The organism is Dolichospermum heterosporum TAC447 (assembly GCF_024584745.1).
Lineage (GTDB): Bacteria > Cyanobacteriota > Cyanobacteriia > Cyanobacteriales > Nostocaceae > Dolichospermum > Dolichospermum heterosporum.
Genome location: NZ_CP099464.1, coordinates 5,718,765 through 5,776,435, shown reverse-complemented (window position 1 = coordinate 5,776,435; position 57,671 = coordinate 5,718,765). Strand labels below are relative to the sequence as shown.

At 38.2% G+C, this 57,671-nt stretch carries 54 protein-coding genes, 1 tRNA gene and 2 pseudogenes (1 of these 57 only partly in view); 27 read left to right on the top strand and 30 right to left on the bottom strand.

The features are described 5' to 3' along the window. Positions 1-556, top strand: the end of a protein-coding gene (locus NG743_RS26350) for a gluconeogenesis factor YvcK family protein (RefSeq protein WP_027401125.1). The gene continues 818 nt to the left of window position 1, outside the view; only the last 556 of its 1,374 coding nucleotides appear in the window; its start codon lies beyond the left edge, outside the window; its stop codon occupies positions 554-556. 57 nt (positions 557-613) lie between these two features. Here the strand turns inward: NG743_RS26350 and NG743_RS26345 are convergent, their stop codons facing one another. Further along, entirely contained in the window at positions 614-781 is a 168-nt protein-coding gene (locus NG743_RS26345) for a hypothetical protein (RefSeq protein WP_168465365.1), read from the bottom strand. A 61-nt stretch (positions 782-842) separates the two neighbouring features. Here NG743_RS26345 and NG743_RS26340 point away from each other — a divergent pair, with 61 nt between their 5' ends. The 3 genes from NG743_RS26340 to tsaE all read left to right on the top strand — a co-directional run bounded on the left by NG743_RS26340 (position 843) and on the right by tsaE (position 3,624). After that, a complete protein-coding gene (locus NG743_RS26340) occupies positions 843-1,961 on the top strand; it encodes an RNA-guided endonuclease InsQ/TnpB family protein (RefSeq protein ID WP_257121020.1) in 1,119 nt (372 codons plus the stop codon). Positions 1,962-2,179: 218 nt separating this feature from the next. Continuing rightward, on the top strand, positions 2,180-2,980 hold the full coding sequence (locus NG743_RS26335; protein WP_257121201.1) for a Uma2 family endonuclease: 801 nt from the start codon (positions 2,180-2,182) through the stop codon (positions 2,978-2,980). A gap of 203 nt (positions 2,981-3,183) precedes the next feature. Beyond that, positions 3,184-3,624: a tRNA (adenosine(37)-N6)-threonylcarbamoyltransferase complex ATPase subunit type 1 TsaE gene (tsaE, locus tag NG743_RS26330; protein ID WP_027401127.1), complete on the top strand. Its 441-nt coding sequence runs from the start codon at positions 3,184-3,186 to the stop codon at positions 3,622-3,624. A gap of 238 nt (positions 3,625-3,862) precedes the next feature. Here tsaE and NG743_RS26325 read toward each other — a convergent pair whose 3' ends face one another. Further along, entirely contained in the window at positions 3,863-5,179 is a 1,317-nt protein-coding gene (locus tag NG743_RS26325) for a dihydroorotase (RefSeq protein ID WP_027401128.1), read from the bottom strand. 282 nt (positions 5,180-5,461) lie between these two features. On the opposite strand from NG743_RS26325, the gene lepB reads away from it, so the two are divergent. Both lepB and NG743_RS26315 read left to right on the top strand, forming a co-directional pair. Beyond that, on the top strand, positions 5,462-6,148 hold the full coding sequence (gene lepB / locus NG743_RS26320) for a signal peptidase I (RefSeq protein ID WP_027401129.1): 687 nt from the start codon (positions 5,462-5,464) through the stop codon (positions 6,146-6,148). A gap of 441 nt (positions 6,149-6,589) precedes the next feature. Continuing rightward, positions 6,590-6,748, top strand: a pseudogene (locus tag NG743_RS26315) (MOSC domain-containing protein); the annotation flags it as partial. Positions 6,749-6,778: 30 nt separating this feature from the next. Here NG743_RS26315 and NG743_RS26310 read toward each other — a convergent pair. After that, positions 6,779-7,291: a zinc ribbon domain-containing protein gene (locus tag NG743_RS26310; RefSeq protein WP_257121199.1), complete on the bottom strand. Its 513-nt coding sequence runs from the start codon at positions 7,289-7,291 to the stop codon at positions 6,779-6,781. Then, complete coding sequence (locus NG743_RS26305; protein WP_257120677.1) at positions 7,242-7,514, bottom strand: hypothetical protein; 273 nt, start codon at positions 7,512-7,514, stop codon at positions 7,242-7,244. The genes NG743_RS26310 and NG743_RS26305 overlap by 50 nt, the downstream gene beginning before the upstream one ends. Positions 7,515-7,645: 131 nt before the next feature. Between NG743_RS26305 and NG743_RS26300 the strand changes: the two genes are divergently transcribed. From NG743_RS26300 to NG743_RS26285, 4 genes are all read left to right on the top strand, one after another. Continuing rightward, on the top strand, positions 7,646-7,768 hold the full coding sequence (locus NG743_RS26300) for a histone H1 (protein WP_027400631.1): 123 nt from the start codon (positions 7,646-7,648) through the stop codon (positions 7,766-7,768). Between the two features lie 178 nt (positions 7,769-7,946). After that, positions 7,947-8,144 carry a hypothetical protein gene (locus tag NG743_RS26295; protein ID WP_193964995.1) on the top strand — a complete coding sequence of 66 codons (198 nt, stop codon included), beginning with the start codon at positions 7,947-7,949 and terminating at the stop codon, positions 8,142-8,144. A gap of 77 nt (positions 8,145-8,221) precedes the next feature. Beyond that, on the top strand, positions 8,222-9,397 hold the full coding sequence (gene ldpA, locus NG743_RS26290) for a circadian clock protein LdpA (RefSeq protein WP_257121198.1): 1,176 nt from the start codon (positions 8,222-8,224) through the stop codon (positions 9,395-9,397). 45 nt (positions 9,398-9,442) lie between these two features. Continuing rightward, on the top strand, positions 9,443-11,182 hold the full coding sequence (locus NG743_RS26285) for a R3H domain-containing nucleic acid-binding protein (protein WP_027401132.1): 1,740 nt from the start codon (positions 9,443-9,445) through the stop codon (positions 11,180-11,182). Between the two features lie 402 nt (positions 11,183-11,584). Here NG743_RS26285 and NG743_RS26280 read toward each other — a convergent pair whose 3' ends face one another. The 6 genes from NG743_RS26280 to NG743_RS26255 all read right to left on the bottom strand — a co-directional run bounded on the left by NG743_RS26280 (position 11,585) and on the right by NG743_RS26255 (position 20,233). After that, positions 11,585-13,111 (bottom strand): CPBP family glutamic-type intramembrane protease, encoded by a 1,527-nt coding sequence (locus NG743_RS26280; RefSeq protein WP_027401133.1) that lies wholly within the window; start codon positions 13,109-13,111, stop codon positions 11,585-11,587. A 369-nt stretch (positions 13,112-13,480) separates the two neighbouring features. Continuing rightward, positions 13,481-15,019: a thymidylate synthase gene (locus NG743_RS26275; protein WP_051424227.1), complete on the bottom strand. Its 1,539-nt coding sequence runs from the start codon at positions 15,017-15,019 to the stop codon at positions 13,481-13,483. 98 nt (positions 15,020-15,117) lie between these two features. Next, entirely contained in the window at positions 15,118-15,678 is a 561-nt protein-coding gene (locus NG743_RS26270; protein WP_257121197.1) for a hypothetical protein, read from the bottom strand. 89 nt (positions 15,679-15,767) lie between these two features. Further along, positions 15,768-16,991: a type II secretion system F family protein gene (locus NG743_RS26265; protein ID WP_027401135.1), complete on the bottom strand. Its 1,224-nt coding sequence runs from the start codon at positions 16,989-16,991 to the stop codon at positions 15,768-15,770. 76 nt (positions 16,992-17,067) lie between these two features. Beyond that, entirely contained in the window at positions 17,068-18,168 is a 1,101-nt protein-coding gene (locus NG743_RS26260) for a type IV pilus twitching motility protein PilT (protein ID WP_053539894.1), read from the bottom strand. A gap of 64 nt (positions 18,169-18,232) precedes the next feature. Continuing rightward, positions 18,233-20,233 (bottom strand): GspE/PulE family protein, encoded by a 2,001-nt coding sequence (locus NG743_RS26255; RefSeq protein WP_027401137.1) that lies wholly within the window; start codon positions 20,231-20,233, stop codon positions 18,233-18,235. A gap of 642 nt (positions 20,234-20,875) precedes the next feature. Here NG743_RS26255 and grpE point away from each other — a divergent pair. From grpE to NG743_RS26235, 4 genes are all read left to right on the top strand, one after another. Beyond that, the gene (gene grpE, locus NG743_RS26250; protein WP_027401138.1) at positions 20,876-21,550 is read left to right on the top strand and encodes a nucleotide exchange factor GrpE; all 675 of its coding nucleotides are present in this window, start codon (positions 20,876-20,878) and stop codon (positions 21,548-21,550) included. 272 nt (positions 21,551-21,822) lie between these two features. Continuing rightward, positions 21,823-21,978, top strand: coding sequence for a hypothetical protein (locus tag NG743_RS26245; RefSeq protein ID WP_160170591.1), 156 nt, complete (start codon positions 21,823-21,825; stop codon positions 21,976-21,978). Between the two features lie 131 nt (positions 21,979-22,109). Beyond that, entirely contained in the window at positions 22,110-22,709 is a 600-nt protein-coding gene (locus NG743_RS26240; RefSeq protein ID WP_027401139.1) for a hypothetical protein, read from the top strand. A 362-nt stretch (positions 22,710-23,071) separates the two neighbouring features. Next, positions 23,072-23,587, top strand: a complete 516-nt coding sequence (locus tag NG743_RS26235) for a TniQ family protein (protein ID WP_257121196.1) — start codon at positions 23,072-23,074, stop codon at positions 23,585-23,587. Between the two features lie 11 nt (positions 23,588-23,598). Here NG743_RS26235 and NG743_RS26230 read toward each other — a convergent pair whose 3' ends face one another. The 3 genes from NG743_RS26230 to NG743_RS26220 form a co-directional block, all read right to left on the bottom strand. Beyond that, positions 23,599-25,638, bottom strand: a complete 2,040-nt coding sequence (locus NG743_RS26230; protein WP_257121195.1) for a Z1 domain-containing protein — start codon at positions 25,636-25,638, stop codon at positions 23,599-23,601. Positions 25,639-25,688: 50 nt separating this feature from the next. Then, the gene (locus tag NG743_RS26225) at positions 25,689-27,014 is read right to left on the bottom strand and encodes a DNA cytosine methyltransferase (protein ID WP_257121194.1); all 1,326 of its coding nucleotides are present in this window, start codon (positions 27,012-27,014) and stop codon (positions 25,689-25,691) included. A gap of 180 nt (positions 27,015-27,194) precedes the next feature. After that, positions 27,195-27,647 carry a MerR family transcriptional regulator gene (locus NG743_RS26220; RefSeq protein WP_257121193.1) on the bottom strand — a complete coding sequence of 151 codons (453 nt, stop codon included), beginning with the start codon at positions 27,645-27,647 and terminating at the stop codon, positions 27,195-27,197. 81 nt (positions 27,648-27,728) lie between these two features. On the opposite strand from NG743_RS26220, the gene cas12k reads away from it, so the two are divergent. Next, on the top strand, positions 27,729-29,669 hold the full coding sequence (gene cas12k / locus NG743_RS26215; protein WP_257121192.1) for a type V CRISPR-associated protein Cas12k: 1,941 nt from the start codon (positions 27,729-27,731) through the stop codon (positions 29,667-29,669). A 444-nt stretch (positions 29,670-30,113) separates the two neighbouring features. After that, a complete protein-coding gene (locus NG743_RS27065; RefSeq protein WP_442548598.1) occupies positions 30,114-30,329 on the top strand; it encodes a hypothetical protein in 216 nt (71 codons plus the stop codon). A gap of 328 nt (positions 30,330-30,657) precedes the next feature. Here the strand turns inward: NG743_RS27065 and NG743_RS26210 are convergent. Beyond that, positions 30,658-30,739 (bottom strand) — tRNA-Leu (locus NG743_RS26210). A 122-nt stretch (positions 30,740-30,861) separates the two neighbouring features. After that, positions 30,862-32,049, bottom strand: a complete 1,188-nt coding sequence (gene alr / locus NG743_RS26205; RefSeq protein WP_027401144.1) for an alanine racemase — start codon at positions 32,047-32,049, stop codon at positions 30,862-30,864. Between the two features lie 664 nt (positions 32,050-32,713). Between alr and NG743_RS26200 the strand changes: the two genes are divergently transcribed. Then, the gene (locus NG743_RS26200) at positions 32,714-33,211 is read left to right on the top strand and encodes an HNH endonuclease (RefSeq protein ID WP_027401145.1); all 498 of its coding nucleotides are present in this window, start codon (positions 32,714-32,716) and stop codon (positions 33,209-33,211) included. A gap of 637 nt (positions 33,212-33,848) precedes the next feature. Continuing rightward, a complete protein-coding gene (locus NG743_RS26195) occupies positions 33,849-35,132 on the top strand; it encodes a DHH family phosphoesterase (protein ID WP_027401147.1) in 1,284 nt (427 codons plus the stop codon). 443 nt (positions 35,133-35,575) lie between these two features. On the opposite strand, the gene NG743_RS26190 is transcribed toward NG743_RS26195, so the two are convergent. The 4 genes from NG743_RS26190 to NG743_RS26175 all read right to left on the bottom strand — a co-directional run bounded on the left by NG743_RS26190 (position 35,576) and on the right by NG743_RS26175 (position 37,633). Beyond that, entirely contained in the window at positions 35,576-35,974 is a 399-nt protein-coding gene (locus tag NG743_RS26190; RefSeq protein WP_257121191.1) for a type II toxin-antitoxin system PemK/MazF family toxin, read from the bottom strand. Beyond that, a complete protein-coding gene (locus NG743_RS26185; RefSeq protein WP_027401148.1) occupies positions 35,932-36,153 on the bottom strand; it encodes a ribbon-helix-helix domain-containing protein in 222 nt (73 codons plus the stop codon). Before NG743_RS26185 ends, NG743_RS26190 begins: the two co-directional genes overlap by 43 nt. Positions 36,154-36,993: 840 nt before the next feature. After that, positions 36,994-37,407, bottom strand: a complete 414-nt coding sequence (locus tag NG743_RS26180; protein ID WP_027401149.1) for a PIN domain-containing protein — start codon at positions 37,405-37,407, stop codon at positions 36,994-36,996. After that, complete coding sequence (locus tag NG743_RS26175) at positions 37,397-37,633, bottom strand: hypothetical protein (RefSeq protein ID WP_027401150.1); 237 nt, start codon at positions 37,631-37,633, stop codon at positions 37,397-37,399. Before NG743_RS26175 ends, NG743_RS26180 begins: the two co-directional genes overlap by 11 nt. A 218-nt stretch (positions 37,634-37,851) precedes the next feature. Between NG743_RS26175 and NG743_RS26170 the strand changes: the two genes are divergently transcribed. Next, positions 37,852-38,724 (top strand): hypothetical protein, encoded by an 873-nt coding sequence (locus NG743_RS26170; RefSeq protein WP_257121189.1) that lies wholly within the window; start codon positions 37,852-37,854, stop codon positions 38,722-38,724. Between the two features lie 54 nt (positions 38,725-38,778). Here the strand turns inward: NG743_RS26170 and NG743_RS26165 are convergent, their stop codons facing one another. Further along, positions 38,779-39,969: a hypothetical protein gene (locus tag NG743_RS26165; RefSeq protein WP_257121188.1), complete on the bottom strand. Its 1,191-nt coding sequence runs from the start codon at positions 39,967-39,969 to the stop codon at positions 38,779-38,781. A gap of 22 nt (positions 39,970-39,991) precedes the next feature. Beyond that, on the bottom strand, positions 39,992-41,188 hold the full coding sequence (locus tag NG743_RS26160; RefSeq protein WP_257121187.1) for a hypothetical protein: 1,197 nt from the start codon (positions 41,186-41,188) through the stop codon (positions 39,992-39,994). Between the two features lie 240 nt (positions 41,189-41,428). Here NG743_RS26160 and NG743_RS26155 point away from each other — a divergent pair, with 240 nt between their 5' ends. Next, positions 41,429-41,806 carry a hypothetical protein gene (locus NG743_RS26155; protein ID WP_257121186.1) on the top strand — a complete coding sequence of 126 codons (378 nt, stop codon included), beginning with the start codon at positions 41,429-41,431 and terminating at the stop codon, positions 41,804-41,806. Between the two features lie 22 nt (positions 41,807-41,828). Here the strand turns inward: NG743_RS26155 and NG743_RS26150 are convergent, their stop codons facing one another. The 3 genes and pseudogenes from NG743_RS26150 to NG743_RS26140 form a co-directional block, all read right to left on the bottom strand. Beyond that, positions 41,829-42,218 (bottom strand): GxxExxY protein, encoded by a 390-nt coding sequence (locus NG743_RS26150; RefSeq protein ID WP_027401151.1) that lies wholly within the window; start codon positions 42,216-42,218, stop codon positions 41,829-41,831. Positions 42,219-42,229: 11 nt separating this feature from the next. Further along, complete coding sequence (locus NG743_RS26145) at positions 42,230-42,382, bottom strand: hypothetical protein (protein WP_160170592.1); 153 nt, start codon at positions 42,380-42,382, stop codon at positions 42,230-42,232. A gap of 191 nt (positions 42,383-42,573) precedes the next feature. After that, positions 42,574-42,741: pseudogene (locus tag NG743_RS26140) on the bottom strand (ribbon-helix-helix domain-containing protein); the annotation flags it as partial. A gap of 470 nt (positions 42,742-43,211) precedes the next feature. On the opposite strand from NG743_RS26140, the gene NG743_RS26135 reads away from it, so the two are divergent. The 3 genes from NG743_RS26135 to NG743_RS26125 all read left to right on the top strand — a co-directional run bounded on the left by NG743_RS26135 (position 43,212) and on the right by NG743_RS26125 (position 44,494). Then, positions 43,212-43,451 (top strand): addiction module protein, encoded by a 240-nt coding sequence (locus NG743_RS26135; RefSeq protein ID WP_370566862.1) that lies wholly within the window; start codon positions 43,212-43,214, stop codon positions 43,449-43,451. Positions 43,452-43,811: 360 nt separating this feature from the next. Continuing rightward, on the top strand, positions 43,812-44,126 hold the full coding sequence (locus NG743_RS26130; protein WP_228043780.1) for a hypothetical protein: 315 nt from the start codon (positions 43,812-43,814) through the stop codon (positions 44,124-44,126). Then, the gene (locus NG743_RS26125; RefSeq protein WP_027401154.1) at positions 44,120-44,494 is read left to right on the top strand and encodes a type II toxin-antitoxin system PemK/MazF family toxin; all 375 of its coding nucleotides are present in this window, start codon (positions 44,120-44,122) and stop codon (positions 44,492-44,494) included. Before NG743_RS26130 ends, NG743_RS26125 begins: the two co-directional genes overlap by 7 nt. Before the next feature lie 208 nt (positions 44,495-44,702). Here NG743_RS26125 and NG743_RS26120 read toward each other — a convergent pair whose 3' ends face one another. Together NG743_RS26120 and NG743_RS26115 are read right to left on the bottom strand one after the other, a co-directional pair. Next, the gene (locus NG743_RS26120; protein ID WP_027401155.1) at positions 44,703-44,888 is read right to left on the bottom strand and encodes a type II toxin-antitoxin system HicA family toxin; all 186 of its coding nucleotides are present in this window, start codon (positions 44,886-44,888) and stop codon (positions 44,703-44,705) included. Next, entirely contained in the window at positions 44,889-45,107 is a 219-nt protein-coding gene (locus tag NG743_RS26115; RefSeq protein ID WP_027401156.1) for a type II toxin-antitoxin system HicB family antitoxin, read from the bottom strand. Positions 45,108-45,800: 693 nt separating this feature from the next. Between NG743_RS26115 and NG743_RS26110 the strand changes: the two genes are divergently transcribed. Then, entirely contained in the window at positions 45,801-46,580 is a 780-nt protein-coding gene (locus NG743_RS26110; protein ID WP_257121185.1) for an Abi family protein, read from the top strand. 595 nt (positions 46,581-47,175) lie between these two features. Here the strand turns inward: NG743_RS26110 and NG743_RS26105 are convergent. The 3 genes from NG743_RS26105 to NG743_RS26095 all read right to left on the bottom strand — a co-directional run bounded on the left by NG743_RS26105 (position 47,176) and on the right by NG743_RS26095 (position 49,154). After that, complete coding sequence (locus NG743_RS26105) at positions 47,176-47,733, bottom strand: hypothetical protein (RefSeq protein ID WP_257121184.1); 558 nt, start codon at positions 47,731-47,733, stop codon at positions 47,176-47,178. Beyond that, complete coding sequence (locus tag NG743_RS26100; RefSeq protein ID WP_257121183.1) at positions 47,730-48,281, bottom strand: hypothetical protein; 552 nt, start codon at positions 48,279-48,281, stop codon at positions 47,730-47,732. Before NG743_RS26100 ends, NG743_RS26105 begins: the two co-directional genes overlap by 4 nt. Positions 48,282-48,560: 279 nt before the next feature. Continuing rightward, complete coding sequence (locus tag NG743_RS26095; protein WP_027401159.1) at positions 48,561-49,154, bottom strand: Uma2 family endonuclease; 594 nt, start codon at positions 49,152-49,154, stop codon at positions 48,561-48,563. Between the two features lie 1,265 nt (positions 49,155-50,419). Between NG743_RS26095 and NG743_RS26090 the strand changes: the two genes are divergently transcribed. Next, entirely contained in the window at positions 50,420-51,166 is a 747-nt protein-coding gene (locus tag NG743_RS26090; protein ID WP_234413388.1) for a class I SAM-dependent methyltransferase, read from the top strand. 174 nt (positions 51,167-51,340) lie between these two features. Here the strand turns inward: NG743_RS26090 and NG743_RS26085 are convergent, their stop codons facing one another. Further along, a complete protein-coding gene (locus NG743_RS26085) occupies positions 51,341-53,554 on the bottom strand; it encodes a phosphoketolase family protein (protein ID WP_257121182.1) in 2,214 nt (737 codons plus the stop codon). Positions 53,555-54,031: 477 nt separating this feature from the next. Between NG743_RS26085 and NG743_RS26080 the strand changes: the two genes are divergently transcribed. Then, positions 54,032-55,414 carry a cytochrome P450 gene (locus NG743_RS26080; protein ID WP_257121181.1) on the top strand — a complete coding sequence of 461 codons (1,383 nt, stop codon included), beginning with the start codon at positions 54,032-54,034 and terminating at the stop codon, positions 55,412-55,414. Between the two features lie 402 nt (positions 55,415-55,816). Then, positions 55,817-57,511 (top strand): beta-carotene ketolase CrtO, encoded by a 1,695-nt coding sequence (crtO, locus tag NG743_RS26075; protein WP_027401163.1) that lies wholly within the window; start codon positions 55,817-55,819, stop codon positions 57,509-57,511. The last annotated feature ends 160 nt before the right edge of the window (positions 57,512-57,671 follow it).

Genomic DNA, 57,671 nt, shown 5'->3' with positions numbered 1-57,671 from the left:
TCGCCGCATTGAGGGTGAGTCGAATATTCCGAAAGCTGCGGGGAAAATTGTCAAAATTGGTTGTATTCCTGAAAATCCACCGGCAGTTCCCGCCGCAATTAAAGCCATTAAAGAAGCTGATTACATTATTATTGGTCCGGGTAGTCTTTACACTAGCTTAATTCCTAATTTGTTAGTTCAAGAAATTGCTGATGCGATCGCCGCTACCAGCGTACCTCGTATCTATATCTGCAACATTATGACTCAGCCAGGAGAAACTGATGGATATAGTGTTGCTGAACATATTCAAGCCATAGATGACGCTTGTGGCAACAGAAGGTTATTCGATGCCGTATTAGTTCATAAAAAAACACCCTCAGCCCAAGCACTGATCCGTTATGCCCAACAAAACGCCCATCCAGTTTTTTTAGACCGAGAATCTGTCACCCAATTAGGACGGCGAATAGTTCCTGCTAATATTCTCTTTGAAGATGAAAATGGTGCTGTTCGCCATGACCCGCAGAGATTAGCCAAAGTTTTATTAAAATGGTACAGTGGCGCACATCACGGGAAGTAAAAACTGGGGACGGGGGTAGAAGCAGCTTGATAATTTCTACCCATAACTATCCATATATTACTGTTTGTCCAAGTCTTCAAGAAGTTGATCAACAAAATCCCTCAACCGTTGCTGCCAATCAGGGACGGTTTTAATTTTTTCCCTGACTCCAGGTAAAACCTTAAATTGCAAGGGTGATTTATCGGAGGCTACTTGATTTTGTGGCTTAAATTTAATCCGAGGCATTGCCAAATCTTAATATATCTGATATACTAGATATCATAACACAACATTGAAGGTCGAATCAATGCTTTTATCATTCAAAACCGCATTAATTCCAAATAACGGACAGGTTACAGCTTTTCGTAAAGCATCTGGAGTAGCTAGACACGCCTATAACTGGGCAAATGCTCAAATCAAGGATATTTTAGCTGCTCAAAAAGAAGGCGAAAAACTTAAATTACCCTCAGCGATTGACTTGCATAAAAAGTTAGTCGCCGAGGTTAAATCTGAACACGCTTGGTATTACGAAGTTAACAAAAATGTCCCACAAAAGGCGTTAACTGACTTACGCCAAGCATGGGATAGGTGTTTTTCCAAAACATCGAAACAACCCCGATTCAAGAAAAAAGGACAGCACGATTCTTTTTATTTAGAGTCAGGGACTAAGGCGAAACCGTTAATTAAAAACGATGGTAAAAGAATTAAATTACCGTCAATCGGCTGGGTAGGTTTAGCAGAACCTTTACCGATTACAGTAACTCATAATTGCGTGATTTCTAGACAGGCTGATAAATGGTTTATTTCTGTTAAATACGAAGTTGAAAAACCTCCTATACTTGCAGACAGACCGACCATTGGCGTTGACATTGGTATCAAAGAATTAGCAGTTTGCAGTAATGGTGAAGTATTCAAAAACCCCAAAGCCTACCGCCGGATGAGTAAACGCATGAAACGTTTACAGCGTAGTGTGAGCAGGAAAATTAAAGGCTCTAATAACCGTAAAAAAGCTGTGAGAAAATTAGCTAAATTACACGCCAAAGTTTCTAATATTCGCAAGGATTCTATTCACAAATTAACCTACTATCTAGCTAAAAACCACAGCATAATTAAGATAGAAGATTTGCACGTTAAGGCATTTTTGAAGAACCACAAATTAGCAGGTGCAATTGCAGATTGTGGGATGTATGAATTTCAAAGGCAATTAGAGTACAAAACTGAGAAGTTTGGCAGTGAATTAATCCTTGTAGATAGATTCTTTCCTAGTTCGCAAATATGCTCTAACTGCGGTAATCATCGTCATAAAATGCCATTAAAAAGCCGCGTTTATGTTTGTCCTGATTGTGGACATAGAGAGGATCGTGACCTCAACGCAGCTAAGAATATTGACCGATGGTTTGTGGATATTTTTATCCCTGTAGCGTAGCGGTTCTTTTTAGGAACTACGGTCAGAAACGGTAAGTTCTACCGAGATTGTCTGTCGAGTGGAAAAACCTCTTAGAAGTCATTCTAAGACCACGATGAAGCAGGAAATAAACACTAAGATTATCGCTGTCCAGATGTGTCTAGACTTTGGTAATTTTGGGTAAGTTTTATAGAACGGAAATATATTTCCCCATTACCAGTTACCAAACTAAAATATTTATGACTTCTTCCATCATTTCTCAAACTGAACCACCCCTTCCCCCTTGGGAAACTTTACCGACAATGTATGATTTACCTAGCGAAAACCCAGAGGAAAAAGGCTGGCGAGACGACTTTCATTTTTTACAACCTTTACTTTTATATTTAACATTTCAACCCATAAACTGGAATCCAGAAATTGTTTATAGTGCGGCTGATCTGAATCTTTATTATGATCTGCAAAATCCTTTATGGTATAAACGCCCAGATTGGTTTGGTGTAGTAGGAGTCCCAAAATTATATAATGGCCAAGATTTGCGTTTAAGTTATGTCAGTTGGCAAGAACCAGCAAACCCTTTTGTAGTTGTAGAATTATTATCTCCTGGTACAGAAGATGAAGATTTAGGTAATAGAAAAAGTCAAATAGGTAAACCTCCCACAAAATGGGAAGTTTATGAACGTATTTTAAGAATTCCTTACTATATTGTTTTTAGCCGCTACACCAATGAAGTCCGCGCATTTCAGTTAGTAGGTGGTCATTATGAACCTATGAATATGATTGAAGGACGCTTACTAATGCCAGAATTAGGTTTAAGTTTAGGATTATGGCAAGGGACATTTCGAGATATTCCCAAGTTATGGTTAAGGTGGTTCACACTAACAGGAGAATTAATTCCTGAACCAACAGAAGAAGCGGCTGCGGCTAATGAAAGAGTTATTCTTGCTGAACAAGAAACAATAGAAGCAAAAAGAAAAGTTGAACAACTAGGACAACTGTTGCGTGATTTAGGCGTTAATCCCGATACACTGGATAATGCTTAGAGGTTGTTTAAAAAGTATTATATCAAACCAGTAATCTCCAAAAACCTAACCCCCCTACCCCCCTTCCCTGCAAGGGAATGGGGGTTTTAAAGCCTCTCCCCTTGCAGGGGAGAGGTTTGGAGAGGGGTCAGTCTATACATTCAAAACTTTTCAAACACCCTCTTAGACATTACCAATTACCAATTACCAATTACCAATTATCAATGACTAAAATCTTCCTTCCTGACATAGAAGCGACACAGCAATTAGGTATTACCCTTGGTGAGACTTTAAATGCTGGTAGTGTGATTTTACTAGAAGGTGATTTAGGTGCTGGTAAAACTACCTTAGTCCAAGGGATTGGTAAAGGTTTGGGGATAATTGACTCTATTGTTAGTCCTACCTTTACTCTCATTAATGAGTACACAGAAGGACGCATCCCCCTTTATCACTTGGATTTATACCGTCTAGAACCTCAAGAAGTTACAGGCTTGAACCTGGAAAGTTACTGGGAAGGCATAGAAGTAACACCGGGAATTGTCGCTATTGAATGGGCTGAAAGAATGCCATATCTACCAGATAGTTATTTAAAAGTATGTTTAAAATATGGTGAAAATGGCGATCGTCAAGCCGAAATTATTACTGTAAATTGTGAACTATACTGAAAACGGTTAATAGTTTAACCAAATATGAAACCCCTCTCCAAACCTCTCCCCGCAACGGGGAGAGGCTTTGAACTTGTTCTTTGTATGATAAAAAAGTCCAGCTTCCAGCCGTTTTGAGTATATCAACAACTAACAACTGACAACTAACAACTAACAACTGACAACTGACAACTGACAACTGACAACTGACAACTGACAACTGACAACTGACAACTAACAACTAACAACTGACAACTAACTACGAAAAAGTTAAAGCTTGTCCACGAACTTGTGTATTTAGCTGACCATGATCATAAACAATTTCACCGCCGACAATTGTTGTTACAGGCCAACCTGTTAAATTCCAACCTTCAAAAGAATTCCAACCACACTTGCTGACAACTTCTTCCCGTTTAACTTCATGGTAATTTTTTAAATCTACCAAAACTAAATCCGCATCATAACCAGGGGTAATTTCACCTTTATTGGCAATACCATAAGCTACAGCAACCGCTTTAGACATCCATTGCACAACTTGGGCAACAGTACATTTTCCATCCATAGCAGCGGTTAACATTAAAGGTAAAGAAGTTTCTACACCGGGCATTCCTGAAGGGGTGTTCGGGTAGGTTTGGGCTTTTTCCTCTAGAGTGTGGGGGGCGTGGTCAGTGGCAATGAAATCAATAATACCATCACGTAAAGCTTGCCAGAGAACTTCATTATCATGGGGCGATCGCAAAGGTGGATTCATTTGTGCTAAAGTACCAATAGTTGCATAAGCACTAGTATTCAACAGTAAATGTTGGGGTGTTACCTCTGCCGTCACCCAACTAGGTTTATCCTCACGCAGCAACTCCGCTTCCTCTGCTGTTGACATATGCAGAATATGTAAACGGCGTTGATATTTTTTAGAAAGCTTTAACGCCAATTGCGTAGCCAACAAAGCAGCTTGATTATCTTGAATTTGGGAATGAATCGCCGGGTCTGTAATCCCAGCAAACTCCTGTTTGCGTTGATTAATTCTCCCTTGGTCTTCCGCATGAACAGCAATTAAACGAGTTCCCCGCGCAAAAATCGCCTCTAGTGCCTCTTCCTGGTTTACCAACAACTGTCCGTGCATTGACCCCATAAACACCTTAATTCCCGGTGTTGGCTGGGCAGAAAGTAAATCTGGTAAATTATCCGCCGTAGCCCCAATAAAAAAGCCATAATTAACTAAGCACTTCTGGGCTGCCCGTTGTAACTTATCATCTAAAGCTGATTGAGTAATGGTTAAAGGTCTTGTATTCGGCATTTCTAGAAAGGAAGTAACTCCCCCCTTCGCGCAAGCACAACTGGCAGTAAATAAGTCTTCCTTATATTCTAGACCCGGTTCACGGAAATGCACCTGGGGGTCAATCACACCAGGCAACAAAGTTAATCCTTGTGCGTCAATCTCACAAGTGGGTGTGGCATTAGTAATTTCTTGTCCTACTTGGGTTATGTGCCTTCCTTCTATCAACACATCGCCAATCATTGACTCACCATTGGGTAAAATAATTTCAGCGTGGCGAATCAGTAAACTTTGTTTTGACATGGATTTAAGATTTTTCAGGATAAAGGAACTATTTATGGATGATAGATAACTTTTTCTTTAAGATAAACTTAATTGGCACGAAGAATCAGCGATTTTGGTTTTGTGTTAAAAAATGTTTATAGTTAAGAAAGCTAAAAACCTGAATGTTTGCAGCTGATAAAAGGAAAACACTAGATTTTTTACTTTATTTACCTACCCTCTGCTCCATCTCGTTAAGATTAATAATATCAAGTCTCTCCCTCTGAGTTCAATACTAGTCTCATAACATACTTCAACAATTTCATGCAAAATCAAGCATCTGATAAAAACTCTAGCCAAGAACCCGATAACTCCTGGATAGTAGAGCTAGGTAAAACGATGATATTGAGTATCTTTCTGGCTCTAGGAATTCGTACCTTTGTCGCCGAAGCTCGTTGGATTCCCACTGGTTCAATGGAACCAACCCTGCATGGTGTAAAGGACCAATGGCAGGCAGACAAAATTATTGTTGATAAAGTAAAGTATAGATTTGCTAAACCGGAACGGGGAGATATAGTAGTATTTTTACCGCCCCAAGAAATACAGAATAATCCTGAACGGGAAGCATTTATTAAAAGAGTAATTGGTTTACCTGGTGAAAAAGTAGAACTGAGAGCAGGCAAAGTATATATCAACAGCAAGCCTTTACGGGAAGATGTTTATCTATCTTCTACTGCACAAACGTTCGTTGAAGCTTGTAACAGCAGTGGACTTAAGCCTCCTTTCTTGGCTCAACCGGAAATTATCCCACAAAATTACTACCTCATGCTCGGTGATAATCGTCCTAACAGTTATGATGGTCGTTGTTGGGGTGTTGTTCCCCGTAGTAATATTATTGGTCGGGCTGTAGTTCGTTTTTGGCCTCTCGATAGAATGGGTACAATTGATAAATCTCCTGCCTATTCATCTCAACAACCGTCAACCACCCATCACTTCCCTTCGGGTAAGTGAGGGCTTGTAAAAGCCTAGTTGACCAGACTCAGTTCTTAACCGAACTACGTTAGAGGTAAGAGTTAAAGACCTACCAGAGGATGCGTAGCTAGTTCCCTGCTCTAGAACTTCAAAGTTAAACAGGCTTAAGGGTTAAACCAGTGCTTTTAAGATAGTTACCGACCTCTAACATTGTCGTTCGCGCCAGCGTGCCGGAGGCATCTAGCTAACATTACCCGCAAGGAGGCTCTTTGGAGCAAAATATTATGTCCAAAGTATTTGTTTTAGACACTGAAAAAAGACCACTAGTGTGGTCTTGGGGGTTTCCCCCATGAACAACTTCATCAAGAAGCCTGTCGCCCAGAAATAAGTCGCAGTAATAGAGGACGCAAGAAGTCTACTACTGTGCTTTCTGTTGGACAGGAAGCCGACACTGTACCGTCAGGTCAGTGTGGGTAGTTCACTACAGCTACCTTAACAGAGGTTGCATCCTGGTTTTCTGGTATCAGCGTTGGTGAAATGCGGCGGCGAATGCGTGCCAATATTGAAATTGATGGTGTCCCAGGATTTTGGGAAGATGGCTTATTTGCTGCTAGTGGTGAAACAGTAGCTTTTCAATTGACACTCCCCGGTCTAAAGACACGGGGATTCTTAATCGAATAATTGCAAACACAACTGCTCGAATAATATCCGCTTTTCAGGTATTACCTTAGATGTACGGTTCCCCGCCTGATGCCGTTTGCCATTTCTGGCGGCATCGTTGCATAAAAGGGCGTTACTTTCTCCCAGTCCAGGAGTAGGCACTAACGATTGGTGCGTCGGCTTTTTACGTCTGTTGCTGACGAATTTCAAATTAGCTCTTCGTAAAATTGTCCGAGAAGCCTGAGTATCAGCATGGTCAATATGACCACAGTTTTCACAAATGAACTTTTCGCCATCTCTATTAGCTTTACTAATATGATGACAAGCCGAACATTCTTGAGAAGTAAATTTAGAATTAACGGATAATACTGGCTTACCAGACTTCAATGCCAGCCAAGCAATCTTAGAAAATAATTCGCCCCAACTGGCATCAGAAATAGAGCGATTTAATCCACGTTTTGCAGCCTGACCATTAGCCATAAATCGTCCTTGCTGCTTTTTGGGTTTGCAGCGGGACTTCATTGCTATTTTTTGTTAACTCAGCATACATGATGCCATGTTTAACAATAGGGCAGGTCAAAGGGCAATAAGAACCATATTCAATTCGACTATCTAAGTCTGAGAATGCACCATAATAGTACATCACGGACTCATCTGATTTCTGGTTATTAGTCTCAAAACCGCGCTGACGTTCTGCCAAACAATAATTTCTGTGTTTCCGTAAAGTAACAAGCCACTCAGACATTAAGGCTTGTTGCCCAATATTCGGTTGTAGCTTGAATCTCCAGCGTATTTGCACAGGTTTATTTTGTTGATGTGATTGACGATATAACTATTATATGGCAGTATTACAGTAATTTCAACCCAATATTGTATATGAAGAAAAAACCTCTAGCGGTGTACCTAGATGAAACTGAAAGAAAGAAACTTGAGGATATCGCCCAAGGTTGGGGAATGAGTCTTTCGTCAGCCTTAAAAAGATTAGTTAGAGAGAAATAAAATGTTGAAAAGATTTAATGACCCGCATCATGATCGAGAATATTGGCAGCGGTTAAAACCGCACGGGTAGGCTTTCCCCCGCGCTCTAAAGAGACGCGGCTCCCAGCCTTCCCGCGATCCCCTGGTGGGAGATGTCCGCTTTTTAGGAATTAACCCTTGTCAACGTTGTGTAGTCCCCATGCGGGATTCTTATACAGGGGAAGCTTATCCAAACTTTCAAAAAATCTTTGGGCAAAAACGCCAAGCAACTATGCCTACTTGTGTAAATACAGCGCAATTTAATCATTTTTATAGATTAAGTGTAAATACCAGAGTTCCCGTTACGGAAGCGGGGAAAATGATCACTCTGGGCAGTAGTATCGAAATATGCCAATAAAAAATTAGTAACAAAAAAATCTAAATTTTCCTAATGACAGTCTGCAATTTCCAGTGAAATAAACGCATAATGGAAATGTGACTGATTTATTAGCCCCTTTACAATCCCTAAAACAAGGTAATTGGTTCAAATTAATTTGCGGAGCCAGTTATCAACATCTTCCTGCGGTCAGAAATCTCACGTTAGCCTACACTTTGGCAGGTGCTGACTGTGTAGATGTGGCTGCCGACCCGGCAGTTATTGCCGCTACCCAGGAAGCTTTACTAGTAGCCCAAGGCTTGGTAAATGATGCCCAGAAGCGAGGCTTTGCTTTTACAGGTAATTTACCTTTGTTAATGGTTAGTCTCAATGATGGTGAAGATCCCCATTTTCGGAAAGCTGAGTTTAATGCTCAGGACTGTCCTAGTGATTGTTCCAGACCATGTGAAAAAATTTGTCCAGCCCAAGCAATTTTATTTAACAATACCAAAGATGATTTTTCTGGAGTAATTTCTGAAAAATGTTATGGCTGTGGCCGTTGCCTTCCTATCTGTCCTTATGGGATAATTTATACAAAATCTTATGTGTCAACGCCAGGAGCAATAGCTTCGCTCGCCAGGGGCAACGCACCATTGATTATGTCAACGGGAATAGATGCTGTAGAAATTCATACTCAAGTGGGGCGGTTGGCAGAATTCCAACGGTTATGGGATGCAATGACACCTTGGGCAGATAAATTAAAATTGGTAGCCATCAGTTGTAACGATGGAGAAGGGTTAATTGATTACCTAAAAGCTATTTACAATTTGATTGTCCCCCGTCCCCAGTTTCTGATTTGGCAGACTGATGGACGTTCTATGAGTGGTGATATTGGTGATGGTACTACCATAGCCACAATAAAATTAGGACAAAAAGTTTTGACAGCAAACCTACCGGGATATGTGCAGTTAGCAGGCGGCACTAATAGCTACACCGTCCCTAAATTGCGGGGAATGGGACTGTTGAATGATTTTGGATTGCCGATTTTAGATTTTGGATTAGAAGAACACAATCTAAAATCCAAAATCCAAAATCCAAAATCCAAAATAGCCGGGGTTGCCTATGGTAGTTACGCCCGTGTATTGCTGTCACCCATTCTTGACCAGTTGCAACAAAAGGAGGTGATTAACACTGATAATCAAGGCAATATGCGCCTAGAGGAAGAACCGGAATTACTGTGGGAGGCTGTAAGGCTTGCCCATACTCTCGTTTCCCAGATTAAGTCTGGGCAGTAACGCTCCAACCATGTCTCTAAAAACGTCAAGTCACCAATAGAAAGCATGACGATTACAGAAGATCTCCAAAAGTTGTTAGATATTTTGCCTCAAGACCTCCAAGAAAAATTAGAGAATCATCCGAAAGGGGATATTTTAGTTGAGGTAGTCTTGGATTTAGGCCGTCGCCCTGAAGCTCGGTTTCCCCATGCAGCGGAGTATCTGAGCGAAACACCGGTCACTCAAGCACAGATAGATGATTGCATTCAACGAGTTGGAAATTTTGGGGGGGATAATCGGGCTGGAATTGAGAAAACTTTGCATCGGATCAGTGCTATCCGCAACCGTAGTGGTAAGATTATTGGCTTAACTTGTCGTGTCGGCAGGGCAGTATTCGGAACAATTGCCATGATCCGCGATTTGGTGGAAACTGGTCAATCAATTCTCATGCTGGGTCGTCCTGGTGTTGGTAAAACTACAGCTTTAAGAGAAATCGCCCGTGTGTTGGCGGATGATTTGCATAAGCGAGTGGTGATTATTGACACATCTAACGAAATTGCTGGGGATGGTGATGTTGCTCACCCAGCTATTGGTCGTGCAAGACGGATGCAAGTTTCTAAGCCAGAGTTACAACATCAAGTCATGATTGAGGCTGTGGAAAACCATATGCCAGAAGTCATTGTCATTGATGAAATTGGTACAGAACTGGAAGCTTTAGCAGCCCGGACAATTGCCGAACGCGGGGTGCAATTGGTGGGAACTGCCCACGGTAATCAGATTGAAAACCTGATTAAAAATCCTACTCTGTCGGACTTGGTTGGGGGAATTCAGGCTGTGACGCTGGGAGATGATGAGGCGAGACGGCGTGGTTCGCAAAAGACGGTTTTGGAACGCAAAGCTCCGCCTACTTTTGAGATTGCTGTGGAAATGTTGGAACGGCAACGCTGGGTAGTTCATGAGTCTGTGGCTGATACGGTTGATACGTTGTTACGTGGTCGTCAACCTACTCCACAAACTAGAACTGTTGATGATCATGGCAAGGTTGGTATTGTTAGACAGTTGGCTGTAGTCAATGGTGGCAATGGTAATGGTCACGTTACTAATGTGGAAGAATCTTTCCTCTCTGCTAAACCTAATGGTTGGCGTTCTTCTGGACAAATGGTGGCTTTACCACCTTTATCTCTGGATAGAGAAAGACCAACGGGACGCAGTGAATTTGACCGGTTGTTGGATGAATCTTTCAATTACTCGGAAAGTTTTGATTTTGCCAGCCGTAAACAAGCAGGTCCCAATGGGGAAGATTTACCATTGCATATTTACCCCTATGGGGTGAGTCGTCACCAATTGGAACAGGTGATTAATGTGCTAACTTTGCCAGTGATATTGACCAAAGACTTAGATAGTGCAGATGCTATTTTGGCATTGCGATCGCACGTCAAAAATCACGCTAAGTTAAGACAAATGGCTAAGGCTCGTCATGTACCCATTCATGTGATCAAGTCCAGTACAATTCCCCAAATTACTCGCAGTCTCCGCCGCTTACTGAATATTGATGATCCGGATATTGGCGATGACCGAGAATTACAACTGTTATTACACAACGGTAGTGATGATGAAATGGACGCTTTGGAGGAAGCTAGACTTGCTGTAGAGCAGATTGTCATCCCTAAAGGTCAGCCTGTGGAGTTACTACCCCGTTCTTCCCAAGTGCGAAAAATGCAGCATGAGTTGGTAGAACATTATCGCCTCAAATCCGATAGTTTTGGCGACGAACCTAATCGGCGGTTAAGAATTTACCCGGCGTAGGTTGTTGATAAATTTCCCCTGAAAGGATTGTTTTTACATCTTTTCAGGGGATTTTTTTAGGGATAGCCTGCGTGGCGTTAGCCATACTTCTAGTAGTTCGTCAAATTTATTTTGACGGGTAATGAGCGGAAAAAACTTCTGTTCTCCCCTACCTCCCCTACCTCCCCTACCCCCCCTACCTCCCCTACCCCCCCTACCCCCCCTACCCCCCTACCTCCCCTACCTCCCCTACCCCCCTACCTCCCTACCCCCCCTACCTCCCCTACCTCCCCTACCCCCCCTACCTCCCCTACCCCCCTACCTCCCCTACCCCCCTACCTCTCTTCTCCCCCTACTTGCCTCCACCCGTCATTTTCGGGTTGACAGACTACCAGCCCTCACAGATAACTTTTTCAGCAAACCCTAATTATTACCACCTAAAAGAAACAAACTAATTAACGTGCCACTATTCCAAAGACTGTGGAGAAGCATAGAAGAAAGTAGATTGCGCGATCGCGTGTAAACTATTCCTAAGACTATTCCTAATGCTGTCAGCGGGAGTATTTCTGATAAACTGAGGTGAGCAGCGGCAAATAACAAACTACTGATCAAAATTGCCCCCCAAACCGAAGTATAACGAGTCAGAGATGGTAATAAAAAACCTCGAAATAGAAACTCCTCAAAAAATGGTGCAGCTATAGCTGCGGTAAAGAAAAATATGCCTAATGCAGTATTATCCCGGCTTTCTAGTGCCATTTGCAAAAGTGGATTACTGCCACCTTGTCCTTGCCACAATTTTTGATTAATCAGTGATACTACTACCACAATCGGTAAAGCCGTGCAATAGCCACCGAATCCCCACAAAACCCAATTACCAAAGAAATTGAAGCGAAACCAGTTGTTAGGAAGAGGGAAAAAACGCCTAATGGAAAAATATAGAACTGACAAAGAACCAAAAGCCACTAACATATAACTAACTAAAACTACAGAAGCTTCAATTCTGGCATTTCCTGTACCACGAGGAATAGGTAAAATAGATAATAATTCGGGGATAAATAATTGTCCCATTAAGAAAAATCCGAGGACAAAAACCTGAATAATTATTTCCCAATTCCAAGGAGTTGACCAAACTAAATCACTATTTGTAGCTAGTATGGATTCTCGACCTTTAAGCAATCGTTGAACCAATAAGAAAAGCAGCAGAATTAGCCCTAGAAAAGCTGTCAAGGTGGGGATAGTCGCAATTACCGCTAATTTTAACAATGCTTGGGCTGCCGCTGCTTGTTGGGCAATTTTCAGAGAGGATAAAGCTTCCTGACGTTGTTGAAGTTGATATAATTTTTCTAACGCCGTAGAACGAAACCAACTATCTAAATTTTGTTGAATTAGCTGTTCAGCTTTAGGAAATAACTGGGGAGGTTGACTCCACATTCCGCTTAATACTTGGGCAGTTTCTTGATATTTAGAATTGATATTTGATGATTGCTGTAATTGATTCCAAGTTTTAATAGCATTGTCTGTTTGCTGTTGCTGTGCTTGTAAAATTCCCAGCCGCAAATCTACTTCTGCTAATAATTTTTCTTGTTGTTGGATAGATTTTTGTAAACTTTTTTCTTCTGCGGAAACTGGAGTTGCTGGCGAAGATTGCAGTTTTACTAATTTTTTATTAGTTGCCTCTAAACTAGTTTTGACAGATTCACTCGCTTCTTGATATTGCTTTGTTGCGCTCATCTTAGGATTAGCACCGAGAATAGATTCTTGAAATGTTTGAATACTTTCGTCGCTACTGTCTTCTGGTTGCCATGCCTGAGCTTGTAAGACAATATTCGTCTGGTACAATTCTAGACGACTCTGGAACTGAGGTTTTTGCCAGCTACTTAATAAAGATAACCCTGACAACATTATCGCTAACAAAGTTAGCCCAATTAACAGCAACCGTTTAATTGTCATCTATCCCCCTTGGACTTACAAGTACAGGAGCATTAGCCCCTTGGCAATTATAAGCCAGTACCGCAGGGTAGAATTAAAATTTAAAAAAAGTAGCTTAGATCAAGTTTATATGAGCTTTGAGCCATTGTTCTAGGTCGGTAAGTAATTGGACAAAAATATTTACAGTCATTGCGAGGGAAGGGAAGCAATCACAACCCTTGGAATTGCTTCATTTCACTTCGTTCCATATGGCTAACGCAATGACATTGTGTAATTAATTCTGTCTCACTACTTAACGTGAGGGTAATTTCATCAAGCTGGAGTTCCCCTTGGGTTTCGACTTGCTTCTGAACATTACTAAACCCCTACAAATCTAGGTTTTTCGTGATTTTATAAAAGTCCAGATTCCAACCGTTTTGAGTATAGCTGCAATTTTACTGGTTTATCCTGTTCATAAATAAACTGTTCTTTCATTAACAAAGCCATTTCCGCTTTTTGCAATTCCACACCTAAATACATGGCATGGGAAACTTGTAAACCCGGACAATCTGTGAATATTTGCTGGGAAAGTTTATGTGCAGATTTACCAGAATAACAATTAACTACTTCTCCAGAACCAGGAGTTGTATGTTCGACAATAATTTGATGATTCTGAATAGTAATAATAAAACTACCAGCAGGATCAAAATAGTCTTTTTGTTGAGATATTTTAAGATATTGAGATGAAATGACATTGGCGACATTTTCAAAACAGTCATCATAAATATGGGCGCTTTGACTAATAGTAATTAATGCCCCCATTTTTAATGTATGAGCAGTTCTTTTAACCAAAGAATTATAAATATACATTTGTAAAGCCCTTAATCCCATAGCATTTGCTGGCCAAGCTGAGAACATATCATTACTACGAAAAGTTGCAGTTAAAGATAGTTCATTATCAACTATTCTCACCCAAACATGATTTAGACAAGGGGGATTGTCATTATCATCTTGACTAGCATCCCATAAGGACATTACAGCCCTCGCAGAATCAATATCATTGGCTAATTTTTCAATGACTTGTTCAATTTGATCACGTCCAAACCAAGAACGTAAACGTTGCCCATAAGTATATTTTACTCCTTCTCGATTGGGTGCATCATCTAAAATTTGCGAAATATATTCTTCTAGAAAACTTCTATCTATGGGTAAATAATTGGGTTCGGGAAAATAGAAATCCTCCGGTTCTTCGGTGACAACTGCCATTAAATCTATCAATTCTTGCCATTTACCATCATAGCCAGTGGGTCTAATTGTACCAGTGGTTTTAATTCTATGAATGATTTTTACCCAAGTTTCAGCAATTGTTTTACCTTCAATTCTGTGTCCATAGCGTGTTCCTGGTAAAACAGTTGGTTCAACTGTAGTCATAGGAAATTCTACAGGTATTCCCCAAGGTGCAACGGTTTCTTTTTGGGCGTAATATTGAATTTTTTCGACAGCATCAGCAATTGATGTAGCGTCTTGAATTTCTACGGAATGGCGTAATTTTTCCAAGGCATTGATATCAATATCAATATCAATATAACCAGGAATAGGAGAACAAATTACCCAAGATTTTCGCCCAGCGTCGCTAATACTTTCTGCCACACCATGACGGAAGAAATCACTTAAACATTGACAAGCACCAGCATTTTTATCTTCTTTGGTAGCGTTGAGAATAACTAAATACCGCACATGAGGATTTAGCAATAAGTTGCGAATTAGTAAGTTGATACCTCTAGTAGGTGAGTATAACTGTCCGATTACAGCATATTCATTTGATTGTAGATGTTTAGCGATCGCTTGTTTCACCATCCATCCTGTAATCACTGCGGTTTGACCACTACCATAAATCAATTGGTTTGGTTTGTGTTGTGCTGTGTAATAGAATTGGGTGATTTGACCCATATTAAGATAACCACTCACTGAGTTTTTATTCAGGATACAATAATTAGTCTAGATTAATCACACATTGTCAAAAAAGGTAGCTAAAACCGGGCATAACTTTACGGGTTTTCGACATTTTCTTGATAAGATACTTGATATTCTTGATCTTCCAAAGTTATCGGCGTTTGTTTTACAAAAGGTAAGTCTGCACCTACTAAACCTCTTTGAATCCGTTCTGATGTTTGATTAAAAATTACAAACAGAGGATAAATGGTATTAGTACCTTCACTCAAAATATGACTGTGACGAGGGTGCATAATCCATTCATATTCTTTATCTAAGTAAACTTGGCTTTGTCTCCATCTTCCCAATAAATCAGAAAAGTCTTCATGGGGACGATGAATAAAAACCAAAATCTCCACACCGGTTTTAATTTTCCATTCCGGGTCACACATGATTATAGCGATATCACAGGGTAAACTGGTGGTTTGTGAGGTTTTAGTTTCTAGATCACGGATACGGACAATAGGTAAAGTGATAGTAATGACACTTTCGGCAGGACGACGGAGACTAGGAATCATCTCCAAATAGGGACGATGTTCTTTAAGGAGAGCGATCGCCGATAAATGATTGCTGTACTCAGCTAAACTGGTTTCATAAACAGATTTTTGTAAAGTCATATCTTTCTCAAATATAAAAATATAAAGTATGAAGAATAAAAGATTAAACTTGTTTATTTACTCTTTATTCTTCATCTTTCAATCCTTCCTTAACCCATCTTTTCAAATACTTTGAACATCGGCAGGTACATAGCCAACAAAATTGTCCCTACCATTCCCCCCAATACCACAATCATCACGGGTTCTAAAACGCTAGTAAGCGATTTAACTGCCTGTTCTACTTCGTCTTCATAGAAATCAGCAACTTTCATCAACATTCCATCTAATTGACCGGTTTCTTCACCAATACTCATCATCTGAATTGCCATACCAGGAAAAACCGATTCTTTGAGCAAAGCCACACTAATCATCCCCCCCTGTTGAACTTCTTCACGAGCAGCGTCAATAGCATTAGCAATAACTTGGTTTCCAGATGTATCTCGCACAATTTCTAAACAAGTTAAAATTGGTACTCCAGAACGAGTTAATGAACCAAAAGTCCGACTAAAACGGGCAATGGAAGATTTTTGAATTAAATCACCAAACAAAGGTAATTTCAGAGCAATACCATCAATATTTAACCTACCAAAAGGGGTTTTGTAATACTGCTTATAGGCAAACGATAATGCAAATAAAATCCCAATAATCAATAAAGACCAGTAACTTCGCAATATTGAACTACAGTCCATCAAAAATTGCGTAAGCGGTGGTAATTCTATACCTATATCTTTAAAAATGGCGGCAAAAATGGGAATTAGAAAGACTGTCATCCCTACAAAGATAGCAGTTGCCAAAAACCCTACTACCACTGGATAAGACATAGCCGATTTAATTTGGTTCTGTAACCGTGCCATATCTTCTAATAGTTTAGCTAAACGATTTAAAACCTCATCTAGCACACCCCCAATTTCTCCAGCTTGTACCATACTCACATACAAACCATCAAAACAATCAGGATGTTTACGCATGGAATCGGAGAGGTTAACTCCAGTTTGAACATCAGCACTAATTTCAATTAAAGCCGCTTTAAGCTTAGGGTTACCACACTGTTCAGAGAGTACACCCAAGCCTCTAACTATGGCTACACCTGCATTTACCAAAGCAGCAAATTGACGAGAAAAAACCGCTTTATCTTTTACAGAAACCTTAACAAAGGAATTCTGAATTTTCTGGATATCAAACCGAGAAGCCAAGCTTTGAGATTCCTTTAACTCTTGAACAACAAAACCTTGGTCTCTAAGATTAGTCCGAGCATCAGTCAAGGAATCAGCGGTAAATTTTTCAGTTCTGGATTTTCCTTGAGAATCACGAATACGAGCAACGTAGGTAGGCATAATATTAATTTAAAATTTTAGAATTGGTAATTGGTAATTGGTAAACATTTCCCCCTGTTCCCCTGCCTATTACCTGTTAACGCAATTTAGCTCCTGCTGGGGCTGTCGCACCAATTAGACGCTGGACTTCATCTGGTTTAGAGGTTTTAGAGATTGCCGCTTCAAAAGAAATAGTTCCAGCTTTGTATAAATCAGCCAAAACCTTTTCTAGAGTTTGCATTCCCAATTTACCACCAGTCTGAATAGCTGAATAAATCTGTGCTGTTTTTCCTTCCCGAATCAAGTTAGAAATAGCGGGAGTAATCACCATGATTTCTTGAGCCATAACTCGACCATATTCATTAGCTTTGGGATTTTTCTTAGGTACTAAAGTTTGACTAAAAACTGCAACTAAGGAGTTAGATAACTGCACCCGCACCTGAGTTTGTCTTTCTGAGGGGAAAACGTCAATAATCCGGTCAACGGTTTGTGCAGCAGAGCTTGTATGTAATGTACCAAATACCAAGTGACCTGTTTCTGCGGCGGAAATTGCCAAAGCAATTGTTTCTAAATCCCGCATTTCTCCCACGAGAATAATATCTGGATCTTCCCGTAAAGCTGCTTTCAAAGCATTAGCAAAACTCTTCGTATCTTCCCCTAATTGGCGTTGGTGAACTAGACTTTTGATAGGTTCATAAACAAATTCTACAGGATCTTCAACTGTTAAAATGTGTTCTGCCCTAGTCCGATTAATTAGGTCAATCATTGCCGCTAGGGTAGTAGTTTTACCAGAACCAGTTGGACCTGTAACGAGAATTAATCCTCTAGGTTTTTCCGTCATTTCCCGAACTATATCGGGCAAACCTAATTTTTCAAAGTTAGGAATTTTAGAACTTAATGCTCGTAAACAAGCAGCAAAAGCGCCCCGCTCTTTGTAGACATTCACCCGAAACCGAGCTAGTCCTTTTACACCATAAGAACAATCTAATTCCCAGGTTTGCTCTAAGGTTTTGCGCTGAGTGTTATTGAGCATACTAAAAATTAACCTTTGGCACTCATCAGCAGTTAAGGTATGTTCACCAATAGGTGTTAAATGTCCACTAATCCGAAAATAGGGAGGCAAACCAGCAGATAGGTGTAAGTCTGAGCCACCCATATTAATTAGTTGCTCCATTAAGTCTTCAATCATCATTTCCATAGTCTTGTTCCACTCCCATTAATTAACAATAAAAAACTGCAAACTCTCAATTCAAAATATGTGGTTAATCTGTAAATCGAGGTGTCATACAGTAAGGACAATCTAACCATTCTGGTTGTAATTCCCCTGTACAAGTCCGACAAGTCAGACCACTTTTGCGTTTAGCCTTTAATTCAGCTTCTAAACCTGTGTCTGTAAATGTTACCCGTTCTACCTCTTCTAGGGTAGTTGCACCTTGGCGAACTAGGTCTAAACTGTATGCCAGTAAGGTTTTCATACCCTCTTCAACAGCCACTTCTTTGATCCTTTCTGTAGGTGCTTCCTTGTTAATAAGGGTTTGTAATTCTTCAGTAATCCGCATCACTTCATAAACACCACAACGCCCCTTGTAGCCAATGCCATTACATCTTGAACAAAGATTTTTACGGCTGACTATTTCTTCTGGTGGGATAATATTGGCTTTATAGAAAGTCACCTGAGCCTCTTGGGAAGCTGATAAACCATAGCGAGCGAGTTCTTCAATGGTGGGACTATAGGCAATCCGACATTCAGAACAGACACGACGAACTAGACGTTGTGCTAAAACACCAATGAGAGAACTGGAAACCATGAACGGTTCAATACCCATTTCTCCTAAGCGAGCGATCGCTCCCGGCGCATCATTAGTGTGTAAAGTAGTTAATACCAAGTGACCGGTTAATGCCGCCTCAATCGCCGTTTTTGCAGTTTCCTTATCTCGTGTTTCCCCCACCAGCAACACATCTGGATCTTGACGCAAGAAAGCCCGCAAAGCCGTCGAGAAATCCAACCCCTTTTCCCGAATTACCTGTACTTGAGTAATCCCCGGTAAACTGTACTCAATCGGATCTTCTACCGTACTAATATTAATCCCCGGATCATTCTTTTCTGACAGTGCCGAATACAACGAAGTCGTTTTACCCGAACCAGTTGGTCCTGTCACCAAAATCAACCCAAAGGGCTTACTAACCATATCCTGAACAATTTTTAAGGTTTCTGGGTCAGTAATTAACTTATCTAAACCCAATTGGGTAGAGGAGTTATCTAAAATCCGGAGAACAACCTTTTCTCCATAACGACTAGGTAGAGTATTTACCCGAAAATCCACCTTTCTCCCCGCAAATATCCGGCGGATACGTCCATCTTGAGGTAAACGTCTCTCGGCAATGTCCAAATTGGAAATAATTTTAAATCTGGCTGTTACTGCCGGGATAATTTTTTTCGGCATATTTTCAAATGCCTCACGTAATACCCCATCCTTACGGAAACGAATCCGTAAATATTCTTCCTGGGGTTCAATGTGAATATCCGAAACACCCTCACTTAAAGCCTTCAACAAAATCCGATTCACAAGTTTAATAATAGGTGCATCATCAGCACCCTTCATCGCCTTATCTAAATCAACATCATCATCACTACTTTCCTCTATTTCCAGATTCTCTAAATTGTCTAAATCCCCCTTAACATCATAATTTTTTTGTTGATCTAAGGTCTTTTGGCGGGCAGCTTGCTCATTTAAGTATTGATTAATGATGCCCAAGTAATCTTTCTGCGTAATTACCCGCCGCTGAAAAGACAAACCTTTAGGACGCAAAATTCGGTTAAGATCATCAGAAGCCTCTAAATTATCTGGGTCAACCATCGCCATTAAAATATAAGGTGACGGTTGGTCATCATGTCTTGACAATGGCACTAGATAATGGCGACGACATAGCTCCACAGGAATGAGTTCTTGAATCAGCATCCCCACATTTGTTGTATCAATTTCGTTGATTTCAGTATCAAGCGACTCAATACCGTATAAAATTTTAAGTTCAAATAAGTGTTGTTTTTTGTATGCTGTTACCTGTTCAGGAGCTAATTTTCGGTCAGTAATTGACTCTAATACTTCTGTCAGTAGCTTGCCAGTCTTGCGGCTCGTAGCTACAGCCTGTCTCATTTGTTCATTATTGATATAGCCAGATGCTACTAGTTTATTAGCAAAGGGCGAAAACTCAGTTCTGATAGTTATCGCCGTACTGCGCCCTTGTGGTGATGAGTAAGTCATAAGCAAGTGGGTTAGGGTAGGGGAATCTCTTCTTTAAGTATTCCCTCACGGTGGTATATACTTCTCATTGATACTGTATTAAATTCTAGCCAACAACCTTTTGATGTAAAAATTTTTATATTGACAATTTATCACCATAGAATAACAGGAAGATCACATCCTACTGAAACATAGGTAACGAAGACAACCTCCATCGTGTTGCTAAACACGGAATTAAACCCATAATTACCTTACTCGCTGAAGGCTGAAGGCCGAATGCTGATAGCCTGTTAAATTTCTGCTGTTAAAAGCATCTAGGATGGGTAGATAATAGTAAACGAAAATAAACAGGTAAACTATTTAAAGAAGAATTCAGGAGTCAGAATCAATCAGTCGGGGATTCAGACCCACAAACGATTGAAGACCACCAAATCTAGGATTTGGTGGGGATCTTAAACCCGGTTATTCATCCGCCACTCGCACAGAATTCAGAATGGATTCTGACTCGGTGACTCCTGAATTCTGTTGGATAAACCAGGAATTGGGCGAATCAACTAAAGATGTAGCAAGTAGTTGCTAAAGTTACCAAAAACGCCTAAGTCTACCGCAAACCATTCTTCTCAGCACTTCAGTGACTGAGTTTTCCACTTACCACATATTCTTATGAAAAGTGACTCCCCGTCCGAAATTAACCCCCAAGACTCTAGCAGCGAAGCTAATGAGCAAGTAGCAAACCAAATAAATGAACAGGGAGATAATATACTCACTGAAGAAAATGGTAATGCTACAGCCAATCACATCGAAGTAGATATCTCTGTCTTAGCAGATTTATCTCAGCAAATTGAAACCCTTAAAGCTCAATTGGAAGACCGTAGCACTCAATATATGCGAATTGCCGCAGATTTTGAGAATTACCGCAAACGAACTGCCAAAGAAAAAGAAGAAATTGACCTACAGGTAAAGCGCAACACAATTACAGAATTGCTACCTGTCGTTGATAATTTTGAACGAGCGCGAGCGCACCTCAAACCCCAAGGCGATGGTGAAATGACAATTCATAAGAGTTATCAAGGGGTTTATAAACAATTGGTGGATTGTCTCAAACGTTTAGGTGTAGCACCCATGCGCCCTGAAGGTCAAGAATTTGACCCGAATTTGCATGAAGCTGTGATGCGAGAACCAACCGACGAACATCCAGAAGGAACTATTTTAGAAGAGTTAGTTCGGGGCTATTATTTTGGCGATCGTGTACTCCGCCATGCAATGGTAAAAGTAGCTGCACCGAGAGAAGATATATCTGTGGACTCAGAAGATTTGTCCAATCAAGATAACGGTTAGCCTAAACAGTATAAGGCTGTGGATACTTACTTAAAGTTCCACCGCCTTACGCTTATAGCATCGGGGTCAAATGAGCAATCGTACAGAAAGTTACGCTAAGGCTGTAACCTTTACTGGATAAGTATTTTGTCAATCAATATTTTTGGTAATTCTCAACGTACCAATTTACCCAAACTCTATTTGGTACAACAATTTCATACGACACAGCACTGGGTTGAGGCTCCTAAATTTCAGAGACTTCAATTGGTACAGGTATCTCGTAGGTAAAGAGAATGTTAAAAACAGGTCATCAAGTCCTTAGCGTAAGTTTCGGAATGGATGCTCATTTCACCCCTATTTCCTTAACTTTTCACGATAACCCCGACAGCTTGATAATGGCTTCGTCTGCTGTACCCCAACCCAACCTACAAGATCGGCGATCGCACTAATGTTGACACTTGTAAACATTAGTGTCACAATTATACTCGTGTGAATTAATGATGTTGTTACAGATATGACATACATCACTTTAACACTAATAATTAATCAAAACCATGAATACCACAATAGGAGAGAAAACATGACTTTGAAAATGAGGACTACATTTTTTGCAACTTTAACTGCTGTGGCTTTGACCTCAAATATTATCACTCCATATCAACCTTGGGTGCAAGCTCAGACTGTGAAACCTGTGCCTAGTCCAGTACCAACGTACAATCCTTCCCCATCAGTAACACCAAATCCCGTTGAAGTTACTATTCCTGACGGAACCGAGATTATCCTTTCCACACTTGATGAGCTTTCTAGCAAAACAGCAAGAACAGGAGATTTAGTTAACTTGCGGGTTGATGAAGATGTAATTGTAGAAGGTAAAGCAGTAATAACAGCAGGAACGCGAGCTCGTGCTGAAATTGCTGAAGCACAAAAATCAGGATTATTTGGTCGAAAAGGAAAACTTTCTCTCAAAATTTTGTCAACCTCAGCAGTAGACGGCACGAAGATATCATTGCTGGCAGGGCGAAATAGCGAAGGTGGTGGAAACGTAGGAGTCAGTATCGCTGTATTCGCCCTTGTCAGTCCACTTGGTTTTTTTATTAAAGGTCAGAATGCAGTCATTCCTGTTGGTACAAAGATCCGAGCAATTATAGATGGCAAAACAAAAATTTCGATATCTCAATGATACTCCCAGCCAACAGATACTTCGACAAGCTCAGTACAAGTGGCTTATTTGTTTGGGGTACAGCCGGGATACCAGCAAGTGCGATTCGTTCTGGAGAAACCCCAGTTGTACAGTGACTAATTATCTGTCATTGTGACAAATTAATGTCATTTTATAAATCCTTGCTTTACAAGGATTTTAGCGTCTTAACGATATTATACTTCAATCCAGTTAGTGACAAAATAAATGTCGTTTCCCATGAACATGACAAATTAACTGTCGCGTTACTGATTAAAAAAAGTTTTTGTATATTTTCATAATGACAAATTGACTGTCGCTTTCCGGTAGGCTGTTTTACAGGAAGTGGCGCAGGAGTACAAGTGATGACTGCACCAGATGTTAAGCCTTGGCTTTTTATCATCCAACCTTATGAAGGGGAAAGCCTGAGCCATTTTCTAGGTCGTTTTAGACGGGCTAATCATTTATCTGCTGCTGGGTTGGGTAATTTGGCTGGGATTGGTGCAGTAATAGCACGGTGGGAAAGGTTTCATTTTAATCCTCGTCCTAGTCAAAAAGAGTTGGAGGCTGTCGCATCTGTGGTGGAAGTGGATGCCCAAAGGTTAGTCCAAATGCTGCCACCTGTTGGGGTGGGTATGCAGCATGAACCCATTCGTTTATGTGGTGCTTGTTATGCGGAAACACCTTGTCACCAGATTAAGTGGCAGTTTAAGGAAACTGGGGGATGCGATCGCCATAATTTGCGTTTACTATCCAAGTGTCCTAAATGTGGTGCGCGGTTTAAGATTCCGGCATTATGGGAAAATGGAACGTGCGATCGCTGTAGGTTGCCGTTTGGGGAGATGGTATTTTATCAAAAGCCAGTCATATCATCTAATTGAAGACAGGTAACTCAGCTTTCATTTACAGAAAATGCGTAGTTACCATCTGGAAATCGGATAACTGGAATCCAGAAAGGTACTCCATCCCAACCCTTATTAAGACTACCAATATTTCGAGTCATTAGTAATGCTGGATACTGAGGGTTAATACCGTATGGAGCATTCCTATTATGAGGGGGTAACACAGCACCCACTTGACCATTTCTATCTATATTTTGGCTTCTTCCAATATCTGCTTTCCGATTAACAATAACTAATGAACCCGTGTTTTGGTAGCTAGATCGATATTGTAGAGCAGAAACAGCTTGTCTAATCAAATCATCATTCCAAGTACGACTTAATCCAGGTGTTTGATACTGAAAATACAGAATCTCTAAAATATCATCAATTGTTACTGTATATGATTGTTGCAGATTAGAATATTTAGCGGTAGACAGCAAATCATCAAGGTTTTGGGTTTGATTACCCAAAATATTAGGATTAGATATTGGTAATGATGGAAAATACTGACTTCCTCCTTGATAACTTACTAAAGTAACTGTATTTTCATTTAAAACATTACGGCGTGTTGGTTTAATTCCTCTTGACATTAAAGGAATGACTTGAATAGGTAAATGTGTCGATTGACATTGTTTTCTAACTAAATTATCACTCTCATGAATGTCAACAAATCTTTGAGCTAAACGAATTGGTAAGTAAATACGAATAGCTGGTAATTCATTACTACGATATCCATACATTCTAGCGTGTTGTAAAACTGTATCCATCTGCGGTTGTTGAGCATCTCGACCATAGTAAGTAACAAGCAGATTTTTGACAGTGACACCGCGACCTAGTTTTGTACCACCTATATAAAGGGTATGTCTTCGTGTTAGAGGTCCAATTCCGTTGCCACTGTCAGAGTTAATTTCTATAACTTCTGTAGATGTAATTAGTCTTGCAGTTTCTACCAAAACATCATCAAATGGTCTAACATTTACAAAAGTTTGTTGTAAATCATCGTAAGCAGTTTGTAATTCTACTCTAAGATCATTAGACAAACCCATAATTGGGTTATTAGGATTTTGCCTAAGCTGATTCGTTAATTCATTTTTAAATTTACCCACTAATTGTGCTGCTAAATGATGATCGTCCTGTCTAAAGCTAGTATGGAGAAGATATGTATATTTTTTATTTTTGGAACTTCCTTGTAGTCTCAATATTGCTGCTCCTAAAAAAAATAGCAACATTGACTGTATAACAGTATCAGGAATACGGTTACTCGTTCTCAAGCTATTAAGATCAATATCAGGCACTTCACGAATATGATCAGAACTACCAAAGTCATTGTTATCAAAAAAAGTGTTTCCACCAGCGTAACCTGTACCTGGTTTGGTAACAACAACAAAATCTGGTCTGAACGCACTTTGACTATCTTGTAATAGTAGAGATTGAGGAGTAGCGGTGGTTTGCAGATAAGTATGAGAATTAAGATAATTTCTTAAATCAACAATTGCTCGATTTACTGCACTTGTAGGTTTATTTTGATTATTAATATTAGTGTCTAAACTAGCTTGATCTGCCTCATCATCAATAATAATAACTGGTTCATTTTGCCAATTAGATACCTGAACGATATTTAAAACATCTCGTAACTTACGCGGATTTTTAGAAATAACCAAAGCTAGTGGTAAACTGGGAGTAGCTATTGAATTTTGTTTGATTTCTGTCTTACCAAAAACTATAAAACTATCTAACGCTCCCTTGATTCTTTTAAGCGTTTGTTCATAGATATCATTTAAATCAGATGTCATCACCACAAAATTCTTGAACCCATTATCTGCGGCTAAAGCCATAGTTGTCAGAATAACGGAAGTTTTTCCACTTTGTACGTGACCATAAATTAATCCCTTCACAGATCCATGTTCTGTAGGCTCTTGACACCGTTCTATTACCTCAGTTGCAGTTTCGAGAATTGTATCAAAATCAGCATAAGAAATATTTTCTTCATCATATAAATATTCTCTGAGATTAGTAATATTATCTCCTTGCAGGTTGTTTATCTGTGCCATAGTTTATTACCTCATCAATTTATTAGAGTTAGAATTTTAAGAAATGAAAGCTAAAGTTTAAGTATGTGTTTAGCTATTGCTAGTGTTAAAAGAAAGCTCACGGTATTAGCTAATTGCTGTTGTTTGTGCATTAAGCCTGTATTTTTAGAATTATCTGTAGAGCCACAGAACGTAAACCAGTCAGGAAGAGACTGTAGACGAGTAGCTTCTCGCAGAGATAATCCTCTATTTTGGTCTGGATGAATAATCATGCTTTTACGGTAATTACCAATTGTGATTGAAGGTTCATCCCACCTTAAACGTCTGTAGATATTACTGTGGGTATTCTCTATATCAGAATAGTTAGTCATCAGATGTCGAATATTCTGCCAGTTTCCACCAGCCGGAATATGTCCATATCTATCAATTACATAATCTTTTTGTCTTGAAACAATGTGACCTTCAATAATATCTGGAGTTGCCATTTGGCGCATTTGTTGTAAAAACGGATTTGTTGTTAATTCTTCATAAATCGGTTCATTATATTCTTGAATAACTCGGCTTTCACCATTATCAACCATAGGTAGATCAGCAATCGCCTCTTGGAGTGTTACATAGTTATTTCCCCCTTTTGCTCCATGTGTAGGTAACGGAAATGCGCCCCATTCGCCAAAATGATCAACTGTATAACCTAAATCTTTATGCAATGCTAATAAAAAAAATCTATTACGGTGTTGTGGAACTCCATACCAAGCTGCATCTAAAATTGCTGGAAAGAGGACATAACCAGCATCTGTAAACTTCTTTTCAATATAGTCAATTACCGTTAAATTACGTGGATTTTTGCTTTTATTAGAACGAGGTGTCCATAGAATACCTTGCACATTTTCCAAAAGAATTGCTTTCGGTGCTAGTTCCAAAGAACATTGAATAAAGTATTCAACCAGTTGATTATAAGTGTTCTTGGCATTCCAATTACTTCTATTTGATTGTGAAAACCCTTGACATGGCGTTCCACCAATTACAATATCTACACCATCTGCTTTTTTGACAGCTTCATGTACAAGCTGGCAATCCTGTTTTTTAGTTAAATCTATAGGAGTAAAATCAGAAGGAATAGAGTCTTCAATGCAATTATTTGAGTTATTAGAAAAGTATTTATAATTAGTTTCAAGGCTTTTTAAATATGTTGGGTTAATTTCAGCAGAATTAATAATTCTAAATCCTTTTTTTTGCTCACCAGCCATCAGAAATCCAACACCCATTCCCCCTGCTCCAGCAAAAAGCTCCACGACACGCAGATCATTTCTTGATGCTGTAAGCGCACCATGTAAAGAAGTAGTGTCAGACACGACAGATGAAGAACTATTAAGCTCTTCATCTTGTTCTTTAGACAATTTGATATTTGCTCTGTAACGAACCCTTGAACCCGGATTACAAGCTGTCTTTATCATAGAATGTGTTCTGTTAAAAAATTCAATTAGTAAGATGCTTGCTACCTGGGGTAAATATCTATGTAAAAATTGAAATTAATGTCAGGATTATAGCATCAATACTTATTTAGCACAATTTTTCACTTATTTAGCATTATTTTTCAGATTATCCCTCAATTGTTGATGCACGCGATCGCCCAAAAAAGGAATCACAGTTTGTCCCTCACAAAGTGCCTCTAATGCCGCTTGCTGGTCAAACTCCGCCAGTTGCAAAGGTTGTTCAGGCGATTTTGAAGGTAAAAACATCAACCGCTTCATCTTATCTTCAGTAACAGACTCCTCAAATAGCCAAGGCTCTCTTTTACGCAAAGTTTCCAAAGCTACATGACACATCTCAAAATTTAAACCAATTGACAGCAAATGCTCCATTACTGACAGTGCCAACAAGTCAGCCTTAGAATAATAAACATTTCTTCCCTTACCACTGGCATTAACCGTAGGTACTATAACCCCCTTCTCCCGCCAATACTGTAACTGTCGGCGAGAGCAATGAGTAATTTCTGCTGCTTCGGTGCTTGTGTAGAATTTTCCTTCCATAAGAATCATCCTATAGAAGCTTTTTCTAAAACACATAATTTTTTAGAATAACATTATGTGTTTTTGTGATAATGTATTTTCATGAGTCAAATTACTGTTCAATGTCGCCTAATTGCCAGTGAATCTACCCGCCAACAACTCTGGACGTTGATGGCAGAATTAAACACGCCGCTAATTAACGAACTACTACAACAGCTTAGTAAACACCCAGACTTCGAGAAATGGCGACAAAATGGCAAATTTCCATCTACCGTTGTTAGTCAACTTTGCCAACCTCTAAAAACCGATCCTCAGTTTGCCGGACAGCCAAGCCGTTGTTATTTATCCGCAATTCACGTTGTGGATTACATCTACAAATCGTGGTTGACAATCCAGAAACGGCTACAGCAGCAGCTAGATGGTAAGATTCGCTGGCTAGAAATGCTCAACAGCGATGCTGAATTAGTAGAAACCAGTGGTTACAGCTTGGAAGTAATTCGTACCAAAGCTGCTGAAATTTTAGCAATGACAACGCCAGAATCTGACACTAATCTTCCTTTAACTAAAAAAAGAAATATCAAAAAATCGAGAAAATTATCCGCTTCTAACCCAGAGCGTAGTTTATCTCATAAATTATTTGATGCTTACCAAGAAACCGACGACATACTCGGCCGTAGTGCCATCAGCTATCTACTAAAAAATGGCTGCAAACTCAATGACAAAGAAGAAGACACCGAAAAATTTGCTAAACGCCGCCGTAAAGTTGAAATCCAGATTCAAAGGCTGACAGACAAGCTAACAAGTCGAATACCCAAAGGTCGAGATTTAACCAATAGTAAATGGTTGGAAACACTCTTCACCGCTACAACCACAGTTCCAGAAGACAATACTGAAGCCAACCGCTGGCAGGATATTCTGTCAACCAGATCAAGTTCTCTCCCTTTTCCCCTAGTTTTTGAAACCAATGAAGACCTTAAATGGTCAACAAACGAAAAAGGTAGGCTGTGTGTTCACTTTAATGGCTTAACCGATTTAACTTTTGAAGTGTATTGTGATAGTCGTCAACTGCACTGGTTTAAACGCTTTCTAGAAGATCAACAAACTAAACGCAAAAGCAAAAATCAGCATTCCAGTGGCTTATTCACCCTCAGAAATGGTCGTTTAGCGTGGCAAGAAGGTGAAGGTAAAGGCGAAACTTGGCAAATTCACCGATTGACCCTTTCTTGCTGTGTTGACAATCGCTTATGGACTGCTGAAGGCACAGAACAGGTTCGCCAAGAGAAAGCAGAAGACATTACCAAATTCATCACCAAGATGAAAGAAAAGAGTGATTTAAGCGATACCCAGCAAGCCTTTATTCAGCGTAAGCAATCAACACTGACTCGCATAAACAATTCCTTTGATCGTCCCAGTAAACCCCTGTACCAAGGACAATCCCACATTTTAGTTGGAGTCAGCATGGGGTTAGAAAAACCTGCCACAGTAGCTGTAGTGGATGCCAGTGCAAACAAAGTCTTGGCTTACCGCAGTATTAAACAGCTACTTGGTGAGAATTACGAACTATTGAATCGCCAAAGACGACAACAGCGATCTTCATCCCACGAACGCCACAAAGCACAGAAAAGTTTTTCTCCCAATCAGTTTGGTACATCTGAGTTAGGACAGCATATAGACAGATTATTAGCAAAAGAAATAGTTGCGATTCCTGCGGAGCGCTTCGCTATCGCCCAAACCTACAAAGCTGGCAGCATTGTCTTACCCAAGTTAGGGGATATGCGGGAGAATATTCAGAGCGAAATTCAAGCCATAGCCGAAGCAAAATGTCCAGGTTCAGTTGAAATCCAGCAAAAATATGCCAAACAGTATCGAATAAACGTCCACCAATGGAGTTATGGCAGATTAATTCAAAGCATTCAAAGTAAAGCTGCTCAGGTAGAAATTGTCATCGAAGAGGGTACACAACCTGTTCGTGGCAGTCCCCAGGACAAAGCCAAAGAATTAGCTCTCTCTACTTATCATCTCCGCCTAGTCAAACAAAGTTGACAAATATCCGAACCTTGATAATAAAATAGATTTAATAGCGCCGCCGTTCATGCTGCTTGCAGCCTCTGAACAGTGTTAAATGGGGGTTAGTTTGACTGTAGCAATACAGTCTTGCTTTCTGACCCTGGTAGCTGCTCACCCTGATGCTGCTGTCTTAGGACAGGATAGGTGCGCTCCCAGCAATAAGGGCGCGGATGTACCGCTGTAGTGGCTACCGAATCACCTCCGATCAAGGGGGAACCCTCCTCAATTCTTCATTTGAAGAACTAAAATCAAGGCAAAATTTCTCAGAGATCCGCGCAAGTCCCAAAATGCTTGTTCTGTCGAAATCTCATCGTTTTTTCATCCTGATATGATTTTTGTAAATGAGGCTCAAACAGCAAATTGGGAGACATCCGCGCTAACGACACCTGGAAACCTTGCCCTACAATACTTTGAAACTTGGTGGGTAACAACAACCCTCCTAGTACAGGGTGGGTTGAAAGTTGTCCTGCCCATGCCCCAGTCGCAGAGGCGGGAACTGTAACAACAACCCTCCTAGTACAGGGTGGGTTGAAAGTGCATGGCGATCGCATTAATCAATACCCAAATTACTGTAACAACAACCCTCCTAGTACAGGGTGGGTTGAAAGATTGCTAATTATGGATTTTCAGATGTAGCTGAAATGTAACAACAACCCTCCTAGTACAGAGTGGGTTGAAAGTAGCGAAAGCACATTCAACAATGGTTATATTGAAAAAGCTTGAAATTGAGATTATTTTTGGGTTTAGTAACTATTAAAAAATTTAGGGGGGTTGAAAGCAAGTCCTTTTATCCGCTTGTTCTATAATGATGACAAGGATAATTGTTTTTATGACATTAATTTGTCACTACCATCAAAACGACAACAAATAGTCACAGCGACACTAATTTGTCACCGATGACATATAATTAGTCACTGTACATGACAGCACAACATCACTATTAACTCAACTATCTGTTTAAAAGTGCGGATAAAAGGACTTGAACCTTCACTCCTTTCGGAACTAGAACCTAAATCTAGCGCGTCTGCCAATTTCGCCATATCCGCATTAATACCTTATGTTAGCACAACAAATTATTTATGGCAATAGGCAAAAGAGTCAAAATTTCAGTCCCAATTTTAAATTAGGGTATGGGATATTGGTGATATTTTCCCATGTCCCTAATAATCTACATCACAGCTACACGAGGTAGACGATGTTTGAAACCACAGAGAATTTCCCAAGAAATGGTATTGAGGCAGTTTGCCCAATCATTAGCGGATATTTGCTCTTTTCCCTGTTCTCCTAGCAAAGTGACTATTTCCCCCTCTTGCAAATCGGGAATGGAACTCACATCTAACATGATTTGGTCCATTGTAATTGCGCCAATTTGCGGTATGCGCTGCCCACGAATTAACACCTGCATTTGGTTAGAAAGACTACGGGGAACTCCGTCGGCATAACCAATACCAACTACAGCCAGACGCATTTCTTTAGAAGCAATAAAATGATGTCCATAACTAACTCCAGTTCCTGCGGCTATGGTTTTAACTTGGGTAACTCTGGCTTTGAGTTGTAAAACCGGTTGCAGTTTGATTTGATTTTGTAAATGAGTGGCAGGATAAAGACCATAAATAGCTAAACCCACCCGCACCATGTCATAGTGCAGTTCTGGATTTGTCAAGGTAGCGGCGGAATTTGCTAAATGCAAACTGGGAATTTTTATCCCTTTAGCTTTAATGTGTGCAGTTGCTTCTGCAAATCTTCTATGCTGTTCTGTCATCACTGTGGTATCAAGACTATCGGCAGTTGCTAGATGAGAATAGATACTGGTAATATTTAAATGGGGTAATCCTTGTACTAACTGGACAAAATCTGCGGCTTGTTGCCAACTAGTGCCTAATCTAGACATTCCTGTATCTAATTTAATATGTACGGGTAAAGAGGAATTATGGTTAATAGTTTCTAAGGTGTTAGAAAATTCTAAAGCTTGTTTAGGGCTACATAGTGTGGGCTGAAGTTGCCAATGGGCGATCGCCTGAATTTGTTCTGGTGTGTTGGTTGCCCCTAAAATCAGAATTGGGGCTTGAATACCATCTTCTCGTAATTGAATACCTTCGGGAACTGTTGCCACACCTAACCAACTAGCACCCGCCTCCAAAGCAGTCCTCGCAACTGTCACCGCCCCATGTCCATAGGCATCAGCTTTGACAACGGCCATTAATTGGGTACATGGTGATAAAAACTTGACCAACTGCTTGACGTTATGAGACAAAGCCCCTAAATCAATTTCTACCCAAGCCCGCTGAGAAAACCAAGCATAAGCATCACATTCCTGATTGTCGGCAAAAATCGGGGTTTGCTTGCGACTTAACATTACACTTTACTCCTATCACACCACCGAAAAGCTGCTCACATCCGTTCTATAAAACTTACCCAAAATCACCAAAGTCTAGACACATCTGGACAGCGATAATCTTAGTGTTTATTTCCTGCTTCATCGCGGTCTTAGAATGACTTCCAATCTTGTTTGCCCGCTCCACAAGCAATCTCGGTAGAACTTACCGTTTCTGACCGTAGTTCCTAAAAAGAACCCCTAGTACCGTAGGGCGTTCGTCAAGAGCCAAAAGTTAAAAGTCAAAACGAAGACAGTATAGGCTTTTGGACGATTTAGAATGGTTGGGTTATTTACGCCGCAGTGTACTAGAAGCCGTATCACCTTAATCAGGAAGTTTAACTTTGATCCGGCGATTTATACAAGATAGTAGTATGAGCAATATTAGTGTATCCGCACACTCGAAAATCTTTTAATTATTAGAAAATAGTTCTTCCTTATCAAATTCATGATAACAGATATAAAATCAAATGTCAACCCCTAAACACTCCTTTATGGCGATTTTTTTGGCAAATTCATGAAAATGTTAACAAATAATAAATTCAGATGTATTTGAATCAAGAACAAAAGTATAAATTATTCTCATATCCCCAGCGGGGTGTATTTGTGTTAATATATGTAAAACTAATACCTTGAGCGCAGATTCATGAGGAAGGTTTTAGTCCTGAACGCCTCTTACGAACCGCTCAACATCACTAGTTGGCGACGTGCCACCGTGTTGTTGATTAAAGGCAAGGCTGAACGCTTAGAATACAACGGTAAATTCCTTTACTCGGATTTTCCGATGCCAACCGTAATTCGGTTGCGTCATTATGTCCGCGTTCCTTATATGGAAATTCCGCTGACTCGGAGGAATATCTTGCATCGTGATAGCCATACTTGTCAATACTGTGGTAACACAGGAGACGGGTTAACTCTCGATCATGTTATGCCAAGATCACGAGGGGGCGAAGATACTTGGGAAAATATTGTTACGGCTTGTGTCCGCTGCAATATCAAGAAAGGCTGTCGTACACCGCAAGAAGCGCGAATGCCCTTGCGTCATTTACCCCGTCAACCTTACAGTAGTCTCTACTTTGAGGTGACAAAGCATCTTAAAAGTGGAATGCACCAGGAGTGGCAAAAGTATGTCATAGGTCTTTGACATCCTACATAATTAACTACAAAAACTCAGGACAAAATTCACCTGTAGATATATCTGATTGACCAAATTGGGTCAATGATGTGACTACAATCAGGTGTTTCACTTGGTTTTGTCCAGTGTTTACTACAGCTTGTGGCAAGTTTCCACCAAGCTGATATTTTCATCTTAATTTTCAGGGGTGGCACTTTATCTGCTAAAAAAACGATATATAGATAGATTTTGTTCTTAACTGATAATTTGTTACAATTATGAGTAGATGATTTGCCACCAAGAAATTGAGAGATCAATTTGGACACAGAATGCCAACAGTAGCACAAGTCAAATAAATATTCAAGATAATTATCAAATTTTTTCATAAAAATCTGCATATTTGTTTAGACAAAGTCACAAATTATGAGGTTGTATATAACTCAAGAGGTACAGCATACTTGAATTTCAGCATTTTTGTAGCACTTTAGTTGGATGCAATAGATCCTTTGCTCGTGCTATTGACAAAAATAAACCGCTTTACACAGTGCCAAAAGAATTAATTTTAGATTTTGCCAAGTTTCATGTAGCTTTATCAGCGCACTACTGCTTGGATTGTATCTGAATGGATAACCCTATTTTCCCCGCTTAGAAATACAGTTAGTTACTTATGTACGTGAATTATCCACCTTCTCAATTTGAAAGTTTATCATTGACCACAGATCCCCATCCAGAGGAATTAGAAATAGAGAAAGAGGTAATTGAACTTCCACCGTTAAACCGGACTTCCTTACCATCCTCTAATGGTGATGGAGGTATCTATTTAGTCCAGCGTGGCAATTCTCTAGCATCTCAAAAATCAGAGGAGTTACAGAAGACGCTGCTTGCACATCGTCATGAACGTCAGTTGGTGATTTTACAGGATTTTCCTGATCCTGATGCTCTTTCTTGTGCTTGGTCTTACCAATTAATTGCCCAACAGTATGATATCAAGTGTGATATTGTTTACGCGGGAACTTTAAGTCATCAGGAAAATATTGCTTTAGTTAAGCTCACTAATTTACCTGCTCAACGTTGGACAATACAAGCTTTAAAAAATAAAAATTTGTCATGCTATCAAGGGTTTGTGTTAATTGACAACCAGGGAACTACGTCTCAATTATTACCAGCCATCCAACAAGCTGGAATTCCCCTGATAGTGCTGGTGGATCATCATAGTTTACAAGGAGAACTCAAATCAGAATTTGTTGATGTTCGTCCTTATGTGCGGGCTACCGCGACAATTTTTACTCAATACTTACAAGCAGGATTATTAACTTTAGATAATAGCATTAGCCAGCACGTTAAATGTGCTACAGCTTTAATGCACGGGTTACGCTCAGATACAAATCGGTTGATGCAGGCACAGGAAGAAGATTTTATGGCTGCTGGGTATTTGAGCAGGTTTTATGATGCTCAGTTACTAAATGCTATTTTGCAAGCAAATCGTTCTAAGCGGGTAATGGATGTGATCGAGCGATCGCTTAAAAACCGCATCGTTCAAAATAACTTTTCTATAGCTGGTGTTGGTTATTTGCGCTATGATGACCGGGATGCAATTCCCCAAGCGGCTGATTTTCTCGTTACTGAGGAAAATGTGCATACAGCAGTAGTTTATGGAATTGTTCATGATGAAGATGACGAATTAGAAGTAGTGATAGGATCTCTGAGAACCACCAAACTGACGTTAGATCCTGATGAATTTATTAAAGAAGCCTTTGGACAAGATAGTGCTGGGCGATTTTTTGGTGGTGGGAGGACGGGTGCTGGAGGCTTTGAAATTCCGATGGGTTTCTTATCTGGTGGTAATGAAAATTCAGCTTATGCCAAAATCAAATGGGAAGTTTTCGACGCACAAATTAAACAGAAACTATTGAAATTGGTAAATCCTAGAGATAATCCAATTCAGTCTTAAGTAGGTGAACACAATAAAACCAAACTGTGTAAAGAAACGTAAAATCGCCCAAACCCTCTTGCCTTTTGCCTTGCCATAACGACAATTTTCAACGCCAACCTACTTAAAACAAATTCAAAGACTTGATTAATTTAGGATTTAGCAATGCTGATTGGTGTGAACTTAAGCTACAGATAGCTTATTTATTTGGCTGACAGACCCGCCTGGAAATTCAGTTCCAGGCTAATATCAAAGAACAGTTGAAACAAGGAGCTATTAAAAGAGCAGAACGTGATTTAGGATTAGTTAAAGAGTGGTTTAATTTGGAAGAAGAAGCGTGTTAAGTAAGGGAAAAATTATCTATCCCCAGCGTGGTGAAATCTACTTGGTTAATTTTGATCCAACTATAGGTTCCCCAAATCAAAAAAAACACGACCAGCTTTAATTTCCTGAGTTTAATCCTTCTAAAAGCATGGTTTGTAATCGTTCGCTTGCTCTCTGTTTAAACTCAGATACCGATGCAAAATATTTTGAGCTTGTTCTAATAATTCTGCTTCTAATTCTCCTAGTTGTTGAGTTAAACGAATTTTGTCAAATGTCATTGGTTCAACGCATATCAAAAGACTATCTACAGAAAGTCCGTTTCGCGCTGATGTAGGTACTTCAACTACCGCAGGTGAAATACGGGGGTTATTAGGTTTTGCGGAAGTAAAAGGTAAAACTGTGACTTTGCTGCGTTGGTTATTAAACAAAGTCCCAGAAATTATTAGTGCTGGACGAGTTTTTTGAATTTCTGTACCTACGGATGGGTCAAATGTTACTATCCAGATGCTTCCCATTCGGTAATCGCTATGTTTTGCCATTCACTTTCCCAACCTAATTCTAATTCATCAACCAAAGCGCAAGCTGCCGCTAGTGCTTCATCTCGTTGTTTTTCTTGCCATTGTTTCAAGAGATTTTCAATCAACGCACTACGGTTTTCAACTTTTTGGTCAATATAATTTAGTAGTTCATCTGGCAATGAAATTGAGATTTTAGCCATATCCTACCCACAGTCATACTATAAGTAGTATAGCCTAATTTGATATTTTTAGTCTAGTAGTTTGTGAATCTAGGATTTGATTTAGTTCGGGTGATAATTCTCAGGTGAGGTGAATGTTTCTGTGGTGTATCTGTGATGGTTCTATTGTCTTCTCTTATTTACACGAATTATATGGCATATTGTTTCTCCTCGTTATATTCATGGAGTTTTTCCAAATGCTCCTGAAAAACATAATCTTATGCGCGATATTAAAAGAATAAGAAGAATTTTAAACGAAATAAGGGTTATACGTAACCGTGTATTTCATCATGAACCTGTTTTCAATACTAGAAACTTATCATTTGATGAATTACTGACGACCTACGAAAATGCTAAGAAATTAGGCATTGCTGATTAAGGGTATGAATTTTAGTCTCACGCAAAGGCGCAATCACGCAAAGGTAAGATTTTTAAAGGTTCGATTTGGAAATTTCATACCTCGATTCAGCAACGCCAGAAATTACTAGGTTGGTTAAGTGAAGACGCTTTATGTTTTTTTGAAGAAAATAATCAATTTGAAAAATTGGTAAATTCAATACCATCTAGTATGAGATCACTATCATAATATAATACCCCCATCCAATTAAACATTCAAATGGGGGTAATATCTCTTAATGCACCAACACGATCACAGCGAACTGCTTGCAGCAGTGCTAGTTCCCTCCGGGACGCTCCGCGAACGCGAATCGCTCTATTAATTGCTAGTAATGGTTGAGTGAGATGATGTGAACAGATACAGGGTTTTTAATGGTGGCTTATATTGTTGATAACCCACCCTACAGTAATTAAAAAGATATGAAATCAAACAAATGGATTGATAATTCTTACTTTATTCTCTATTAATTGATTATGTTGCATATCTTCTGAGTAAATCATGGAACATTCACTTAATAAAGCTGTAGCTATAATCAAACTATCCCAATAAGAGTAGTTATATTTTGCATTGATTTCTAATGCTTGTATAACTTCTGTTGTGTTAATTGCTTGAACAGGAAAAGTATTCACTATATCTGATATGATTGTAATTGCATCTGTTTTTGATGTGAATTTTTTTCTAGTTAAAACATGAAATAATTCTCCTAAAACCTGAGTGCTAACTAACAGCAATGAAGAATAATTTTTGATGATTTCTGCAACTTTCTGGGATTTTTCTGGCGGATTTTTAGCATAGAGATAAATCCAGAGATTACTATCGAGAAAAATTTTATCTATCATAAATTTCTTCTCGATTAAATTTGTAGTCTGGGGGAAGTGGGAAGGAGTAGTTATTAACTCGCGCTAAGAATTGCTGTATTTTCGATTCTTGATAATCTATTGGTTGTGTAGATTCGCTGGGTTCGAGAATCATAATTTGTATGGTTTTACCTTCTAATTCGGAACTTAGTTTTTCATTCAAAATAAGTTCACCGTTGGTACAGGTTGCTTGGATAATTTGCAGCATTATGAATAACCTTAAATCCTATATAAAATTTTTCGGTATGATCCTATTATAAACTACGCACCGATAATTCTCAGGTGAGGTGAATATTTACATGATCTGCTTGCAGCAGCGCTAGGTTCCCTCCGGGACGCTCCGCGAACGCGATCGCTCTACTAATCCCTAGTAATGGTTGAGTGAGATAATGTAAACAGATACAGGGTTTTTAGAGAGTTACTAAAATGGGCGTAGATTGTGGATATATTGAGGAATATAACCCACAGAGGGGTTTTGGATTTGTTGGTAGTACATTCCAAAATAAGGAAATATTTGAAAAAGGAACTTTCTTTCATATTACAAAAATCAAAAGGAAGTATCCAGACTTAGCACAAAATTTAGATAATGGTATTTGTGAAAATATCTGTTTTTGGTATGAAACAGATAAAAAAGATAATAAAGATCAGCTATGTAATATTTGGTTAAATACAAATGATGTTCCTACAGAATACAAAGAAAATATAACTACTAAAATTGAGGAATTATGGCTAAAAATTAACAAAAATAGTCCCCACTGGTTAGAAAAAATAACAATTGATTTGCTGGGGTTAGATAGAACAGAAGAACTAAAACAAACGCGAGAAAATCTTAAATTACAGAAAGAAGAAGCTGAACAAAAAAATAACCTAAGTCCTAGAGAATTACGAGCAGAATTTATAAGAAAGATAAACCAAAGAAGTCTAAAAGATATTTATTTAGGTCTTCCTATACACCTTGTTGATAAAGTTTTATGGGTTAGTCTTGAGAAAAGAAAAAATCCTCTTTCACATATACCAGGTGGTAGTGATGTAGTTGTTGAATATCACAATGGCTGCGCTTTTGGATATAATCGAATTAAGTTACCTTCCAGCTATATTTACACTATACTTTATAATCAAATGGAAGATGACTTTGATTATTTAGCTGAACAATCTCAAATTGCAATTGTCAAAGATAGAGTTTCAAAAATATTTGCTAGGGAATATGATAATCAAGATGAACGTTATCATATTCCTTTTGAAGAGGTATGGAACTCAGAAACTTCTAATAATCTACCTTGGCAATGTTTTAAACATTAACATAAATAGATATGAAATCTAAAATCTAAAATTATTAGTTTTCTACTTGCTCATTTATTCATAATCCAAAATTATTTTAATTATAATATTTTCAAATTCCTTATTAATTTCTCGAAGTTTTTCTTCTAAAATCTTATCAGGTAGCTTTCTAAAATGATGAACAATCAGACATCTAACTTTATATAAAGCACCACCCAAGTCCTGTTTTTTGCTAATATCATCTTTTTCATTGCTATCATCATCATTAAATAATTTAATTAATTCATTACAGGATATAAGTAAGTTTGGATTATTAATTTTTACATAATCATTGATTAATATGGATACTCTTGTCTTTTCTGTAGAAATATTGTCTATTTTCTCCTTGAATTTACGTATATTTTTATCTGCATTATTATTGAATTTATTGATTTCATCTAATATTTTTCTTTCAAAGACTATCTGTATCATGAGTTCAATGACTTGGTAAAGAAGATAAAATCTAACTAAATGATGTTCTTCTGTTTTCAATAAACTTTTAAAAAGTCTATCAATATACGACTCTCCTTGTAAATACTTTGAACTTCTCTGAAGTATCAGTTTAGTGTTACCAGAAGATTTTAAATTAGCTCTATTTTTAATTTCGTTTAAATCTTCCGTTGGTTGACAGGTATTAATTTTTTTTATATTTTCAGTTGGTTCACAATAATAATAACTGTGCGAATATAAAGAAGCAAGGTAATTATCTATATTAAAATTAGCTATTTTCTGAATATTAGTTTTAAATAAAATTAATATGATAATATTATCTCCATAAAAATCTGTTAATTTATAATCTTCTATTTGTTCAATAGAGGGAGTAAAATGACTATAATCTTCTTGATTAAGTAATAGTTTGTAAAACGCAACATAGGCATATTTTAAAAAATGCTCATTCTCTGCACATCCATGTTTATTAGATACAAGTGCTTGAATAGGAAATATCCAACCAATTCTCAAATCAGCTACTTTTTCATAGACTTGAAAAATATCATTTTCTTTATTTAATTCAAATGATTTCAATATAAATAATGAATAATCTTCATGTTTATGATCTGTATTATTATTATTATCTCTATAGATAGTTAGAACATAATCAATATATATTTTAATACTATTTTGTACATCTGAAAGTTCAAAGTAAGTTTGCTCATCATTTATATTTGGTACAACTTCTGTCAAAGAATATTCAATTTCGGAAAGTTCATTTTTTATTTTAAGTGGCATATACAAAAATTACTCATTTAATTTATAGTTCATTTAATCTATATTTTTTAAAACTAGATTCTATTGATTTATCTATTGATAAACATGAATCACTTTCACTGTTAAATAGTTCTCTAAAGAAGTAGTAAAAATACATTCTTTGAGAAGTACCAATTTTTCTAGCAGTTTTACTGATATCGTCTAATGTTAGAATTAACTCGTCAAGAAAACTTTGATCATTATTGCTAAGATGAATCTGGGTAATCTTCTGATTTATATCATCAAATGAATTAATCAGATGTTTATCTTTTAAAAATCCTACAGCAGCACCAAAACCCGTCATTAGTGGTGATTTAGTAAATATCTTATCTACGCTATCACCAAAAGGTTTACTTGATAATCGGATTTGCTCATCATTAAACTTCCAATCACCTGACAATTCGCGTATTTTTTTAACAAATTCATTATATGTTACTAGATAACTTTTAAATAGATCCTTATTCTGATTTTCCTGCGCGAGATTTTCTAAACTTTTAATGATTTCAAGTAAGTCTCTTCTATCTAAACTAGCCTCATCTCTAAGAAGATAGGAAGTAAAGCCATCTATTACATCATTAAATCTATATTCAAATCTATATTCCCCAATTTCATGAGGACTTGGTTCATCAACTTCTTTAAGTAACTTGATTTCTGAAGAAATACTTTCATCAAGATAATCAGAATAAAGTATTTCTATTTGATGTCTAACAGACATAGGGGATTGACCAGTATTAAGTGTTAGCATTCTGTAAAGAATACCTATTTTTTTAATGCCTAAATAAATTTCAAATCTTAATTTATGATTATGAAATTTATTTAGTACATCTATATTATTTTCAGAATGTAAATCTTGATCTACATCTATTAATAAGTGTGTTCTTTGTAGTCCATCAAGAATTATTAATTTATCTTTATGGTGATTTATATAATTTTTAATTATATCCTCATCAGCATTATTAATATCTATATTTTCCTGGATGTCATTACTAAGAGCTAAAACTATAGGTGGTATAGTACACCCTATTTTTATATCTTCTTTTAGTAGGTTATATATTGATGAATATGATTTTAATCTTTTCCTTTGCAAAGGATTATTTTTACTAATAAAATTAGCTATTTCTAAATATTCACCAATAGAAAGTTCCGTCAAAATATTGTGCGCGTTTATTCTGTTATCAAAGATTCGAGAAAGTATTTTCATAACAGTCAGATTCTATAGTAATCAATTCCGTAGTTTTATCATAGTCTTAAATAATAACTCAAAGCAACACGATATGTAAAGAAAAATTAAGTAAGATTTTTTACGAGATATCCAACCGTGCGATCGCTCTACTAATCCCTAGTAATGGTTGAGTGAGATAATGTGAACAGATACAGGGTTTTTGGGTTGTAATTTAGTGTTATTAATATTGTTGGGTTTCCTTGTGTCAACCTAACCTACTTGCTAAGTGAAATTATAGAAAATGCACAAACAAAAAAGCCAACTATAGATACAAAACCTTGTGTAAGGCAAGAATTACCAAAACTTAAACAAAATATGCCTTATTCAAAAGCTAGGGAGATGTTATTAGAAGCAGGTTGGCAAGCAGTATTTAATAGAGAAATCTTAAACTCTGAAAGAAGCGCACCAGTAGATTATTTTTTTACTAAAAAAGAGTATACAGAAATTCAAGATTGTGCTGGCTCAGGTTTAGGTCTTTGCTATTTTCGGTTTGAAAGTGCTTATGGAGAAATTTTGTATGTGTTAAAGTTCTTTAGATTTCACTATTTTCAACAATTATTTTGCAGAACGCAGATAAACGCAGATAAACGCGGATAAATGCAGATAAATGCAGATAGATTTAGAAATTACGGACAACACGCCTTATTTCTACTTTGGGATTACCAAAATTAATTAATAGACATAGAGTAAGTCCAGTTGTTTTAAGATAATTCATACATTGGGCAAAATGCTTACTATCCAGTGCTGTTACTGCCTTTAACTCCACAATAATAGCGTTTTCCACCAACAAATCAGCCCTATAATTACCCACAATTATACCGTCATACCAAACTTCCAGCATTTTTTGCTGCTCAACCAACAAACCAGTTTTCCGTAACTCATACACTAACGCATTTTCATAAACCGCCTCCAAAAAACCAACCCCCAAAGTATTACCCACCTTAAAAGCACATCCAATAATCTTTTCCGTAACCCCATTCAAATCCAATCTGCGTTCATCTGCGTTCATCTGCGTTCTAATTAATGCACCAACTCAATAGCCCGCTTAGTCAACGCTTCCGCAGTCAAGCCATTAAAAGCCATCAACTCACCCGCACTGGCCGTAGTTTCCCCACGCTTCCAGGCAAAAGAATCACGCTGAGAATTACTGCGTAACATGATCGGTTCTAACATCGCCGCAGCACGACCTACAATTATCCTGTAATTTCAAAAGCGGTTATTTAGTTTAATAAAATTCTTACCCTGGGGTCGGGAACTCTAAATTGTGATCAAGCCTAATTCTCGCTCATTCACGTTTTAAAGGCCGTATCCAAACTTTGGTTTTTGGACAGAAATTATGGGATCTGACTATGACAGAATTATAGCACTAATTCCCGAAAATATTCACTAACGCTGCTGTAACCACCTTGCGCTACCTGTTCTTCTATATAATCGCGCATGGTGTCAGGTAAGGAAATATTCATACTTTTCATAATGTGATTTCGCTGAATCTTCTTTTCTATATTATGGCAGTTTTTGTCATTTTCTGCCATGATAACGGTGATGATTATTTGTAAAGTATTGTAAATACTAATCAATGAGTTTTCAAAATTAATAGTTCGGGTGATATTTGCTTATGTATCTGTGATGGTTCTATTGTCTTCTCTTATTTACATGATAGCTTGTGATGCTTGGGTGAGATAATGTAAACAGATACAGGGTAAGGTTTTCAGGTGCGAACTGCTTGCAGCAGCGCTAGTTCCCTCCGGGACGCTCCGCGATCGCTATCGCCCCAGTAATCCCTCATGATGGTTGGATGAGATAATGTGAACAGATACAGGGTTTTTCAATTACGGATCGCCCTAAACATCCCTAGTAATGGTTGAGTGAAATAATGTGAACAGATACAGAGTTTTTGGGTTCTAATTTAGTATTATTAATGGTGGGTTATGTTGTATGCTGAGTATCATTAAATTTTGCGTTTCCCCTGCCTAGTTGCTAATGATGAGTTAAAATAAAAATATTGTCTACTCAAATAGGAAGATTTATGGAGAACTTACTACCTCAAAACATTTTACAATTAACTATTGCGGAAAGAATCCAATTAGTCCAAGATATTTGGGATAGTATCACTGTAGATGCTGATAATGTAACTATTAGTGATGCTCAAAAAAAGGAATTGGAGAGACGGTTAGAACTTTATTATCAAAATCCTCATCAAGTTTCTAGCTGGGAGGAAGTGAAACAAAAATTTAATCGTTAGTTAATATATGACTTACAAAATTTTCATTACACCAGAAGCAGAACTTGATTTAGAGGATGCTTATAATTGGTATGAACAGCATACTGTTGGATTAGGTTCTGAATTTATTTTTTTTACATTTTAAACTAGAAGAAGCACAAAATAGGATTTGAGTAAGGATTCAGGTGGTGAGGTGAATATTTACACGATCACAGCGAACTGCTTGCAGCAGTGCTAGTTCCCTCCGGGACGCTCCGCGATCGCTCTAGTAATCCCTAGTCATAGTTGAGTGAGATAATGTGAACAGATACAGGGTTTTTATAGACTAATTCGCCATCATTTGATATAATGTAGAACGACAATCACATTATGATAAGAACCATGTCACAAACTGGATTAAATCTATTCATTCCGATGGAGTTATTGATTAACTCTTTAAATGCGCTAAGTTTATCAGAAAAACGAAAGATTTCACAACTTCTTAATGAAGCGATCGCTGATGCTGAAGAGGAAAATTGGCAAGAAGATGAAGAAACTAAAAAAGAAATTCAATTAGTCCGTGATGAATATGCGAATGGTAGTTATAGTAAATTTAGTAATATCAAAGAACAGTTAAAACAAGGAGCTATTAAAAGAGCAGAACGTGATTTAGGATTAGTTGAAGAGTGGTTTAATTTGGAAGAGGAAGCGTGTTAAGTAAGGGAAAAATAATCTATCCCCAACGTGGTGAAATCTACTTGGTTAATTTTGATCCAACTATCGGTTCAGAAATCAGAAAAACACGACCAGCTTTAATTTTACAAAATGACGTTTCTAATCAATATAGTCCTGTAACTATTGTAGCTGCTCTTACTTCTCAGTTTACAGAACCTTTGTATCCTACTGAAGTGCTAATTAAAGTACCAGAAGGAGGTTTACAGGTTGATTCTGTTGCACTTCTTAATCAAATTCGTTCTATTGATAAACAACGATTAATTAAACGTTTGGGCGTTCTGGAATCAGTCACAATGGAACAGGTAGATAGAGCAATTCAGATTAGTCTAGGTTTAGTGAATTTAACATAAATGAATATTTCCAGGTGTATCTGTGATGGTTCTATTGTCTTCTCTTATTTACATGATCGCCCTAAATATCCCTAGTAATACTTGAGTGAGATAACGTAAACAGATACAGGGTTTTTGAGTTTTAATAAGTGCGTTATTAATAGTGGGTTATTTTGTTATTAACCCACTGAAAATATTACTTATTTTCTAAAAATTCATCTACGGTAATTCATGCTTGTCTAATTAAACTTCTGAGTAATCCTGGTGCTAGTTCTTTATGATTTGGAACTGATAAAATGGGTTTTGATTCGTGCCAAAGTATGATATGACTTCCGGTTTGATGATCTACAGCATAGCCAAATTTTTCAAAGATTTTGACTGTTTGTTTACCGGAAATATTTGATAAACGTCCCATTTATACTACTACTTCCCCTACAAAAGATTGAGATTCTTTGGTTACATAGGGTTTACCATGTTTTTCTAATACGTGAAGATAGCCTTTGATAGCATCTTTGATATTTTCAATTGCTTCATCTAAGTTTGTACCTTGACTGACACAACCAGGAAGTTCTGGTACTTCAGCAACGTAACCTAGATATTCTGAATCATAGGTGAATATTACTTGAAATTTCATACAGGAGGGGTTTGTATATTTGTGTGCTGATTATTAATATATCTAATTTTCTTGGCCAGTTGTTTGAGGATTTGATTTAGTTCTGGTAGTGAGGTGAATATTTACACGATCGCAGCGAACTGCTTGCAGCAGCGCTAGTTCCCTCCGGGACGCTCCGCGAACGCTATCGCCCTAAACATCCCTACATCCCTAGTAATAGTTGAGTGAGATAATGTGAACAGATACAGGGTAAGGTTTTTGGACTGCGAATCGCCCCACTAATTCCCAGTAATAGTTGAGTAAAATAATGTAAACGCCATCAACTCACCCGCACTAGCCGTAGTTTCCCCACGCTTCCAGGCGAAAGAATCACGCTGAGAATTACTGCGTAACATGATTGGTTCTAACATCGCCGCAGCACGACCTACAATTATCCTATAACTTTAAAAGCGGTTATTTAGTTTAATAAAATTCTTACCTTGGGGTCGGGAACTCTAAATTGTGATCAAGCCTAATTCTCGCTCGTTCACGTTTTGAAGGCCGTACCTAACTCTTTGTTCCAAGGAGTACCCAAGGTTTACATATTCATAGTATCTAAGATTTACAGGTTTGTCAAGTCTTTAAAATAAATATTTCAAATTTCCGTAACTCTAAGTTATATACTCATCTTTAACGCATCTGTCTTATGACATAATTAATACTGAAATTTTTAACATGATTAACCCTACTACTTATGATAATCTTTGTATTATTTTTTCTGAATCACGCCTTTCAACGTATTTGAGTGCGACCAATGAAGATAAGATAGAAGCCTTGAAACTATATACACTGAATATGAGTTTATCAGAATCTCTATATTCATTCCTATGTGTATTTGAAATAGCTTTACGAAATCGTATTAGTAATGTAGTTGTTAAAGAATTTGGGGATAATTGGTTTGAGGAAAAAGCAGGTAAGTGGTTAAATGGAAAAGCTGCAACGGAATGGCACGACAAAAATGCTAATACTCAAAGAGCAAGATTATTAAAACAGATAGACAAAGCAAAAGAAGAAATTAACAAGCAGAATAAAAAAATTAATAACCCAATGTACCATAAAATAGTTACATCAGATACTTTAACTCCAGAGCTAAACTTCGGTTTTTGGACAGAAATTATGGGATCTGACTATGACAGAATTATATGGCATATTGGTTCTCCTCGTTATATTCATGAAGTTTTTCCAAATGCTCCTGAAAAATACAATCTTATGCGCGATATTAAAAGAATAAGAAGAATTTTAAACGAAATAAGGGTTATACGTAACCGTGTATTTCATCATGAACCTGTTTTCAATACTAGAAACTTATCATTTGATGAATTACTGACAACCTACGAAAATGCTAAGGAATTACTAGGTTGGTTAAGTAAAGACGCTTTATGTTTTTTTGAAGAAAATAATCAATTTGAAAAATTGGTAAATTCAATACCATCTAGTATGAGATCACTATCATAATATAATACCCCCATCCAATCAAACATTTAAATGGGGGTAATATCTCTTAATGCACCAACACGATCACAGCGAACTGCTTGCAGCAGTGCTAGTTCCCTCCGGGACGCTCCGCGAACGCTATCGCCCCATTAATCCCTAGTAATAGTTGAGTGAGATAATGTAAACATATACAGGGTAGGGTTTTCAGGTGCGAACTGCTTGCAGCAGCGCTAGTTCCCTCCGGGACGCTCCGCGAACGCTATCGCTCTATTAATCCCTAGTAATGGTTGAGTGAGATAATGTAAACAGATACAGGGTAAGCTTTTCAGGTGCGAACTGCTTGCAGCAGCGCTAGTTCCCTCCGGGACGCTCCGCGAACGCTATCGCCCCAGTAATCCCTAGTAATAGTTGAGTGAGATAATGTAAACAGATACAGGGTAAGCTTTTCAGGTGCGAACTGCTTGCAGCAGTGCTAGTTCCCTCCGGGACGCTCCGCGAACGCTATCGCCCCAGTAATCCCTAGTAATGGTTGAGTGAGATAATGCGAACAGATACAGGGTTTTCGGGTTGTAATAAGTGCGTTATTAGATGAATAGAAATTCTATATCCAGTTAGATTAATTAATAGCAACAGAAGACTCAATAACTGATGACAAGAAACCCTTGATTTCTTGTATTAATGGATGTTGTTGCAATATCTTAATTTCATCATCATTTAGATTTTTAAGTATTTTGTCATTGAGTGACTGTTTTTTACCTAAGATTGCCTCTAAAAATTCTTTAGGTTTACTTTGAGCAAATTGCCATTCTAAATCATTAAATGGATCTTTTGTTTTTGCTATTTTTTCAATTAATGATTTATCCTGTAAAAATATGGATTCTATTTCTGGAACTGCCAGAGAAACTTGAAAAGGAATACCAGATGATGCTTGATTTAATACATAATTAATTAAATCTTGCTTTTCAAATACTTGAGATTCGTTATTTGTCTCTGCATCTATGACAAGAGCAACTGGTGTTTTTCGAGTAGCAAGCAGTGAACTAGCTAAAGAACGCGCTCTATAAGAACTTGCACCAGCTATAAATTTGATGTCCTTAATCAAATTTTTTGGTAGTAATTTCTGTAAAATTTCTATATCTCTATCTCTTTCTGTAAGAATGTATGCTAGTGTCATGAGAAACTCTCCGTTGTAACGTCGTAATTGGGGATACATTTTTGAACACAAACACGATATTTTTTGACTAGAAATTCACATATACATTTCTTTTCTAGTGAATATTCAATTTCTTCTCCTCCCCATAATAGAATAGTTTGATGAGCGACAAACCCAGTTAAAGTTACTGTGGCTTCTGTAAATCCAGTTCGACTAAATACGCTACCAATTGCTGTTGCAGGTCTTCGTAGTAATTGATTTCGTAATTTAGCTATGGGTTCAATATTAACCTCTTCAGTTGTATCTTTACATTCTATCAGGCAGGCTAGGCTGTTTGTATATACTACTCCATCAATTTGTTCTACTATTTTACCTTGAATTGTCACACTATAAGGCCAAGCTATATCAGCACCATCAAGTTCAAATGCACGTAAAACCAAATATTCTAATGCTTTACCTGCATCCCAAAACTTTGAAGTCTTTTTTGTTTTAATTTCTGACCATAATTTTATTAAATCATCCCAGTTATAAGTGGTAATTCTTGCTTGATATTCTGCATCTGTGGTCATTATTCTATTTCAAGTATATTAATTTGTTAACGATTTAATATTATACTACTAGCACGTAAGCTATTTATTTTAGGATTTGATTTAGTTCGGATGATAATTCTCAGGTGAGGTGAATGTTTCTGTGGTGTATCTGTAATGGTTCTGTTGTCTTCTTTTATTTACATGATAGTTGGTGATGGTGAGATGATGTGAACAGATACAGGGTTTTTGGGTTGTAATTTAGTGTTATTAATGGTGGGTATTGTTGAGTTTCCTTATGTCAAACCAACCTACAAACTACTACTTTTTAATTTCTTTAATGAATGCTGTTCTTGCATCAATAATGTAAGGCATTAAAATACAACTTGCCAATAAATCTATATCTAAATCTGGCAATAATTCACTTTGGTTAATTTGCTCATAGTTATCATTTTTGAGATGATATAGAGACAATTGATTATTTTCCCAAAACCAAACTTCGGTAATATTAAATCTTTTATATTTTTCTAGTTTATCAATACTGCCACTGGTAATATTAATTTCAATTGCTAAATCTGGATTTGCTTTTTTCTCTCCGATGTAATAAGATTCATCAGGTTCAAAGGAAGCACTTTTTTCTTTTGCGCGACGAGTAGCACTACCTACTGGAATAAAGTTTATCCCTTTTTCAAAAAGATATGCTTCTATCAAAATAGCGATAATTTTTTTGATATTTTCGTGTTCTTCACCAAGTGTCATAAATTCGATGTACCCATCAAGATAAGTTATCCGCAAATTTCCTGCATCTGCGGTTAAGGTTTCTATTATTTCAAATTCCTTCCAGGTGTAATAACCAGGTAGAAGAAATCGCTGTTCTGAAATTGTGGTAGTTTTGTCTAAGATTTGGATAGTCATAGTAATTTTATGGTTATGACTTTAATCTCGATTATAACTCATAGTCGGGTGATAATTCTCAGGTGAGGTGTATCTGTGATGGTTCTATTGTCTTCTCTTATTCACATGATAGCAGCGATCGCCCCGTTAATCCCTAGTAATGGTTGAGTGAGATAACGTAAACAGATACAGGGTAAGGTTTTCAGGCGCGAACTGCTTGCAGCAGCGCTTCGCTATCGCCCTACTAATCCCTAGTAATGCTTGAGTGAGATAACGTAAACAGATACAGGGTAGGCTTTTCTGGTGCGAACTGCTTGCAGCAGCGCTTCGCTATCGCCCTAAACATCCCTAGTAATGGTTGAGTGAGATAATGTAAACAGATACAGGGTAGGCTTTTCACGTGCGATCGCTCTATTAATCCCTAGTAATGATTGAGTGAGATAACGTAAACAGATACAGGGTAAGGTTTTCAGGCGCGATCGCTCTATTAATCCCCAGTAATGCTTGAGTGAGATAATGTAAACAGATACAGGGTAGGCTTTTCACGTGCGATCGCTCCATTAATCCCTAGTAATGCTTGAGTGAGATAACGTAAACAGATACAGGGTATGGTTTTCAGGTGCGATCGCTCTACTAATCCCTAGTAATGCTTAAGTGAGATAGCGTAAACAGATACAGGGTATGGTTTTCAGGTGCGAACTGCTTGCAGCAGCGCTTCGCTATCGCTCTATTAATCCCTAGTAATAGTTGAGTGAGATAATGTAAACAGATACAGGGTTTTTGGAATGAGATCGCTCCATTAATCCCTAGTAATGCTTGAGTGAGATAACGTAAACAGATACAGGGTATGGTTTTCAGGTGCGATCGCCCCATTAATCCCTTGTAATGCTTGAGTGAGATAACGTAAACAGATACAGGGTAAGGTTTTCAGGTGCGAACTGCTTGCAGCAGCGCTTCGCTATCGCTCTACTAATCCCTAGTAATGGTTGTGTGAAACAATGTAAACAGATACAGGGTAAGGTTTTCAGGTGCGATCGCTCTATTAATCCCTAGTAATGGTTGAGTGAGATAATGTGAACAGATACAGGGTTTTTGGACTGTAATTTAGGGTTATTAATGGTGGGTATTGTTGGGTTTCCTTGTTTCAACCTAACCTACTTACTTGTGCTAATTTTATATATAAGCTCGCATGGTGTCAGGTAAGGGAATATTGATACTTCTCATGCGGGTTATTTTCTGAATGTTATTTTCTAGAATATCAATAGGAGGATTGAATTTTGAAAAATGTGATACCCGGTACTACAAGCAGATTGACTATTGTTGACCATAGTGAAACCTATGGAAGGCATATTTTACAAGAAGGTCTTAAAAATATAGATATCTCAAGATGTGTAGATTTAGGATGTGGTAGTGGAGAAGATTTGTTAATAGTCAAACACCATTATCCGAAAGCAAAATGTATAGGTATAGATTATGGTAGTTGGAATTTGGAAAAATTAATACAAATGGGTATTGAGCCTATTTCACTTAATATAGAGAATCAGCAGTTTCCTTTTGAAAATGAATCTATTGATTTTATTATAGCTAACCAGATTTTAGAACACACCAAGGAAATATTTTGGATTAATCACGAAATTTTTAGAAGCCTAAGAATTGGTGGTTATTTATATTTGGGTGTGCCAAATGTACTTTCTTTGCATAATCGTATTCTAGGAATTTTTGGAGTTCATCCGACTTCTACAAAATTGATTTCTGCTCATGTAAGAGTCTTTTCTAAAAATGATACAATCAATTTTTACAGTAATATTGCTGGAAGATTTACATCTATTGAGAAATTCTCTGGCTCTCAATTCTATCCTTTTCCTAAAATCATGGCTAGACCCTTGTCTACTATATTACCTTCTCTCGCATTTTCAATTTTCTTTATGATTAAAAAAACTGAAGAATACAAAGGAGAGTTTATTGAGTGGTTAATAAAAACACCTCTTGAGACTAACTTTTTTAGAGGACAAAACGAACATAAATCTCTTTAGAAATATCAAAAAACTGTAGTATTGTAGGGTGCGTTAGCAACAGTGTAACGCACCCTAAATGAAATAAGTAATGAGACAAAATTAATTACACAAACATCTGGACTGAAATCCTTGACTGACAAAGAATTGATAAATAACTAATATGTAATTAATTCTGTCCAGGTACTTATGATATTAATGCACCAACTCAATAGCCCGCTTAGTCAACGCTTCCGCAGTCAAACCATTAAAAGCCATCAACTCACCCGCACTTGCCGTAGTTTCCCCACGCTTCCAGGCGAAAGAATCACGCTTAGAATTACTGCGTAACATGATTGGTTCTAACATCGCCGCAGCGCCACCTGTCACACCAATTAAGGCATCTCCACCAAACAATTGCTCAAAATCGGCATCACTTAAAAAACCGTTATCTGGTTCAGAACAAGTATCCCAAGCTGTATCATGAGGACGATATAAACGACGAGGATTGATAATAGAAACAATCTTCACACCAATACCTTCAGTTTCTAAAAAAGCCGCCGCTTCAAACACAGGAATTAAAGTCAAATCGCCAATGACAGCAAATACAACTGTCTTCCCACCAGCCACTTCATGTAATAACACCGCACCATCAATTAAGCCTTTTTCAGTTTGGGCAAAGGTGCTACGAATTGGCAAAGGAGACTTACTAGCAGTAATGACAATGCCCTTATTTTTTGTTTGCAAAGCCCAGTTATAACAGACTTGAATACTATTAGCATCTGGGGGAAATAATGGGAAGACATTTCCAGTTCTCATCAAAGAAGCAAAATAAGCTTCAATTTCTGGTCTTTGGTGAGTCCAACCGTTGCGTCCTTGTTCTAATGCCCCGGCTGTAAATAATGTAATTGTCGAGGGAGTTTGACGGCGTAATTCTGCCATTGCTTGGGTGACTGTTTGCCAAATTGGTAAACCATTGATGGCAAAAGATTCGTAAGAACACCACAAAGTTCTCGCCCCCATTAAGGATAAACCAGCGGCTAATCCGGCACAAGCATCTTCGCTCAAAGGTTCGTAAACTTGACCACCTGGGGCTTGATTATATAAATCATCGGTGGTGGGGTGATTGATTTTTAAAGCTTGGTTAATGTTAGCAATTCCTGATGCTTCGTTACCGTCAGCATTAGTTACGAGGAAATTTTTATCTTTATTTCCGACTATGCCCACTAACCTTCCCATTGCGGTTGTCGCCACTTGGGGAACTGCCCCAACCTTATATTCTTCTAATGGTAATTCCCCTAAATCTGCTAAGGGTAATTCAAATTCTGTCACCACAGTTTTCGCCGCCGGACCACCTCCCGCCCGTTCGGCATTTGTCCGCACAATTTGCCATGCTGCGGCTGATAATGCCCGTTTTTGTAAGGCGGTGACAATATGGGGCGCGGATAATGTATCTTTAGGATAGAGGTTGTGTGATTTTGCCCCCAAGGCGTGAACCCCTGCCCCTTTGAGTTGTTTGATAATAAATACCGTCAATTTACCGCTAAGTGCTGAACGGGCAGCTTTATCCATACCTACTAATACGGCTTTGGTAAATTCTAGGCGTTTTTCAAAAGAAAATGCGGTACTATCAACGTATTCACCGGCTTGATTTTGGTCGTCAAAATCTTTGGCATTGACTAATACGACTTCGGCAAAACCGTTACCTTGCCAATAGGCGATCATCTCTGCGTTGGTTTTCAAAGATACCATGCTGTGGTGTTCTTGGCTGTAACCGTTCCACACCAACACGGGTAAAAAGTTGGTGACGGTGGGGTAAGCGGTGTTGAAATGTGCCATTGAACTCATGATATAGGGTTCACCCAGTCCCCCGTCTCCCACAGTGAAGGGGAAGAGTTTATCACGGTGCAAGAGGGCAGCAGACATGGCAAAATGTTGTCCTTGTCCCAGGGGTCCAGCCGGTGCGAGAATACCGGGAATGTAGCCGGATAGGTGTCCTAATAATCCATGCTTTTCTCGAAAGCGATCGCGCAATTGTTGTACTGTAGAAATGCCCATGTCTTCCAAAGACCGGTCTAGGAACATGGCACTATAGAAACCGGGGGCGTGATGTCCCACTTCCGTGATAATGTTTTTATGTCCCAGCATCACCAAAGCTGCATAAGCTTCCGCTTGGCTGGCAAAACCGCCGGGATGTCCAGAAGCCTTACTACCAGTGACTTGTAGGGTTAGGTAGCGCAGGGCATCAGCGGCGAGTAGGGTTTGATATACTGCATTTGCATCTGTGGGGGAGGCGATCGCATTCCTGCCCGATTCTATCACGGGAGTTGCCCCATAAGTTTCAAAATCTGGCAATGCTTCCCCAAAATATTGTATCCCTTCACAAAAATTTGGAACTGCGGAAGCTGCCTTTGTCGTAATTACTGTCATGCTAATAAGTACCTTAATAAAATCGGAAAAAACTTGAGTTTCTGGTTTAATGTAACCAAAATCTTACATCTTTGAGGATCTAATAGTTAATTGTATTTTTGCAACATCACCATAAGTAGCCATCATGAACTGCGTACAGCAGGACACATAAAAAAACCTCTTATTCCCTTCTCGAAGAGCGGGGAGGGGTCTTATTTTTAAGTTAGGTTAAATGAACCACGAAGGGAAGAAGATAGTTATCGTCAGTAATTTCGACGGATTCTGAAGAATTATCACTTATGATACCGAAGAATTAACCGCCTATTAAAATGGTACTTAAAGGTCGTCATCACCCAGTTTTGATCAACTGGAAGTTGAAAATAAGTTGATGATTTTTTATGTTTTTGCCTCTTGCCAAGTTCCCCTGACCCCAAAAGGGTTTATAGTTGAAGTTAAGTTATTCTATAATTAATTGTGTGATCAAAACGGGAGAAAATTATGCAAATAATACCAAGACCCAAAGCATCATCTACTATTCAAGTTTTAAACTGGATATTCAGACCTATGCCTTATATGGTGGAATGTGCTAAAAAATATGGTGATTTGTTTACTCTAAAATTGCAAAGTAATTTACCACCAATTCTATTTGTTCATTCTCCTGAAGCTATTCAGCAAATACTCAGTAATGATCAAAAAGAATTGGAAGCACCAGGAGAATTGAATAGTATTTTTGAATATTTACTGGGCAAAAATTCTGTCATTAGTCTTAGTGGTAAAGAGCATCAACGTCAACGTCAATTAATTATGCCACCTTTTCATGGGGAAAGAATGCGAAATTATGCCGAATTAATTGAAAATATTACCACAAAAACTATCAATAAACAACCAAAAAATCAACCTTTTAATATCAGGAATATTTCTCAAGAGATTACTCTTCAGGTGATGATGGAAGCTGTTTTTGGCATTTATGAAGGAGAACGTCCTCAAAAACTTAAACAGTTACTTTGTGAAATTGTTGAACAAACTAGTAGTCCTTGGAGAGTGGCTTTTCTCTACTTTCCCAACTTGAAAAATATGATTGGTATTTCGGAAATTTGGAAACAACAAATGAAGAAACAGGAACAAGCTGACCAACTCATTTATCAGGAAATTCGAGAAAGAAGAGAAAATTTTGATCCTCACCGCACAGATATTCTTACTTTACTGATGATCGCCAGAGATGAACAGGGTGAAGCCATGACTGATGAAGAATTACGAGATGAATTAATAACTTTACTATTCGCAGGTCATGAAACTACAGCTACAGCTGTTTCTTGGGCTTTTTACTGGATTCATAAACTCCCAGAAGTACGAGAAAAACTATTAGCAGAATTGGATAGTTTAGGAGAAAATCTCGATTCTAACACCATCTTTAAATTGCCATATTTAACTGCTGTTTGTAATGAAACACTAAGAATATACCCTGTAGGAATGCTAACTTTTCCCAGAAAAGTAAAAACCCCTATTTCTCTCTGTGGTTATCAACTTGAACCAGGTACAGTTGTCATAGGTTCAATTTATTTAACTCATCACCGCGAAGATATTTATCCTGAACATGAGAAATTTCACCCAGAACGCTTTTTAGAAAAACAATTTTCTCCTTATGAATTTCTACCTTTTGGTGGTGGTGCAAGACGTTGTATAGGTTTAGCGTTTGCCCAAATGGAAATGAAATTAATATTAGCTAAAGTCATGAAAACATGGTCAATGAAATTAATTGATACTCACGAAATCAAACCACAAAGACGCGGTTTAGTCACAGGTCCAAATCGTCCAATAAATTTAGAAATTCAGAATATTCGTCAACCAAAATCTGCAAACTTAGAACCAGTGAAAGTTTAATTTAGTCAATTAAGATCCCCGACTTCTTTTTTATCTTGTAAATAAATTCTGATTATATATAAAAAGTCGGGGTTCTGGGTTTATCATCTATTTTTTTAATACTTGCGGTTCTACTACTACCCTTATGGAAAAGAATATTAATTTAATTTTTGTAGGTTGGGTTGAACGAAGTGTATCCCTTACGGGAGCCGAAGGCATAACCCAACATTAGAAGAAAGATGGTCAGGGGTGTTGGGTTATGGCTTCGCCAGACTATAGCTAACGCCACGCTCCGCGGACGTGAACGTTCCTTAACCCAACCAATAAATGTTGTTTTACATAAAGGAAACGGTAGAGCCATACTTGCTTGCATTCTCTAAATATAATAATATAAAAAAGCCAGGTTTTTATATCATAAGAGATATGCAAGAATACGACGTTATCATCATCGGCGCTGGACACAACGGTTTAGTTTGTGCAGCTTATTTACTCAAAGCAGGTTATAGCGTCCTTCTACTAGAAAAACGTCCTGTTCCCGGTGGTGCAGCCACAACAGAAGAATGTATTCCAGACAAAGCACCGGGTTTTAAATTTAACTTGTGTGCCATTGACCATGAATTTATTCATTTAGGTCCAGTTGTCGAAGAATTAGAACTAACAAAATATGGCTTAGAATATCTAGATTGTGACCCAGTTGTATTTTGCCCTCACCCCGACGGTAAATATTTCTTAGCCCATAAATCATTAGAAAAAACCTGTGCGGAAATAGCTCGTTACAATGAAAGAGATGCTAAAAAATATGCCGAATTTACAGATTATTGGCAACGGGCAATTAACGCCATGACACCCATGTTTAATGCTCCACCCAAATCAATTATAGATATTTTTGGTAACTACAATTTTCAACAGGTTAAAGATTTATTTTCTGTAGTGGGTTCTCCCGCCAAAAGCTTTGATTTTGTGCGAACAATGCTTAATAGTGCCGAGGATATTCTCAATGAATGGTTTGATGAAGAATTTCTCAAAGCACCCCTAGCTAGACTCTCTTCTGAATTAGGTGCGCCACCTTCTCAAAAAAATCTCGCAATTGGGGTGATGATGATGGCAATGCGTCATAATCCTGGTATGGCTAGACCTCGCGGTGGTACAGGTGCATTGGTGCAAGCATTGGTGAAATTAGTTAATAGCAAAGGTGGGGTAATTCTCACAGACCAGCACGTAGAAAAGATTTTAATTAATGATGCTAAAGCCGAGGGTGTGCGGGTGGCAGGTGGTAAAGAATATCGAGCAAAACATGGCGTAATTTCTAACATTGATGCCCAAAGATTATTCTTACAAATGACAGAAAAAAATGATATTGATGCCGTTGATCCTGATTTATGGGAAAGATTAGAACGCCGCATTATCAACAACAATGAAACTATCCTCAAAATAGATTTAGCATTAGATGAACCCTTGCATTTTTCTCATCATGATCATAAAGATGAATATCTCATTGGTTCAATTCTCATTGCTGATTCTATGAATCATGTAGAACAGGCTCATAGTAAATGTACATTAGGCGAAATTCCCGATTCTGACCCCTCCATGTATCTCGTCATGCCTAGCGCCCTTGACCCCAGTTTAGCGCCACCTGGAAAACATACTTTATGGATTGAATTTTTTGCACCCTATCAAATTGCTAATGCAAACGGTACAGGTTTAAAAGGAACAGGTTGGACTGATGAATTGAAAAATCAAGTTGCAGATAGAGTAATTGACAAATTAGCAACTTATGCCCCCAATGTGAAAAAAGCAACTATCGCTAGAAGAGTTGAAAGTCCAGCGGAATTAGGAGAAAGATTAGGAGCATATAAAGGAAATTATTATCATATTGATATGACAATGGATCAAATGATCTTTTTCCGACCTTTACCCGAATTAGCTAATTATAAAACTCCCATTGATAATCTCTTTTTAACAGGCGCAGGAACACATCCCGGCGGTTCAATTTCCGGGATGCCAGGACGTAATTGTGCGAGGGTCTTTTTACAAAACAAGCAACCCTTTACTCAAGCTTTAAAGGATGCCGGAAACTCGATTAAGTCTACAGTTGGTTCTGTATTTGGGATGAATTAGATAATACAGATGTAGGGTGCGTTAGTGCAGCGTAGCGCACCAACTTTTATACATCAAAAAGTTGTAATTTTTAAAATACATTAAAAACTCCTATTTATTCTGATTTTAAATTTCTAAAATATCGTGTACAATGTATTAATGACTTATTTTTCTAGCAATA

Excerpts from the sequence above, each read along its gene's own strand:
- crtO (WP_027401163.1), top strand. The coding sequence starts at position 55,817 with ATGCAAGAATACGACGTTATCATCATCGGCGCTGGACACAACGGTTTA.
- NG743_RS26150 (WP_027401151.1), bottom strand. The coding sequence starts at position 42,218 with ATGAACGCAGATGAACGCAGATTGGATTTGAATGGGGTTACGGAAAAG.
- NG743_RS26235 (WP_257121196.1), top strand. The coding sequence starts at position 23,072 with ATGACTGCACCAGATGTTAAGCCTTGGCTTTTTATCATCCAACCTTAT.
- NG743_RS26085 (WP_257121182.1), bottom strand. The coding sequence starts at position 53,554 with ATGACAGTAATTACGACAAAGGCAGCTTCCGCAGTTCCAAATTTTTGT.
- NG743_RS26310 (WP_257121199.1), bottom strand. The coding sequence starts at position 7,291 with ATGAAGTCCCGCTGCAAACCCAAAAAGCAGCAAGGACGATTTATGGCT.
- NG743_RS26240 (WP_027401139.1), top strand. The coding sequence starts at position 22,110 with ATGACTTTGAAAATGAGGACTACATTTTTTGCAACTTTAACTGCTGTG.
- NG743_RS26115 (WP_027401156.1), bottom strand. The coding sequence starts at position 45,107 with ATGAAATTTCAAGTAATATTCACCTATGATTCAGAATATCTAGGTTAC.
- alr (WP_027401144.1), bottom strand. The coding sequence starts at position 32,049 with ATGTTAAGTCGCAAGCAAACCCCGATTTTTGCCGACAATCAGGAATGT.
- NG743_RS26340 (WP_257121020.1), top strand. The coding sequence starts at position 843 with ATGCTTTTATCATTCAAAACCGCATTAATTCCAAATAACGGACAGGTT.
- NG743_RS26170 (WP_257121189.1), top strand. The coding sequence starts at position 37,852 with ATGGGCGTAGATTGTGGATATATTGAGGAATATAACCCACAGAGGGGT.
- grpE (WP_027401138.1), top strand. The coding sequence starts at position 20,876 with ATGAAAAGTGACTCCCCGTCCGAAATTAACCCCCAAGACTCTAGCAGC.
- NG743_RS26295 (WP_193964995.1), top strand. The coding sequence starts at position 7,947 with ATGCGGGATTCTTATACAGGGGAAGCTTATCCAAACTTTCAAAAAATC.
- NG743_RS26270 (WP_257121197.1), bottom strand. The coding sequence starts at position 15,678 with ATGACTTTACAAAAATCTGTTTATGAAACCAGTTTAGCTGAGTACAGC.
- NG743_RS26335 (WP_257121201.1), top strand. The coding sequence starts at position 2,180 with ATGACTTCTTCCATCATTTCTCAAACTGAACCACCCCTTCCCCCTTGG.
- NG743_RS26120 (WP_027401155.1), bottom strand. The coding sequence starts at position 44,888 with ATGGGACGTTTATCAAATATTTCCGGTAAACAAACAGTCAAAATCTTT.
- NG743_RS26305 (WP_257120677.1), bottom strand. The coding sequence starts at position 7,514 with ATGTCTGAGTGGCTTGTTACTTTACGGAAACACAGAAATTATTGTTTG.
- cas12k (WP_257121192.1), top strand. The coding sequence starts at position 27,729 with ATGAGTCAAATTACTGTTCAATGTCGCCTAATTGCCAGTGAATCTACC.
- NG743_RS26260 (WP_053539894.1), bottom strand. The coding sequence starts at position 18,168 with ATGGAAATGATGATTGAAGACTTAATGGAGCAACTAATTAATATGGGT.
- NG743_RS26280 (WP_027401133.1), bottom strand. The coding sequence starts at position 13,111 with ATGACAATTAAACGGTTGCTGTTAATTGGGCTAACTTTGTTAGCGATA.
- NG743_RS26100 (WP_257121183.1), bottom strand. The coding sequence starts at position 48,281 with ATGACCACAGATGCAGAATATCAAGCAAGAATTACCACTTATAACTGG.
- tsaE (WP_027401127.1), top strand. The coding sequence starts at position 3,184 with ATGACTAAAATCTTCCTTCCTGACATAGAAGCGACACAGCAATTAGGT.
- NG743_RS26095 (WP_027401159.1), bottom strand. The coding sequence starts at position 49,154 with ATGACTATCCAAATCTTAGACAAAACTACCACAATTTCAGAACAGCGA.
- NG743_RS26265 (WP_027401135.1), bottom strand. The coding sequence starts at position 16,991 with ATGCCTACCTACGTTGCTCGTATTCGTGATTCTCAAGGAAAATCCAGA.
- NG743_RS26255 (WP_027401137.1), bottom strand. The coding sequence starts at position 20,233 with ATGACTTACTCATCACCACAAGGGCGCAGTACGGCGATAACTATCAGA.
- NG743_RS26230 (WP_257121195.1), bottom strand. The coding sequence starts at position 25,638 with ATGGCACAGATAAACAACCTGCAAGGAGATAATATTACTAATCTCAGA.
- NG743_RS26245 (WP_160170591.1), top strand. The coding sequence starts at position 21,823 with ATGTTAAAAACAGGTCATCAAGTCCTTAGCGTAAGTTTCGGAATGGAT.
- NG743_RS26080 (WP_257121181.1), top strand. The coding sequence starts at position 54,032 with ATGCAAATAATACCAAGACCCAAAGCATCATCTACTATTCAAGTTTTA.
- NG743_RS26105 (WP_257121184.1), bottom strand. The coding sequence starts at position 47,733 with ATGACACTAGCATACATTCTTACAGAAAGAGATAGAGATATAGAAATT.
- lepB (WP_027401129.1), top strand. The coding sequence starts at position 5,462 with ATGCAAAATCAAGCATCTGATAAAAACTCTAGCCAAGAACCCGATAAC.
- NG743_RS26130 (WP_228043780.1), top strand. The coding sequence starts at position 43,812 with ATGTCACAAACTGGATTAAATCTATTCATTCCGATGGAGTTATTGATT.
- NG743_RS26300 (WP_027400631.1), top strand. The coding sequence starts at position 7,646 with ATGAAGAAAAAACCTCTAGCGGTGTACCTAGATGAAACTGAAAGAAAG.
- NG743_RS26110 (WP_257121185.1), top strand. The coding sequence starts at position 45,801 with ATGATTAACCCTACTACTTATGATAATCTTTGTATTATTTTTTCTGAA.
- NG743_RS26345 (WP_168465365.1), bottom strand. The coding sequence starts at position 781 with ATGCCTCGGATTAAATTTAAGCCACAAAATCAAGTAGCCTCCGATAAA.
- NG743_RS26325 (WP_027401128.1), bottom strand. The coding sequence starts at position 5,179 with ATGTCAAAACAAAGTTTACTGATTCGCCACGCTGAAATTATTTTACCC.
- NG743_RS26200 (WP_027401145.1), top strand. The coding sequence starts at position 32,714 with ATGAGGAAGGTTTTAGTCCTGAACGCCTCTTACGAACCGCTCAACATC.
- NG743_RS26195 (WP_027401147.1), top strand. The coding sequence starts at position 33,849 with ATGTACGTGAATTATCCACCTTCTCAATTTGAAAGTTTATCATTGACC.
- NG743_RS26190 (WP_257121191.1), bottom strand. The coding sequence starts at position 35,974 with ATGGCAAAACATAGCGATTACCGAATGGGAAGCATCTGGATAGTAACA.
- NG743_RS26220 (WP_257121193.1), bottom strand. The coding sequence starts at position 27,647 with ATGGAAGGAAAATTCTACACAAGCACCGAAGCAGCAGAAATTACTCAT.
- NG743_RS26160 (WP_257121187.1), bottom strand. The coding sequence starts at position 41,188 with ATGAAAATACTTTCTCGAATCTTTGATAACAGAATAAACGCGCACAAT.
- NG743_RS26175 (WP_027401150.1), bottom strand. The coding sequence starts at position 37,633 with ATGCTGCAAATTATCCAAGCAACCTGTACCAACGGTGAACTTATTTTG.
- NG743_RS26275 (WP_051424227.1), bottom strand. The coding sequence starts at position 15,019 with ATGGGTCAAATCACCCAATTCTATTACACAGCACAACACAAACCAAAC.
- NG743_RS26145 (WP_160170592.1), bottom strand. The coding sequence starts at position 42,382 with ATGTTAGAACCGATCATGTTACGCAGTAATTCTCAGCGTGATTCTTTT.
- NG743_RS26180 (WP_027401149.1), bottom strand. The coding sequence starts at position 37,407 with ATGATAGATAAAATTTTTCTCGATAGTAATCTCTGGATTTATCTCTAT.
- NG743_RS26165 (WP_257121188.1), bottom strand. The coding sequence starts at position 39,969 with ATGCCACTTAAAATAAAAAATGAACTTTCCGAAATTGAATATTCTTTG.
- NG743_RS26285 (WP_027401132.1), top strand. The coding sequence starts at position 9,443 with ATGACGATTACAGAAGATCTCCAAAAGTTGTTAGATATTTTGCCTCAA.
- NG743_RS26185 (WP_027401148.1), bottom strand. The coding sequence starts at position 36,153 with ATGGCTAAAATCTCAATTTCATTGCCAGATGAACTACTAAATTATATT.